Origin of the sequence: Lacinutrix himadriensis (assembly GCF_001418105.1) — a bacterium.
GTDB classification, from domain to species: domain Bacteria; phylum Bacteroidota; class Bacteroidia; order Flavobacteriales; family Flavobacteriaceae; genus Oceanihabitans; species Oceanihabitans himadriense.
The window spans coordinates 230,686-280,879 of record NZ_LIQI01000031.1; the positions used below are offsets into that span (position 1 = coordinate 230,686).

The 50,194-nt window shown below is 33.0% G+C and carries 39 protein-coding genes, 3 tRNA genes, 1 rRNA gene and 2 pseudogenes (1 of these 45 cut by a window edge); 33 read left to right on the plus strand and 12 right to left on the minus strand.

What is annotated here, in order from left to right; translation table 11 throughout:
* The 10 genes and pseudogenes from AMD28_RS17010 to AMD28_RS17050 all read left to right on the plus strand — a co-directional run.
* Nucleotides 1-1,628: the 3' portion of a peptidylprolyl isomerase gene (locus AMD28_RS17010; protein ID WP_055445342.1), read on the plus strand. The gene continues 304 nt to the left of window position 1, outside the view; 1,628 of the gene's 1,932 nt are visible here — the last part of the coding sequence; its start codon lies off the left edge, out of view; it ends in the stop codon at nucleotides 1,626-1,628.
* Nucleotides 1,629-2,492, plus strand: a complete 864-nt coding sequence (locus AMD28_RS18555; protein ID WP_055445343.1) for a hypothetical protein — start codon at nucleotides 1,629-1,631, stop codon at nucleotides 2,490-2,492.
* A complete protein-coding gene (locus AMD28_RS17020; RefSeq protein ID WP_055445344.1) occupies nucleotides 2,455-3,912 on the plus strand; it encodes a peptidylprolyl isomerase in 1,458 nt (485 codons plus the stop codon). The genes AMD28_RS18555 and AMD28_RS17020 overlap by 38 nt, the downstream gene beginning before the upstream one ends.
* 1 nt (nucleotide 3,913) lies before the next feature.
* Nucleotides 3,914-4,867 (plus strand): AAA family ATPase, encoded by a 954-nt coding sequence (locus AMD28_RS17025; protein ID WP_055445345.1) that lies wholly within the window; start codon nucleotides 3,914-3,916, stop codon nucleotides 4,865-4,867.
* 430 nt (nucleotides 4,868-5,297) lie between these two features.
* Nucleotides 5,298-8,072, plus strand: a complete 2,775-nt coding sequence (locus AMD28_RS17030) for a bifunctional aconitate hydratase 2/2-methylisocitrate dehydratase (protein ID WP_055445387.1) — start codon at nucleotides 5,298-5,300, stop codon at nucleotides 8,070-8,072.
* Between the two features lie 600 nt (nucleotides 8,073-8,672).
* The gene (locus AMD28_RS17035) at nucleotides 8,673-10,943 is read left to right on the plus strand and encodes an aconitate hydratase (protein ID WP_055445346.1); all 2,271 of its coding nucleotides are present in this window, start codon (nucleotides 8,673-8,675) and stop codon (nucleotides 10,941-10,943) included.
* Nucleotides 10,944-11,070: 127 nt separating this feature from the next.
* Nucleotides 11,071-11,742 (plus strand): Crp/Fnr family transcriptional regulator, encoded by a 672-nt coding sequence (locus AMD28_RS17040; protein WP_055445347.1) that lies wholly within the window; start codon nucleotides 11,071-11,073, stop codon nucleotides 11,740-11,742.
* Nucleotides 11,743-11,975: 233 nt separating this feature from the next.
* Nucleotides 11,976-12,047 (plus strand): annotated as a pseudogene (locus tag AMD28_RS19185) (hypothetical protein); the annotation flags it as partial.
* A 33-nt stretch (nucleotides 12,048-12,080) separates the two neighbouring features.
* On the plus strand, nucleotides 12,081-12,689 hold the full coding sequence (locus AMD28_RS17045) for a hypothetical protein (RefSeq protein WP_055445348.1): 609 nt from the start codon (nucleotides 12,081-12,083) through the stop codon (nucleotides 12,687-12,689).
* An 82-nt stretch (nucleotides 12,690-12,771) separates the two neighbouring features.
* Nucleotides 12,772-13,326: a TlpA family protein disulfide reductase gene (locus tag AMD28_RS17050; RefSeq protein ID WP_055445349.1), complete on the plus strand. Its 555-nt coding sequence runs from the start codon at nucleotides 12,772-12,774 to the stop codon at nucleotides 13,324-13,326.
* A 37-nt stretch (nucleotides 13,327-13,363) separates the two neighbouring features.
* Here AMD28_RS17050 and AMD28_RS17055 read toward each other — a convergent pair.
* The 3 genes from AMD28_RS17055 to AMD28_RS17065 all read right to left on the minus strand — a co-directional run bounded on the left by AMD28_RS17055 (nucleotide 13,364) and on the right by AMD28_RS17065 (nucleotide 13,749).
* Nucleotides 13,364-13,447, minus strand: a tRNA-Leu gene (locus AMD28_RS17055).
* 57 nt (nucleotides 13,448-13,504) lie between these two features.
* Nucleotides 13,505-13,577 (minus strand) — tRNA-Lys (locus AMD28_RS17060).
* 99 nt (nucleotides 13,578-13,676) lie between these two features.
* Nucleotides 13,677-13,749, minus strand: a tRNA-Lys gene (locus AMD28_RS17065).
* Nucleotides 13,750-13,906: 157 nt separating this feature from the next.
* Between AMD28_RS17065 and AMD28_RS17070 the strand changes: the two genes are divergently transcribed.
* Nucleotides 13,907-14,425, plus strand: coding sequence for a shikimate kinase (locus AMD28_RS17070; protein WP_055445350.1), 519 nt, complete (start codon nucleotides 13,907-13,909; stop codon nucleotides 14,423-14,425).
* Here the strand turns inward: AMD28_RS17070 and AMD28_RS17075 are convergent.
* Together AMD28_RS17075 and AMD28_RS17080 are read right to left on the minus strand one after the other, a co-directional pair.
* A complete protein-coding gene (locus AMD28_RS17075) occupies nucleotides 14,417-14,920 on the minus strand; it encodes a phosphoribosyltransferase family protein (RefSeq protein ID WP_055445351.1) in 504 nt (167 codons plus the stop codon). The genes AMD28_RS17070 and AMD28_RS17075 overlap by 9 nt on opposite strands.
* 53 nt (nucleotides 14,921-14,973) lie before the next feature.
* The gene (locus AMD28_RS17080; protein ID WP_055445352.1) at nucleotides 14,974-15,348 is read right to left on the minus strand and encodes an RNA-binding S4 domain-containing protein; all 375 of its coding nucleotides are present in this window, start codon (nucleotides 15,346-15,348) and stop codon (nucleotides 14,974-14,976) included.
* Nucleotides 15,349-15,511: 163 nt separating this feature from the next.
* Between AMD28_RS17080 and AMD28_RS17085 the strand changes: the two genes are divergently transcribed.
* The gene (locus AMD28_RS17085) at nucleotides 15,512-16,588 is read left to right on the plus strand and encodes an FKBP-type peptidyl-prolyl cis-trans isomerase (protein ID WP_055445353.1); all 1,077 of its coding nucleotides are present in this window, start codon (nucleotides 15,512-15,514) and stop codon (nucleotides 16,586-16,588) included.
* Between the two features lie 75 nt (nucleotides 16,589-16,663).
* On the opposite strand, the gene AMD28_RS17090 is transcribed toward AMD28_RS17085, so the two are convergent.
* Nucleotides 16,664-17,251, minus strand: a complete 588-nt coding sequence (locus tag AMD28_RS17090; RefSeq protein WP_055445354.1) for an outer membrane beta-barrel protein — start codon at nucleotides 17,249-17,251, stop codon at nucleotides 16,664-16,666.
* A 177-nt stretch (nucleotides 17,252-17,428) separates the two neighbouring features.
* Between AMD28_RS17090 and tgt the strand changes: the two genes are divergently transcribed.
* From tgt to AMD28_RS17180, 20 genes and pseudogenes are all read left to right on the plus strand, one after another.
* On the plus strand, nucleotides 17,429-18,559 hold the full coding sequence (tgt, locus tag AMD28_RS17095; protein WP_055445355.1) for a tRNA guanosine(34) transglycosylase Tgt: 1,131 nt from the start codon (nucleotides 17,429-17,431) through the stop codon (nucleotides 18,557-18,559).
* An 18-nt stretch (nucleotides 18,560-18,577) separates the two neighbouring features.
* Nucleotides 18,578-19,654, plus strand: coding sequence for an LptF/LptG family permease (locus AMD28_RS17100; RefSeq protein WP_083478366.1), 1,077 nt, complete (start codon nucleotides 18,578-18,580; stop codon nucleotides 19,652-19,654).
* Complete coding sequence (locus AMD28_RS17105; protein WP_055445357.1) at nucleotides 19,641-20,543, plus strand: DMT family transporter; 903 nt, start codon at nucleotides 19,641-19,643, stop codon at nucleotides 20,541-20,543. Before AMD28_RS17100 ends, AMD28_RS17105 begins: the two co-directional genes overlap by 14 nt.
* 55 nt (nucleotides 20,544-20,598) lie before the next feature.
* The gene (locus AMD28_RS17110; RefSeq protein WP_055445358.1) at nucleotides 20,599-21,552 is read left to right on the plus strand and encodes an acetyl-CoA carboxylase carboxyltransferase subunit alpha; all 954 of its coding nucleotides are present in this window, start codon (nucleotides 20,599-20,601) and stop codon (nucleotides 21,550-21,552) included.
* A 168-nt stretch (nucleotides 21,553-21,720) separates the two neighbouring features.
* Nucleotides 21,721-23,256, plus strand: coding sequence for a replicative DNA helicase (dnaB, locus tag AMD28_RS17115; RefSeq protein ID WP_055445359.1), 1,536 nt, complete (start codon nucleotides 21,721-21,723; stop codon nucleotides 23,254-23,256).
* Nucleotides 23,257-23,300: 44 nt separating this feature from the next.
* On the plus strand, nucleotides 23,301-24,314 hold the full coding sequence (locus tag AMD28_RS17120) for an AI-2E family transporter (protein WP_055445360.1): 1,014 nt from the start codon (nucleotides 23,301-23,303) through the stop codon (nucleotides 24,312-24,314).
* Between the two features lie 57 nt (nucleotides 24,315-24,371).
* Entirely contained in the window at nucleotides 24,372-25,295 is a 924-nt protein-coding gene (locus AMD28_RS17125; RefSeq protein WP_055445361.1) for an aminotransferase class IV, read from the plus strand.
* Complete coding sequence (locus AMD28_RS17130; protein ID WP_055445362.1) at nucleotides 25,282-26,007, plus strand: sulfotransferase-like domain-containing protein; 726 nt, start codon at nucleotides 25,282-25,284, stop codon at nucleotides 26,005-26,007. Before AMD28_RS17125 ends, AMD28_RS17130 begins: the two co-directional genes overlap by 14 nt.
* A 123-nt stretch (nucleotides 26,008-26,130) precedes the next feature.
* Nucleotides 26,131-27,315: a hypothetical protein gene (locus tag AMD28_RS17135; protein WP_055445388.1), complete on the plus strand. Its 1,185-nt coding sequence runs from the start codon at nucleotides 26,131-26,133 to the stop codon at nucleotides 27,313-27,315.
* 1 nt (nucleotide 27,316) lies between these two features.
* Entirely contained in the window at nucleotides 27,317-29,017 is a 1,701-nt protein-coding gene (locus tag AMD28_RS17140; RefSeq protein ID WP_161804649.1) for a sensor histidine kinase, read from the plus strand.
* Nucleotides 29,010-29,678 carry a LytR/AlgR family response regulator transcription factor gene (locus AMD28_RS17145; protein ID WP_055445364.1) on the plus strand — a complete coding sequence of 223 codons (669 nt, stop codon included), beginning with the start codon at nucleotides 29,010-29,012 and terminating at the stop codon, nucleotides 29,676-29,678. The genes AMD28_RS17140 and AMD28_RS17145 overlap by 8 nt, the downstream gene beginning before the upstream one ends.
* Nucleotides 29,679-29,874: 196 nt before the next feature.
* A complete protein-coding gene (lnt, locus tag AMD28_RS17150; RefSeq protein ID WP_055445365.1) occupies nucleotides 29,875-31,392 on the plus strand; it encodes an apolipoprotein N-acyltransferase in 1,518 nt (505 codons plus the stop codon).
* Nucleotides 31,389-35,249 (plus strand): LamG-like jellyroll fold domain-containing protein, encoded by a 3,861-nt coding sequence (locus AMD28_RS17155; RefSeq protein WP_055445366.1) that lies wholly within the window; start codon nucleotides 31,389-31,391, stop codon nucleotides 35,247-35,249. The genes lnt and AMD28_RS17155 overlap by 4 nt, the downstream gene beginning before the upstream one ends.
* A gap of 193 nt (nucleotides 35,250-35,442) precedes the next feature.
* Nucleotides 35,443-35,595: a LytTR family DNA-binding domain-containing protein gene (locus AMD28_RS19190; RefSeq protein ID WP_083478373.1), complete on the plus strand. Its 153-nt coding sequence runs from the start codon at nucleotides 35,443-35,445 to the stop codon at nucleotides 35,593-35,595.
* A 102-nt stretch (nucleotides 35,596-35,697) separates the two neighbouring features.
* Nucleotides 35,698-38,850: a LamG-like jellyroll fold domain-containing protein gene (locus AMD28_RS17160; RefSeq protein ID WP_055445367.1), complete on the plus strand. Its 3,153-nt coding sequence runs from the start codon at nucleotides 35,698-35,700 to the stop codon at nucleotides 38,848-38,850.
* Nucleotides 38,851-39,001: 151 nt separating this feature from the next.
* Nucleotides 39,002-39,064 (plus strand): annotated as a pseudogene (locus AMD28_RS18975) (EF-hand domain-containing protein); the annotation flags it as partial.
* A 27-nt stretch (nucleotides 39,065-39,091) separates the two neighbouring features.
* Nucleotides 39,092-39,238 carry a hypothetical protein gene (locus AMD28_RS18980; protein WP_241492539.1) on the plus strand — a complete coding sequence of 49 codons (147 nt, stop codon included), beginning with the start codon at nucleotides 39,092-39,094 and terminating at the stop codon, nucleotides 39,236-39,238.
* A 128-nt stretch (nucleotides 39,239-39,366) separates the two neighbouring features.
* On the plus strand, nucleotides 39,367-40,026 hold the full coding sequence (locus AMD28_RS17170) for a hypothetical protein (RefSeq protein ID WP_055445368.1): 660 nt from the start codon (nucleotides 39,367-39,369) through the stop codon (nucleotides 40,024-40,026).
* On the plus strand, nucleotides 40,002-40,280 hold the full coding sequence (locus AMD28_RS17175; protein ID WP_055445369.1) for an EF-hand domain-containing protein: 279 nt from the start codon (nucleotides 40,002-40,004) through the stop codon (nucleotides 40,278-40,280). The genes AMD28_RS17170 and AMD28_RS17175 overlap by 25 nt, the downstream gene beginning before the upstream one ends.
* 3 nt (nucleotides 40,281-40,283) lie before the next feature.
* Nucleotides 40,284-40,706, plus strand: coding sequence for a secondary thiamine-phosphate synthase enzyme YjbQ (locus AMD28_RS17180; protein WP_055445370.1), 423 nt, complete (start codon nucleotides 40,284-40,286; stop codon nucleotides 40,704-40,706).
* Here AMD28_RS17180 and AMD28_RS17185 read toward each other — a convergent pair.
* The 6 genes from AMD28_RS17185 to thrS all read right to left on the minus strand — a co-directional run bounded on the left by AMD28_RS17185 (nucleotide 40,686) and on the right by thrS (nucleotide 48,248).
* Nucleotides 40,686-41,483 (minus strand): Cof-type HAD-IIB family hydrolase, encoded by a 798-nt coding sequence (locus AMD28_RS17185; protein WP_055445371.1) that lies wholly within the window; start codon nucleotides 41,481-41,483, stop codon nucleotides 40,686-40,688. The two genes, AMD28_RS17180 and AMD28_RS17185, sit on opposite strands and share 21 nt — an antisense overlap.
* Before the next feature lie 97 nt (nucleotides 41,484-41,580).
* Nucleotides 41,581-44,844 (minus strand): amidohydrolase family protein, encoded by a 3,264-nt coding sequence (locus AMD28_RS17190; protein WP_055445372.1) that lies wholly within the window; start codon nucleotides 44,842-44,844, stop codon nucleotides 41,581-41,583.
* 144 nt (nucleotides 44,845-44,988) lie between these two features.
* The gene (gene rplT / locus AMD28_RS17195) at nucleotides 44,989-45,333 is read right to left on the minus strand and encodes a 50S ribosomal protein L20 (RefSeq protein ID WP_055445373.1); all 345 of its coding nucleotides are present in this window, start codon (nucleotides 45,331-45,333) and stop codon (nucleotides 44,989-44,991) included.
* A gap of 98 nt (nucleotides 45,334-45,431) precedes the next feature.
* On the minus strand, nucleotides 45,432-45,629 hold the full coding sequence (gene rpmI, locus AMD28_RS17200; RefSeq protein WP_055445374.1) for a 50S ribosomal protein L35: 198 nt from the start codon (nucleotides 45,627-45,629) through the stop codon (nucleotides 45,432-45,434).
* A 99-nt stretch (nucleotides 45,630-45,728) separates the two neighbouring features.
* Nucleotides 45,729-46,244, minus strand: a complete 516-nt coding sequence (gene infC, locus AMD28_RS17205) for a translation initiation factor IF-3 (protein ID WP_255564244.1) — start codon at nucleotides 46,242-46,244, stop codon at nucleotides 45,729-45,731.
* 69 nt (nucleotides 46,245-46,313) lie between these two features.
* Nucleotides 46,314-48,248 (minus strand): threonine--tRNA ligase, encoded by a 1,935-nt coding sequence (thrS, locus tag AMD28_RS17210; protein WP_055445376.1) that lies wholly within the window; start codon nucleotides 48,246-48,248, stop codon nucleotides 46,314-46,316.
* Between the two features lie 806 nt (nucleotides 48,249-49,054).
* Between thrS and AMD28_RS17215 the strand changes: the two genes are divergently transcribed.
* Nucleotides 49,055-50,194, plus strand: a 16S ribosomal RNA gene (locus AMD28_RS17215); the annotation flags it as partial.

The following is a 50,194-nucleotide window of genomic DNA, read 5'->3' on the forward strand; positions in this document are numbered from 1 at the left end:
TAACAGATAATAAAGTCACAGATGCTTTAGTAGAAGAAGCTTATGAGCGTGTTTCCAACGAAGTAAATGCTAGCCATATATTAATTAAGATAGATGAAGATGCAAGTCCTGAAGATACTTTAGTAGTTTATAATCAATTGCTTAAATTAAGAGACCGAGTAATCGCTGAAGGCTATAAAGCCGTGCAAAAAGAAGTACATAATGGTAAAACGGTTTATGCTGAAGATTTAGGTTATTTTTCAGGATTTAAAATGGTTTATCCTTTTGAAAATGCTGCCTATAATGCAGAAATTGGAGAAGTTTCTTTACCATTTAGATCACAATTTGGTTACCATATAGTACATGTTTTAGATAAGCGTAAATCTAGAGGGCAAAGAGAAATTGCGCATATCATGGTTAACCTAGATAAGGAAGATGCAGAAAGTAGAATTCAAGATATTTATAAAAAATTACAACAAGGTGAAGACTTTGGCTCTTTAGCAAAACAATTTTCTGAAGATAAAAGTACTGCAGACAAAGGCGGGAAGTTAGCTTCTTTTTCTAGTGGAGAATTACGCTCTCAAGAATTTGAAGATCAAGCTTTCGCTATAGAAAATGAAGAAACATATACAATGCCATTTAAATCTAGTTTTGGTTGGCATATTGTAAAGCTTATTAGAAAAATAGAAACAGCCCCTTTTGAAGATATGAAATCTGCGTTAGAGGCAAAAGTAAAAAGAGATAGTAGGTCTAAGTTAATAAGTACCTCAAGAATAAATGAATTAAAACAACGTTATACCATATCTAACGTAGATAAAGATTTAGAATATTTTACCTCGATATTGAATACGGAGTTTTATAAAAGTAAATGGAAAACCCCATCAAACTTTCAACCAGAGAAAGCTTTTGTGAAAATAGAAAACAAGCAGTTTACCTATTCTGATTTTTCAAACTTTATAAATAAAAGCCAACGTAGAAATGCAAAACAATTACCATTTAATACTATTGTTGCAAATGCATATACTGCCTTTTTAGATGAAAACATACTTGCGTATCAAGAAGAAAACCTAGAATTTGAAAATGAAGATTTCGCAAATATTCTTGGTGAATATCGTGACGGTTTGTTGTTGTTTGATTTAATGGAAAAAGAAATCTGGAAAGCTGCAGCTAATGATTCTGTAGCAGTGCAAGCATATTATACAGCAAACAAAGAGAATTACTTTTTTAATGAGCGTGTGGATGCTGTTGTAGCTTCTTCAGCAAAAAAGAAAGATATAAGTAAAGTTTCTAAATTACTTAAAAAAGGGAAAACTATTGAAGAGATAAAAAGTGCTGTTAATACTAAAGATCAAGTTCATGTAATATTTACTTCTGGGTTAATGGATACAGAACATCAAGCATTACCAAAAGACTTTTCGTTTACTAAAGGTGTATCCAAGATATGCAATCATAATGGATCTTATGTTGTGGTAAAGGTTAATGAGGTGCTTCCAAAGGCATATAAAACATTCGAAGAGGCTAAAGGCAAAGTGTCTAGCGATTTTCAAGATGAAAAAGAAAAGAACTGGTTAAAAGAACTAAAAAATAAATATAAGGTTGTTATACATCCAGAAGTGCTAACTACTGTAAAATCTAAATTAAATAAATAATTGAAATTCAAATCCTACATATTAATTTTCTTCACCATACTTCTATTGTCTTCTTGTGATTTTTTCAAAGAAACCGATAATAGAATTCCTGTAGCCAGAGTGCAAGATGCTTATTTATATAAAGAAGATATAGAAGATTTAATTTCTTCGAATGCATCCAAACAAGACAGTATTGTTTTAATATCCAATTATATTAATGGTTGGGCAACACAGCAATTATTGGTGCAAGGAGCAAAGTTAAATTTAAATGAAACAAAACTCAATCAATACAATAAGCTAGTAGAGCAATATAAAAATGATTTATATTCCAAAGCATATTTAGAAGCGCTAGTAAATAGAGATTTAGATACGGTAGTTTCGCAAGAAGAAGCAGAAACGTATTATGTAGATAATAAAGAAGCTTTTAAATTAAATGAAGTGCTTATTAAGTTTCGCTATATTAATTTGGATGAAAAAATGCAAGAAGCAGATGCCATTGAAATAGCTAAGAAATTTAGAAGATTTGACACTAAAGATAAAAGAGACTTAGATTCTATATCTATTCAATTTAAATCCTACTCGTTAAATGATTCTATTTGGATAAGATGGAATCAAATAGTAGGTAAAATACCTGTAATTAATACAGATAATAAAGATGAACTGTTAAAAAAATCTAATTTTATACAACTCAAAGATTCATTAGGTTTATATTTGATGCAAATTAATGACGTACTATTGCAAAACAGTACAGCTCCTTTGGAGTATGTAAAGCCAACAATAGACCAAATTGTTATTAATAAAAGGAAATTAGAAAAAATAAGAGAACTAGAAAAGGATATAACAAAAGATGCAATTACAAACAAAAAATTTGAAATCTACAAATAAATTGAAACACCTATTTATATTAAGTATAGCAGTATTAATTACAAACGTATTAACTGCTCAAGAGATCATAGAAGATCAAGTAAAAGAAGAAGTTGTTAGTGATAGTGTCAAGACATTTCTATCTAATCAAGCCACAAAAATTGATGGCGTAGCTGCAGTTGTTGGGGATCATATTATATTAGAATCGGATATCGACAAAACTATTTTGCAAATGAAAGCTCAAGGTGTGTCTACAGATGATATACCAAGATGTCAATTATTTGGTTCACTTCTAGAAAACAAACTTTATGCACATCACGCAGTGCAGGATAGTATTGAAATTTCGGATGCAGAAATAAGAAGTAATGTAGATTATCAAATACAACAATTCTTATCTCAAACAGGAGGAAACATGCAAGAACTTCTTGACTTTTATAAAAAAGACGATGAAAAGAGCTTTAGAGAAGAAATGTTTGAAATTAACAAAAGCAATGAGCTAGCAAAACGTATGCAAAGTAGTATTGTGGATGAAGTTGAAGTTACACCAGAAGAAGTTAGAATCTTTTTTAATAAAATACCAAAAGACGAAAGACCAACATTTGGAACAGAACTTAAAGTATCTCAAATTGTAATAGAACCAAAAGTAGCGGCAGAAGAAACGCAAAAAGTAATAAACAGACTTAAAGAATTTAAATCAGACGTATTAGAAAGTGGAGCAAGTTTTCGTTCTAAAGTAGTATTGTATACCGATGATAAAGCATCTGTAGCAAAAGGTGGTTTATATACTTTAAATAGAGAAAAGCCATTAATGGTAAAAGAATTTAGAGATGTTGCTTTTGCATTACAAGAAGGGGAAATCTCAGATCCATTTGAAACAGACTTTGGTTACCATATTATTCAATTAGAAAAAATTAGAGGACAAGAATTTGATGTTCGTCATATTTTACTAATACCACAAGTTTCAGAATCTGCTATTACCGATGCTAAAGATGCTTTAGAAGATGTACGTCAAAAAATAGTAAGTGGAGAAATTACTTTTGAAGATGCGGCAAAGAAATATAGTGACGAAAAAGAAACGAGAAGTGAAGGTGGATTTTTAATTAACCCAGCAACGCAAGATTATAATTTTGAATTAACTAAAATTGATACGGAATTATACACGCAAATTCAAGAGTTAAAAGAAGGTGAAATAAGTTTAGTACAAACAGAACAAGACAGAACTGGAAAAGTGAAGTTTAAAATATTACGTGTTACAGATAGAGTAGATGAGCACGAAGCAGATTACTCTCGCGATTACTTAAAAATTAAAGAATTAGCTTTAACAGAAAAACGTTTTAATGCTATCGGGAAATGGCAAGATGAAAAAATCTTGGATACCTATATTAAAATTAATGGAGAGCATAGAGATTGCGATTTTACTAGTAACTGGTTAAAGAAATAATATGTCTGACGTAGCAGCTGTAGAACAATTTGTAAAGAAGTATAAAGACTTAAAGCAAGAAATTGCTAAAGTCATTATCGGACAAGATGAAGTAGTAAGTCAGATCCTGATATCTATATTTTCAGGAGGACATGCACTTCTAATTGGTGTGCCAGGTTTAGCAAAAACGCTAATGGTAAATACAATTGCTCAAACGTTAGGCTTAGATTTTAAAAGAATACAGTTTACTCCAGATTTAATGCCTAGTGATATTTTAGGTAGTGAGATTCTAGACGAAAACAGAAACTTTAAATTTATAAAAGGACCAATTTTTGCTAATATTATTTTAGCAGATGAAATCAATAGAACACCTCCAAAAACACAAGCAGCGCTTTTAGAAGCAATGCAAGAGAGAGCAGTTACTGTTTCGGGACACCATTATAAATTAAGTTTACCATACTTTGTTTTAGCAACACAAAATCCAATTGAGCAAGAAGGAACATACCCATTACCAGAAGCACAATTAGATAGATTTATGTTTGCTATACATTTAGATTATCCTTCTTTTCAAGAGGAAGTACAAGTGGTAAAAGCAACAACTTCAGATGTGCAAGCAAAAGTAAGTGCCTTGTTTAATGCGGAAGAAATTATTGGTTTTCAAAAACTTATTCGTCGTATTCCTGTTGCAGATAATGTAATAGAATATGCTGTGAAAATGGTTGCTAAAACAAGACCTGATAGTGATACTGCAGCCGATTTAGTAAAAAGCTATATCGATTGGGGAGCAGGACCAAGAGCTTCTCAAAACTTAATATTAGCAGCAAAAACACATGCCGTTATTAATGGTAAGTTCTCTCCGGATATGGAAGACGTTCAAGCGGTAGCTACCAGTATTCTTCGCCATCGAATTATCAAAAATTATAAAGCAGAAGCAGAAGGTATTTCCGAAGAACAAATCATTAAAAGCTTATTTTAATTTATTCTTCTTATAACGAAGCGCTTTTAGAAGGCAGATACTACCTGCTTTCTTCTAAATATTTGCCTTGTAATATTAATTTAGAACGGTTACAAATAGATTGTTTAGCAATATTTCGAACTTCATTTATTAATTTACTATTTTTCACTTCTTAAATTATCGTATTCGCAATGACGAGCCTCAAATGAGTCGTTTTGTTGGTGTATATTTAATCATTCCAGCATATCTTTAATTATTTTTTAAACTCTTCTAAATTTTGTAATTTCGCTTGATATTTTAAAAAATCAACCTTTTATCTTTTTTACAAATGCATATTTTTTCATTAATATAATTTAAGTATTAGCGAAACCAACGAAAACGTTTGATATATAACATTTTCTCAAAATAAAATTCCATTTAAGTAAGATTGAAAAGAATTATTCCAGTTAATATGAACACATATAAAGATTACCTTAAAGAGATTGAAGACAGAAAAGAATTAGGTCTTCATCCTAAGCCAATTGATGGTGCTGAATTACTTAGCGAAATTATTACTCAAATTAAAGATGTAGATAATGCGGATAGAGAAGAATCTCTAAACTTCTTTATCTATAATGTTTTACCTGGTACAACAAGTGCTGCAAGTGTTAAAGCTAAGTTTCTAAAAGAAATCATTTTAGGAGAATCTACGGTTGAAGAGATTACCCCAACTTTTGCTTTAGAGCAATTGTCGCACATGAAAGGTGGACCTTCAGTAAAGGTATTGTTAGATATAGCTTTAGGTAATGATGCTGATTTAGCAAAACAGGCTGCTGAAATTTTAAAAACACAAGTTTTCCTTTACGAAGCAGATACTTCTCGTTTAGAAGATGCTTTTAAGAATGGTAGTGAAATAGCAAAAGATATTATAGAAAGTTATGCTAAGGCAGAGTTTTTTACGAAGCTTCCAGAAATAGATGAAACAATAGATGTTGTTACTTATGTTGCTGGAGTTGGAGATATTTCTACAGATTTATTATCTCCAGGAGGAGATGCACACTCAAGATCCGATCGTGAGTTACATGGTCAATGTATGTTCGAGCATAATAAAGACATGCAAAATGAATTATTAGCTTTAAAAGAACAACATCCAGATAAGCGTGTAATGCTAATTGCAGAAAAAGGAACCATGGGAGTTGGTTCTTCTAGAATGTCTGGTGTAAACAACGTGGCTTTATGGACAGGTGTTCCTTTTAGTCAATATGTACCATTTATTAATTTTGCTCCTGTAATTGCAGGTACTAATGGTATTGCTCCAATTTTCTTAACAACAGTTGGTGTAACAGGAGGTATTGGTTTAGATCTTAAAAACTGGGTACAACAAAAAGATGCAGAAGGAAATACCGTTAGAGATGCAGATGGGGAACCAATATTAAAAGAAATGTATTCTGTAGCTACAGGTACCATTCTTACCATTAATACAAAAGAGAAAAAATTATACAACGGAGATAAAGAACTTAAAGATATTTCTGCAGCATTTACACCACAAAAAATGGAGTTTATGAAAGCAGGTGGTTCTTATGCTGTTGTTTTTGGTAAAAAATTACAAACATTTGCTGCAAAAACCTTAGGAATTGAAGCGCCTCAAGTATATGCTACTTCTAAAGAAGTGTCTATCGAAGGACAAGGTTTAACAGCGGTTGAAAAAATATTTAATAAAAATGCAGTAGGAACTTCAGGAGCAACTTTACATGCTGGTTCTTACGTTCGTGCAGAGGTTAATATTGTAGGTTCTCAAGATACTACAGGATTAATGACTTCTCAAGAATTAGAGATGATGGCTGCTACAGTTATTTCTCCAATTGTGGATGGTGCGTACCAATCGGGTTGTCATACCGCTTCGGTTTGGGATGATAAGTCTAAAGCTAACATTCCAAGATTAATGAGCTTTATGAACGATTTTGGTTTAATTACCGGTCGTGATCCAAAAGGAAAGTACTTTCCAATGACAGATGTTATTCATAAAGTACTTAACGATATTACTGTAGGTGATTGGGATATCATTATTGGTGGAGATTCACATACACGAATGTCTAAAGGTGTTGCTTTTGGAGCAGATTCAGGAACCGTTGCATTAGCACTTGCTACAGGGGAAGCTTCAATGCCAATTCCAGAGTCGGTTAAAGTAACTTTTAAAGGACAAATGAAATCGTATATGGATTTCCGTGATGTTGTTCACGCAACACAATCGCAAATGTTAAAGCAATTTGGTGGTGAAAATGTATTCCAAGGTCGTGTTATCGAAGTACACATTGGAACGCTTACTGCAGATGAAGCTTTTACATTTACAGATTGGACTGCAGAAATGAAAGCAAAAGCATCTATTTGTATTTCAGAAGATGATACCTTAATTGAATCTTTAGAGATTGCAAAAGGGCGTATCCAGATCATGATTGAAAAAGGAATGGACAATGCGAAACAAGTACTTCAAGGTTTAGTAAATAAAGCAGAAACTAGAATTATAGAGCTTAAAACGGGTATGAAACCATCTTTAAGACCAGATGCTAACGCTAAATATCATGCAGAAGTTATTATTGATTTAGATGAAATTTCGGAACCAATGATCGCAGATCCAGATGTAAATAACGATGATGTTTCTAAACGTTATACACATGATAATATTAGACCATTGTCTTACTACGGAGGAACTAAAAAAGTAGATTTAGGTTTCGTAGGATCTTGTATGGTTCACAAAGGGGATATGAAAATATTAGCCCAAATGTTGAAAAACGTAGAAGCGCAATATGGTAAAGTAGAATTTAAAGCACCTTTAATAGTTGCACCGCCTACTTATAATATTGTGGATGAGTTGAAAGCCGAAGGAGATTGGGAAGTTTTAGTAAGATACTCTGGTTTCGAGTTCGATGACAATGCACCTAAAGGAGAAGCACGTACCGGATACGAAAACATGTTATACTTAGAACGTCCAGGATGTAACTTATGTATGGGGAACCAAGAAAAAGCGGCACCAGGAGATACAGTAATGGCGACTTCAACACGTTTATTCCAAGGTAGAGTTGTAAAAGATTCTGGAGAGAAAAAAGGGGAATCCTTATTATCTTCTACACCAGTTGTAGTTTTATCTACCATTTTAGGAAGAACTCCTACTATGGCAGAATATGAAGCTGCAGTGGATGGTATTGTTTTAACAAAATTCAAGCCATCAACTAAACAATTAGTGAGATAATCAACAGATTACCTTACAATAAATCAAAATCCCGAGTCTTAGATTCGGGATTTTTTGTTTTAAACGCATTTCTATTAATACCCAAGTATCCGTTGTTGTGTCCATAATTTGGGCGTTACCACAAGGGTCGGGCTTTCCGCTATATCTTTTTTTAATATCATTGTAAAAAAGGAACAATAATAGGATAGCATCTTAAATAAACTTTTTAATACGTATTTAGGTACTTATAAAAAAAAAGGATGCCACTGCAATCCCTAACGCACTAATTCTAGAGTATGAGTAATGTCCCCTTGATGAGACTTTAGGGGTGTTATAGTACTAAGCAGACTTATTTAAGAATATAAGTAATGTTCCCTTGAAGATACCGAGCGTAGCGCATAGGGGTGTTTTTAGAAGTAAAGCATATAAAAAGCCTGAATCATAGATTCGGGCTTTTTTGTGTTTTAAAATTTCCAAGTATTATAGAATAGGTCCTTTTGAATTAGGAGCAAGTACAGCATAGAAAAAACTTATTTTGGTATCATTATTTATATGTTAATTCCGTTTTCAAAGTCATTCTACATTTTGTATATTAGTAGGATAAAATTAAAACAAAATACTATGGCATTCGATATTGATATGATCAAGAAGGTTTATGCTCAAATGGCAGAACGTGTGGATAAAGCACGTGAAGTTGTTGGTAAGCCGTTAACACTTTCAGAAAAAATACTATATAACCACCTTTGGGATGGAAGTCCGACAAAGGCATTCACTAGGGGGAAAGATTATGTAGACTTTGCTCCTGATCGTATTGCTTGTCAAGATGCAACTGCACAAATGGCATTATTGCAATTTATGCAAGCAGGGAAACCACAAGTTGCAGTGCCAACTACGGTACATTGTGATCACTTAATTCAAGCGAAAGACGGAGCGACATCAGATTTAAAACATGCAAACTCGGTAAGTAGTGAAGTGTTTGATTTTCTAGCCTCCGTTTCTAATAAATACGGGATTGGTTTCTGGAAACCAGGAGCAGGAATTATTCACCAAGTAGTACTTGAAAATTATGCATTTCCAGGAGGAATGATGATTGGTACCGATTCCCATACGGTAAATGCTGGTGGATTAGGTATGGTTGCAATTGGTGTTGGTGGAGCAGATGCTGTAGATGTGATGGCAGGAATGGCTTGGGAACTTAAATTTCCAAAATTAATAGGTGTTAAATTAACCGGAAAACTTTCGGGTTGGACGGCACCAAAAGATGTAATATTAAAAGTTGCTGGTATCGTTTCTGCAAAAGGAGGAACGGGAGCAATTGTAGAATATTTTGGTCCAGGAGCTACTTCTATGTCTTGTACAGGAAAAGGAACTATTTGTAATATGGGAGCAGAAATTGGAGCTACCACATCTACATTTGGTTATGATGACTCTATGGAACGCTATTTACGTGCTACCGATAGAGCAGATGTTGCAGATGAAGCAAATAAAATAAGAGAATATTTAACAGGAGATGCAGAAGTGTATGCGAATCCAGAACAATACTTTGATCAAGTTATTGAAATTAACTTATCGGAATTAGGGCCATTACTAAATGGACCTTTTACTCCAGATTTATCTACACCAGTTGGTAAAAAAATGGGAGAACAAGCAAAAGCTAACGATTGGCCTTTAAAAGTAGAATGGGGTTTAATCGGTTCTTGTACTAACTCTTCTTATGAAGATTTATCGAGAGCATCTTCTATTGCGCAACAAGCTTTAGATAAAGGTTTAAAAATGAAATCAGAACTTGGTATTAATCCAGGGTCTGAACAAGTACGTTATACCGCAGCTCGTGATGGTATTCTAGGAATCTTTGAAAAACTAGACGCCAAGATATTCACGAATGCTTGTGGACCATGTATCGGACAATGGGCAAGATATAGTGATCCTAAAAATGCACCAAAAAATAGTATCGTACACTCGTTTAATAGAAATTTTGCGAAACGTGCGGATGGTAACCCAAATACACACGCTTTTGTAGCTTCACCTGAAATAACGGCAGCTATTGCCATTGCAGGTAGATTGGACTTTAATCCGTTAACAGATTCGTTAATTAATGAAGAAGGGCAAGAAGTAAGGTTCGATGAGCCAACAGGATGGGAATTACCTCCAAAAGGATTTGCAGTGGAAGATGCTGGTTTTGTAGAACCAGTTGCTGATGGGAGTAAAGTAGAAGTTTCTGTTAGTCCAACTTCAGAGCGTTTACAATTACTTACGCCATTTGAACCATTAGGAAATACCATTAATGGCGCTAAGCTATTAATTAAAGCTTTTGGAAAATGTACCACAGATCATATTTCTATGGCTGGACCATGGTTACGTTTTAGAGGACATCTAGATAATATTTCTAACAACTGTTTAATTGGAGCTGTAAATGCTTACGGTAAGAAAACAAACTTTGTTAAAAATCAATTAACTGGTGATTTTGGAGGTGTACCAGATACCGCAAGAGCATATAAAGCGGCGGGTATAAAAACAATTGTTGTAGGAGATCATAATTACGGAGAAGGTTCTTCTCGTGAACATGCTGCAATGGAACCAAGACATTTAGGTGTTGCCGCTGTTATTGTGAAGTCGTTTGCACGTATTCATGAAACAAACCTTAAAAAACAAGGGATGTTAGGATTGACATTTGCTAATGAAAACGATTACGATCTAATTCAAGAAGACGATACGTTTAACTTTACAGATTTAAATGCATTTGCACCAGGAAAACAATTAACATTAGAAGTTGTTCATGCAGATGGTTCTAAAGATATCATCATGTTAGATCACACCTATAACCAACCACAAATTGATTGGTATAATGAAGGTTCTGCTTTAAATTTAATTAAGAAAGAAAATAAGGCGTAACGTAATTCTTCAATAGAATATAAATATATTAAAAACTCCTAAAGTAATTTAGGAGTTTTTTTGTGCTTATTTGTAAGTTTTTATGAGAAAACACGACCATTAATCAAATCCTTTAAATAAAATAACGATGAATTCACTTTGGTTTTTTGATGATGTAAATCTCTTTAAAGTACTATGTCCTCATAAATTTAAAACCTATAAGAAAGAGCATAATTTTGATGCTTATAAGAAGAAGGATTATATCTATTTTGAAGAAGATTCTGCTAATAAAGTATACCTAATAGAAAAAGGAAAAGTAAAGATTGGTTACTACAATGAAGAAGGAGATGAAATAGTAAAAGCAATCTTAACTCGAGGGGAACTGTTTGGGGAAAAAGCAATTTTGGGACAAATCACCAGAAAAGAATTTGCACAATCAGTAGATAATCTAACTTCTATCTGTCCTATTGGTGTAGATACCATGCATGATTTAATGCGAGACAATCAGACCTTCAGTTTTAAAATATATAAGTTTATCGGATTTAAATTTCAAAAGCTAGAACGAAGATTACAATTACTTTTATTTAAAGATACTAAATCCCGTTTAAAAGAATTTTTAAATGAGTTATGTGATGAATATGGTTATAACTGTCCTAAAACAGGAGATCATGTCATTAAACATCCATATACACAAAAGGATATTGCTTCCTTAATAGGAACTTCAAGACCGACACTAAATATCCTTTTAAATGAATTAAAAGAAGAGAAAGTGCTTGATTTCAATAGAAAGGAAATAAGAATTTATAAAAAAAGCGCTTAGTGTTAGCTGGCTAACATTTAGTTATTGCTATAAGATATAATTTTGACCTATAAATAATAAAATTATAAAGCAATGATTAGAAAAACAATTTTAGCAGTTATGGCATTAGGGATTTTTGCCACTTCATGCAGTAGTGATGACGATAACAACAACACTTCTTCAACAGCAGATTTACATTAAACCTAGCAGGTTTAGAAGCATTAGGATCCGATTTCGTTTACGAAGGATGGATTATTGTAGACGGTTCTCCCGTTTCTACAGGAACTTTTACAGACGTAACTTTTCCAAAAACATTTACAGTAGATGCTACGCAATTAACAGCAGCAACAACATTTGTATTGTCTATTGAACCAGCAGTAGATGCTGATCCTGCACCAGCAGCAACAAAAATTTTAGCTGGAGATTTTTCAGGAAGTTCTGCAAATGTAAATTCTAATTTAGTAGCAGATTTTTCTGCAGCAACAGGAACATACATTTTAGCGACTCCTACAGATACGGATGATACTAATGAAGCTAGTGGTGTTTGGTTTTTAGATAACACTTCAGGAACAGCAGTAACTGGTTTAGACTTACCAACACTTGCTGACGGATGGAAATATGAAGGTTGGGCGGTAATTGACGGTACACCAGTAAGTACAGGAACTTTTACAGATGCTGCAATGGCAGATGATAATGCAGCAACGTCACCATTTAAAGGAGATGCTGGAAATGGACCAGGATTTCCAGGAGAAGACTTTTTACAAAATGCACCAGCAGGAATGACATTTCCTACAGACTTAAAAGGAGCAACCATCGTTGTTTCTGTAGAACCTAGTCCAGATAATAGTGCAGCACCATTTACATTAAAACCATTAGCACACGTGGTTCCTACAGACGCAATGAACCATACAGCAATTGCAATGGGAGCGGGACCTGTAGTATCTCTTTCGGGATCGGTAACTAGATAAATAATAATAGAGGTTTAATCCTTGTTTTTTGTTAGATTTGAAGCGTTGTTTACTTATAAATAACGCTTCATTTTGTTTTATTATGAATACATCAAAACTTAAAAATATACTCTTTTTTGTAATCATTGCGCTATTGATAATACCGCAAACAAGAAAACCTATTCAAGTAATGCTACATAAAGGTTTGGCTTTGTTTAGTCCTTCTGTTAAAACGGAAGCGGATAGCAAGGTGATAAACTATGCTAGTTGGCAATTGCTAGATATAGAAGGAAATACGGTGGACTTTAAAGATTTTAAGGGAAAGGTGGTGCTAATCAACTTTTGGGCTACTTGGTGCCCTCCTTGTATTGCAGAAATGCCTAGCCTTCAAAAACTACAGAGTGATTATAAAGATAAGGTGGTGTTTCTATTTGTTTCCAACGAAAAAAAGGAAAAGATAGATGCGTTTTTATCTAAAAACAAGTATTTGTTTAACGTGTTTACTCCTTTAGAGAATCCTTCAGAATTTGAAGTATCAAGTATTCCGAGAACATTGCTAATAAACAAAGAAGGAAAAATTATAATAGATAAAGAAGGTGCTGCAAATTGGAATAGTAAAACCGTTAGAGAAACAATAGATAGCTTATTATCGTTTTAGTACGGGTACAGTAAAATAGAAGTAATCGTGTAAATAGTGCGCACGAGAAGATTCGAACTTCCACGGACTAATGTCCACCAACCCCTCAAGCTGGCGCGTCTACCAATTCCGCCACGTGCGCAAAATAAAAAACCAATATAAATAAAAAAAAGTTAAGCGAATGCTTAACTTTTTTTTGTGACCGGGCTGGGGCTCGAACCCAGGACCCTCTCCTTAAAAGGGAGATGCTCTACCAACTGAGCTACCAGGTCATTGTTTAATAACAATTTATGTAATACTAAAAAAATGATCATACTCTATTTCTAGAGATATATAAAAAAAACCACTAATTAAAAATTAATGGCTTTTAGTGACCGGGCTGGGGCTCGAACCCAGGACCCTCTCCTTAAAAGGGAGATGCTCTACCAACTGAGCTACCAGGTCATTATTTCAAATAACAACATATAATATTGTTGTTAGCGGGTGCAAATATAAAATGTTTAATTAATAAAACAATGGTTTTTCAAGAAAATTTTAAAGTTTTTTTGTTTTTTTGTATTCTCATAAGTGTATGTTTTTAATAATCAATTTATAACAGAAAATGATAATAGTTTTACTAGGGTATATGGCATCAGGAAAATCCTATTTTGGAAGAAAAATAGCAGATATTCTAGAATATGAATTTATAGATTTAGATGATTTTATTGAAAAAGAAGAAAATACATCTATTAGCAACCTGTTTTCCACCAAAGGAGAGATCTATTTTAGAAAAAAAGAACACGATTCTTTAAAAAAGCTCCTTGCCACCAAAAACAAAACAGTAATTAGTTTAGGAGGAGGGACACCTTGTTATGCTAATAATATGGATTTGCTTTTAAAGGATACAAATGTCAAAACACTTTACTTACAAGTAACAATACCTAACTTGGTAGAAAGAGTCTTAAACGAAACCGATAAAAGACCTTTAATTGCGCATCTTAAAACAAAAGAAGCATTAACAGAGTTTATTGGTAAACACCTTTTTGAAAGACTTGGGTATTATTCGCAAGCAGAATTTACTATTGATGCTAATAAAAAAGAAAATGAAATTGCAGAATCTATTTTAATGCAGTTATTTTAAAAAGGCTTCAAAATTGTTTTCTTCTAAGACAACGTCAATATGTTCATGTAATGAAGTAGAAAGCGAAATCCCCTTAAAATCTGCTTTAACAGGATATTTTTTATGATTTCTATTTACTAGTACAGCCGTTTTAAATTGTTTTAGTGGTACATCTAAAAAATGTTTAACACCATAAACTAAGGTGGTGCCACTATTTAATACATCATCTATTAAAATTACAGATTTATTGGTGTAATCTTTTGCAGGTATAGAAGTGCTAATTTTATTTAAAGGATTTTTTTTGTCAATAATAACCTTACATAGTATTGGCTTTATTGTAGATATTTTAGATAATGTGGTTTTTAGTTTTTTTGCTAAAATATAACCATTACTATCTATTCCTGCCAAAACAACTTCTTCTTCATTGACATTGCTTTCATAAATTTGATAAGCAATTCGCTTAATTTTATGATTAATTTCTTCGTGAGTTAGAATACTGTTCTTTTTGCTAACCATTATTTAGAGTTGTTTTTTTCAAAGATAAATGAGATTATTTAAATGTAATAATTTTAATCTTCATTTTCTTCATTATAGTCCTCAATATCTCTTCTGTCTTTTTTAGTAGGTCTTCCTGTTCCTCTTTTTCGGTAATACTCTTTAGAGTATTTTAAAAGTTCTTGCGCTTCAAATGCTTCCTTAGGCGTGATATCTGTTCGGTAAATATCAACCAGTTTTGCACCAACTCTATTTGGAGGTATATCATTAACTTTTAATTTATAGTTTATTTGGTTTTTTCTCACCTCAATAATATCTGTAGCATATACATCTCTACTTGGTTTGGCAGCATCACCATTAATTTTAATGTGCCCTTTTTTGCAAGCTGTAGTTGCTATACTTCTTGTTTTAAAATACCTAACACACCACAAAAATTTATCTATACGCATATAACTTATTATAAAAAACTACGTTAATGTTCTTGCGCAAAATTAGTTTAAAATTGTATCTTGCAGGCAAAAAAATAGTAATAATGAAATAACCAAAAAGATTTTTAACTATTTAAAATCTAATGGTATTCCATTTTTCAAAAGAAAAATTAAAAAAGCACAAATGAAATTAAGAAAAATTGCATTAATAGTATTTGCATTAATTATAGGAGTTGCAGGTTGTTCTCCAGATGATGATTCTACTGTAGTTGTTTCATATAGAGACAGAACAGAAGTTTATGCTGAAGATATATTAGAAATAGAAACGTTTTTAGAAACACATTATTTAAATTTAGAAGATAATGCTTTTGATTTTGGCGATCTATATAATCCATCTAATGATGATTTTGAAATTGTATTTAGTGCTATAGAAGCTGGTTCTACAGAAACTGCTTTAATAGACATGCCACAACTTAAGTTTAAAATGGTTGAAGATCCTTTAGAGGACGGCTTGTTTTACAAACTTTATTACTTAGAAATGAGACAAGGTTTAGGAGACGATGTGCATTTTATTGATAAAGCATTAGTAAACTATGAAGGTATTACAACAGAAGATTTTGTATTTGATAAAGCTGTAAATCCTACAAGTTTTGAGCTTACAGCAGTATTAAGTGGTGGTGTGGTTACTGGATTTATGGAAAGCTTAATTGAGTTTAAAACGGCTACTAGTTTTACTGAAAATAATGATGGAACAGTTGCTTACCATGAACATGGTATTGGGGCTGCTTTTTTACCTTCAGGAATTGGATATTTCGGACAAACATTAACAAACCTTAGTAGTTATACGCCGCTTATCTTTAAATTTAATGTATTTGATCGTGTTTTATTAGATCATGATAATGATGGTATTCCTTCTTATTTAGAAGATTTAGATAGCGATTCTAATGTGTATAATGAGGATACAGATGAAGATGCTGCTCCTAACTTTTTTGATGCAGATGATGATGGAGATGGTACAGGTACCATAGATGAAATTGAATTGATTTCCTATGAATTAGATGATGATGGTTTGCCATTTTTAACGAAAGCGGATGCACAAAACCATTTTGATACTAGCGATCAAATTGATGCAAATGAAGTGCTTATTGATATTCAATTTGACTTTAGTGATGATACATTCACGCTAAATACATTTGTTGCTACAGATTCTAATGGTAACGGTATTCCAGATTATTTAGACGATACGTATCCTGAAGAATAAATTCAGAAATTACCAAAATAAAAAAAGCCACTTTCTTAATAGAAAAGTGGCTTTTTTTATTTTAGTTTTTTAAAATTATAATAAAATAGAAAGACTTAGTATTAGTTGATCTGGTCTGGTGTCAATTCTATCAACACCTTCTAAAAGATTATTACTAATAAAAGTGGCTTCGTTTTCACTAAAACCTCTTTCGTATCTTAAATCAATTCCAATGGAATTAAAGCTTACTCCAAAACCAAAATTTAGGCCTACTGTAAAATCATTTTCCACTTCACTAATAGCAATACCATCAAATTCAGTATCTAAAATATATTGCAAAGAAGGACCAGCAAAAGCATTAAAGAACTTTAAAAACTTAAAGCCAACTAATAAAGGAGCATCTAGTTTTTGCATAATAAATGCGTCACTATTATAATCACTCTTTGTTTTGGTGTATACCAATTCTGGTTTAAAAAATATTTTTCCATCTATTTTTCCAAATACACCAACATGAAAACCAACATTTCTTTCTGGATTTTCATAAGTCGTTTCAGTAGATTCAAGATATTTCCCATTAGCATTGTAGTTTAACCCTGCTTTAACACCAAATCCAGATCCTTGTTGTGCGCTTGTATTAAAGATAAAAGCAAAAAGCAAAAGACTTGTAATTAAGACATTTTTCATAATAATTCGTTTTATGGATTTCTTATTAAAACGAAGATACAAAGTAATTATTTTCTTTTACAAATGTTTCTGTAGCTTTAATAGAGATTGAAATGTAGTAGAAATTGTAATTTTATTAAATGTTTAAGAAGGTATCTTGTTTAGTTAATTATATTTGCCACTTCTTAATATGTTAAAATGAAATTTGAATTAAAAGGAAAAGATGCACAAAGTAGTGCAAGAGCAGGAGTAATGACGACAGATCATGGAGTAATAGAAACCCCAATATTCATGCCTGTTGGTACTGTAGGGTCTGTAAAAGGTGTGCATCAACGTGAGTTAAAAAACGATATTAATCCAGATATTATTTTAGGGAATACCTATCATTTGTTTTTAAGACCAAAAACAACCATTTTAGAAAAAGCAGGAGGACTGCATAAGTTCATGAATTGGGATAGAAATATCTTAACAGATTCTGGTGGGTATCAAGTATATTCACTTTCAGCAAATAGAAAAATTAAAGAAGAAGGTGTTAAATTTAAATCGCATGTAGATGGTAGTATGCACATGTTTACTCCAGAAAATGTAATGGAAATTCAACGTAGTATTGGTGCAGACATCATCATGGCTTTTGATGAATGTACACCATATCCATGTGACTATAACTACGCAAAGCGTTCTATGCACATGACGCATCGTTGGTTGAATAGATGTATAAATCATTTAGAGAAAACACCTTTAAAATACGATTATAACCAAACATTTTTCCCAATTGTACAAGGTAGTACGTATAAAGATTTACGTCGCCAATCTGCAGAGTATATTGCAAATGCAGGAGCAGCAGGAAATGCCATTGGTGGACTTTCTGTAGGAGAACCAGCTGATGAAATGTATGCCATGACAGAAGTGGTTACAGAAATCCTTCCAGAAGACAAACCTCGTTATTTAATGGGCGTGGGGACTCCAATTAATATTTTAGAAAACATTGCCTTAGGTATCGATATGTTTGATTGTGTGATGCCAACACGTAACGCAAGAAACGGAATGCTATTTACAGCACATGGAACGATGAATATGAAAAACGCCAAATGGAAAGATGATTTTTCTCCAATTGACGAAATGGGAATTACCTTTGTAGATACTGAATATAGTAAAGCATATCTGAAACATTTATTTTCCGTAAATGAATTGTTAGGAAAACAAATCGCAACCATTCATAACCTAGGTTTTTATATGTGGTTGGTTCGTGAAGCTAGAAAACATATATTAGCGGGAGATTTTAGAACCTGGAAAGATATGATGGTAAAACAAATGGATAAACGTTTATAATAACAAGAAAACAGGAAATTGAAAATACTTGATTGGTACATATTAAAGCGCTATTTGTCTACATTTTTCATGATGTTGCTACTTTTTATTCCTATTGGAATAACAGTACACCTTGCCGAGAAAATTGGTAAAATCCTTGAAAATGATGTACCTATTGGTGAAGTCCTACTTTACTTTGTAGATTTTACCATTTACTTTGCGCATTTACTTTTTCCGCTATTTTTGTTTTTATCGGTTATATTTTTCACATCCAAACTTGCGAATAATACAGAAATTGTAGCCTTTTTAAGTTCCGGAGTTTCCTTTACCAGATTTTTAAGACCTTATTTAATAGGCGCTTCTATTGTTGCTGTATTTGCTTTAATATTAGGGTTGTACTTAGCGCCAGAAGCAAGTAAAGGCTTTAATGATTTCGATTTTAAATACTTTAAAAAAGGAAAGAGCGCAGCAAAGACACAAAACGTATTTCGGCAAATTAATGATAACGATTATATATACGTAAGTAGTTTTAATATTAAAGAAAAACTAGGACAAAACTTTACTTTAGAGCATTTTGAAAACGATAAAATGATCTCGAAAATAGAAGCACAAAGTATACGCTATATTGAAAAGGACTCTACATATAGAATGATTAGATATGTAAAAAGAACTATAGGAGAGCACGATGATGTTATAGTACAAGAAAGAAGAAAAGACACCCTGTTTTCTTTCGATCTAGAAGATTTAACTCCTGTCGAGTATATTGCAGAAACGCTTACTTATGGCGATTTAACAAAGTTTATAGCCAAAGAAGAACAAAGAGGATCTTCTAATATTGGACGCTATAAATTGGTGCAATACAGAAAATGGAGTTTGCCAGTTTCGGTATTTATTTTAACCATTATAGCAGTTGCAGTATCTTCTATAAAACGTCGTGGAGGAATGGGGGTAAACCTTGCTTTCGGTATTTGTATTGCAATGATATTTGTGTTTTTCGATAAAATATTTGGTGTCATGGCAGCACAATCCGACTTTTCGCCAATACTAGCAGTATGGTTTCCAAATATAATTTTTGGTGTTCTAGCTACATACTTATTATACAATGCTAAACGATAAGCTAAAAAATTACCTGCACTTACATGTGCTAGTATTTATTGCTGGGTTTACGGCAATTCTTGGGGAGCTAATTACCATTAGTTCTGTTCCATTAGTTTGGTTTAGAATGGCAATGGCAAGCATATTAGTAAGTATTTACGTCGCTGTTTCTAAAACAAAAATAAAACTTTCTTTAAACGATATAGCAAAGCTTTCTATTGCAGGTGTTATTATAGCCTTACATTGGATTACTTTTTTTGGAGCCATAGACGCTTCCAACGTTTCTATAACTCTAGCTATGTTTTCTACTGGAGCTTTTTTTGCTTCCTTAATAGAACCTTTAATTTACAAACGAAGTGTTATTTGGTACGAAATACTCTTCGGTGTCATTGTTATTATTGGAGTGATTATTATCACGCAAAGCGAAATGAAATACATTAACGGAATCATTTTAGGTATCACATCTGCTTTCCTATCCTCATTATTCGCCGTACTTAACGGAAAGTTTTTAGAAAAACACAGTGCAACTACCATTTCATTTTACGAATTTATAAGCGGAGTAGCTTTTATAACCATATTTCTTTTAGTTTTTTATGATGGGTTTTCTCTTTCCTTTTTTCAATTACCAACATCCGATTATATATACTTATTCATTCTTGCATCTATTTGTACTGCGTATGCTTTTATAGCTTCCGTATATGTAATGCGCTATATAAGTCCCTATACGGTGGTGCTTACCTATAATTTAGAACCTATTTACGGTATTATTTTAGCAATCTTACTTTTTCCGGAAAAAGAAAAAATGACCACAAATTTTTATTATGGAGCCTCTTTAATTCTTGGAGTAGTGCTACTTAACGGCATTTTGAAAAATAGGAAAGCTTTAAAAGCAAAGAAGATAAAAGAGTAAACAAAAAAAATACGTAATTTTGCACACTAACTATTAATTAAACTTAAATTCAAAAATGGAATATTTAGAATTTGAACTACCTATAAAAGAGCTAGAAGATCAATTGCAAAAATGCCAAATCATTGGTACTGAAAGTGATGTAGATGTTACAGAAACTTGCAAGCAAATTGAGAAAAAACTTTTAGCTACCAAAAAGGATATATACAAAAACTTAACACCATGGCAACGTGTACAAATGTCACGTCATCCTAATAGACCATATACTTTAGATTATATTAAAGCACTTTGTGGCGAATCTTTTTTAGAGCTTCATGGAGACAGAACCTTTAAAGATGATAAAGCAATGATTGGTGGTCTTGGTAAAATTGGAGACCAAAGTTTTATGTTTATCGGACAACAAAAAGGGTATAATACTAAAACAAGACAATACAGAAACTTCGGGATGGCAAATCCAGAAGGTTACAGAAAAGCGTTACGCTTAATGAAATCTGCCGAAAAATTTGGTATTCCTGTAGTTACGTTATTAGATACTCCTGGAGCTTATCCTGGTTTAGAAGCAGAAGAACGCGGACAAGGAGAAGCTATTGCTAGAAATATACTTGAAATGACAAGGCTAAAAGTGCCAATTATTACCATTGTTATTGGTGAAGGTGCTTCTGGTGGTGCATTAGGTATTGGTGTTGGAAATAAAGTATTAATGTTAGAAAACACTTGGTATTCTGTAATATCACCAGAATCTTGTTCTTCTATTTTATGGAGAAGCTGGGAGTATAAAGAACAGGCTGCAGATGCATTAAAACTTACTGCTACAGATATGAAAAAACTCGGTATTGTAGATGAGATCATCAAAGAGCCACTTGGTGGAGCGCATCAAGATAGAGAGAAAACATTTGCTTCTGTAAGTACGGCTATTCTTAAAAGTTTTGAGGAGTTTAAAAACTTATCACCAAAAGAATTAGTAAATCAACGTATGGAAAAATATGCAAACATAGGAGTTTATAAAGGCTAGTCCGTATAAAACCACTTGATAAAAAAATCTGAAGTTAGACGCTTCAGTTTTTTTTATGCTTATTAACAATATTTATTACTTATTAACAGTTAAAATGTTAACTACCTGTGAAGATTGAACTATCTTTATACGTACTAATATCTCAACAATTTATTTACATTCGCTTACATGAAGCAACCAAATCAAGTAAAAGGCTATCCAGTCGATAAAAGTACATTAATCAATCTTGAAAGAGGGAAAATCCCTCCACAAGCTCTTGATTTAGAAGAGGTTGTGCTTGGTGCAATGATGATCGATAAAAAGGGTGTAGATGAAGTTATTGATATTTTAAGTGCAGATGCTTTTTACAAAGAAGCACATCAACATATTTTTGAAGCTATCTTTCAACTCTTTGAAAACAGTGAGCCAGTCGACTTATTAACCGTTTCTAGTCAATTAAAGAAAAATCAAAAACTAGATTTATCTGGAGGTGATTTTTACCTTATTTCACTAACACAAAAAGTGTCTTCTTCTGCGCATATTGAGTTTCATGCACGTATTATTTTACAGAAATTTATTCAGCGTAGTTTAATAAAGATTTCTTCCGAAATCATTGAAGATGCTTATGATGAAACACAAGATGTTTTCGATTTATTAGACAAAGCAGAATCTAAACTATACGAAGTAACACAAGGAAATATTAAGAAATCGAGTGAAACTGCTCAAGACTTAGTAATTCAAGCGAAAAAGAAAATTGAAGAAATATCCAATCAAGAAGGTTTAAGTGGTATTGCTACAGGATTCAATAAATTAGATAAACTTACTTCTGGTTGGCAGCCTTCCGATTTAATTATTGTAGCTGCTCGTCCAGGTATGGGTAAAACAGCATTAACCTTATCTATGGCTAGAAATATTGCCGTAGATCAAAATGTACCAGTAGCATTCTTTTCTTTAGAGATGGCTTCCGTACAGCTAATTACACGTCTAATTTCTAGTGAAACCGGATTGTCTTCCGAAAAGCTAAGAACAGGGAAACTAGAAAAACACGAATGGGAACAATTAAACGTAAAGGTAAAAGGTTTAGAAAAAGCACCTTTGTTTATTGATGATACACCTTCACTTTCTATTTTCGATTTACGTGCAAAGGCAAGACGTTTAGCATCACAACACGGTATTAAAATGATCATGATTGATTATTTACAGTTAATGACTGGTGGACCAAGTCATGGTGGAAATCGTGAACAAGAAATCTCGATGATTTCTAGAAACTTAAAAGCATTAGCTAAAGAATTAATGGTGCCTGTAATTGCACTATCGCAATTATCGCGTGCTGTAGAAACGCGTGGAGGAAGTAAAAGACCTTTACTATCCGATTTACGTGAATCTGGAGCGATTGAGCAAGATGCCGATATTGTAAGTTTTATTTATAGACCAGAATATTATAAAATTGACGAATGGGATGATGAAGAGCGTTCACCAACTGAAGGTCAAGCCGAATTTATTATTGCGAAACATAGAAATGGTGGACTAGAAAATATTCGTTTAAAGTTTATTGGACACTTAGGTAAGTTTGATAATCTTGACGATTTTGATTCGCCTTTTGAGTTTCATTCTAAAATGAATGCAGCAGCAAACGATGATACTTTAATCTCTGAAAATTTACCATCACCTAGTGATGCATTTGGTGCTCCAGATGATTTTGATGATAATGATGTACCATTTTAACCTAATTTTTTAATAGCTAGAGTAATAGAAAAATAAGAACCTACATGTTAAGCGAACGCAGAACCACCAACATACTACTATTAATTATAGTGATACCAATTTTGTTTTATTTATTAAAAGTATTGTCTTTTATATTTATTCCGTTGGTGTTTGCTATGTTTATTGCATTGTTGTTTTTACCATTAATGCGTTGGTTGGGCAAACGTAGAGTTCCAAAAATAGTAAGTATAATTATTGTCATTTTATTAATAGGGATTGGATTAAAAGCAGGAGTAGAGCTTATCAAATTGTCTAGCAAACAAATTATGGCTAGTGATACTGCTTTTTTTGATAACGCAGAAGTTAAAATAAATGATGCAGCGCAATACCTAGAAAACACTTTTGGGGTAGAGATGCAAAAAGATAAAAACATCTTATCGCAATTTATTCAAAAAGAAAACATTGGTACAACTGTTGGTTTTTTACGTCAGTTTTTAACCATGTTACTCATGACGGCATTCTTTGTAGTACTCTTATTAGCAGAGTCTATTAACATGCAGGATGTTTTAAATAAGATGGTTTTAAAGAAAAAACGGACTTCTCTATTAGCATACGGTAAAATACAGAAAGAACTAAACACCTTTATAAAAGTAAAGTTTTTAGTTAGCTTTTTAACAGGTCTTGGTACCGGTTTAGCTTGTTATTTCTTTGATGTTAGTTTTCCAATCTTTTGGGGGCTTTTTGCCTTTGCAATTAATTTTGTGCAAATGGTTGGCTCTTTTATTGCTGTCATTGCACTTTCCATTTTTGCATTTATAGAACTAGATCCAACAAGTACTTTGTTTTTCTTTGTACTTGCTATTACTGGAGTTCAAGTATTATTTGGAGCTATTTTAGAACCTGTATTTATGGGAAAATCATTCTCCATAAATATTATTACAGTCTTAGTGATGTTAATGTTTTGGGGATTTCTTTGGGGAATTCCAGGACTTATTATGGCTATTCCTATTACTGTATTTCTTAAAATTATCTTCGAACAGTTTCCTAGTACCAAAAAGATTTCCGATTTAATTTCTTAGACGAATTACCACGTTTTTCATTATCTTTAATTCTCAAAATTAAAAGATAATAAGTTCATGGTTCATGGTACGCATAATGCTGTAGAAGACAGCAGAAATAAAGACATTCAAATTTATATTAACGGAGAATTCTTCCCAAGAGAAGACGCTAAAATTTCGGTTTTAGATAGTGGTTATCTTGTAGGTGATGGAATCTGGGAAGCACTTCGATTACACAAAGGGGTTCTCGTTTTTCTAAAAGATCATTTAGATAGATTATGGCAATCCGCAGCAAGTGTTGGTATGCAATTTCCTTTTACTAAAGAAGGATTGATTGAAGAAGTCTGGAAAACCTTAAACAAGAATAATATGCAAGACCATGTGCACGTGCGTATTATGATTACTAGAGGAATTAAAAAAACACCGTCACAAGATCCTAGACTAACTATTTCTGGACCAAATGTGGTTATTTTACCAGAATACAAAAAAGCGTCACCAGAAAGTAAAGAAAAAGGAATCACTTTATTTACAAGTACCATTCGTCGTGGTTCTCCAGATTATTTAGATCCTAGATTAAATTGCCATAGTAAACTGCACGAAGTACAAGCACTTATTCAAGCCATTGAAGCTGGAGCAGACGAAGCTTTAATGCTCGATGTCAACGGTTTTGTTGCCACTTGTAACGCTACTAATTTTTTCATTATAAAAGATAACGAAGTGTATACTTCTACCGGACAATATTGCATGAATGGTATTACCAGAGCAAAAGTTATTGAAGCGTGCAAAATAAATAATATTCCATGTCATCAAAAAGACTTCTCTTTGTTTGATGTATATGGTGCAGATGAAGCTTTTGTAACCGGAACATTTGGAGGCTTAACACCTGTAACAAAAATTGATGGTAGAATAATAGGTGAGAAATCTTATGGCGATTTTACTAGAAAGCTAAGCGGTTTATATAATGAGCTTATAGATAAAGAAGTTGCAGATGGAAAAGACTAAACGCATCTGTTTATGGTCTGGGCCAAGAAATATTTCTACCACTTTAATGTATAGTTTTGCACAAAGACAAGATACTAAAGTGGTGGATGAACCTTTGTATGCCCACTATTTAAGTAATACCAATGCAAAAGAGTATCATCCAGGAACCCAAGATATTCTAGATACTTTAGATCAGGATGGTAAAAAGGTGATAGCCGAAATGATGACCAATACTTCCAGTCCTGTTTTCTTTTTTAAAAATATGACACATCATTTATTAAACTTGGATAGAGGTTTTATGAAAGAGGTATACAATGTGATACTAACGCGAGATCCTGTAGAAATGCTTCCTTCGTTTGATAAGGTAATCCATAATCCAACTATAGAAGATGTTGGTTATGCCAAACATACCGAGTTGTTAGATTATATGGAAACAAATAATATAAAACCAATTGTTTTAGATTCGAAACGTGTTTTATTAAATCCGAAGAAAGTACTAACCCAATTATGCGATTTTATAGGTATTCCTTTTGATGAAAACATGTTGCATTGGCAAGCTGGATCTAGACCAGAAGATGGTGTTTGGGCAAAATATTGGTATGCAAATATTCATAAATCTACGGGATATTTAGCCTACAAACCAAAGACCGAAACTTTCCCAGAGCATTTAAAACCGTTATTAAACCAATGCAAACCACATTATAATAAATTACTTAAATACGCTATTGGTTAAAATTATATTAATGCAGGTTTAAACGTAATAATTTTAAGTATCTTTCTTCCAATGAAAAAAATAATCACAGTATTTCTAATCCTTTTATTTACACAAGCTTATGCTTCTTACATCCTCATTCCTATGGATGCAGATACGCAAAAGAATCATTTAAAGGCTTACGGAATTACCTATTGGACCTTAGAAAAACAGCTAAAAGTAAAATGGCTACTTAATTATCGTGGTGGGGCTTTTCTTTTACCAGATAGTCAGGAAATTCAACGCGAATGCCAAATACGAGGCGTTTCTTTCGAAATCTTATCTAACGCTAAAGCGGAAGGTATTCTAGAAGAAATTAGTAGTCCGAGTAAAAATATGGAAGCCATCGTATTAGAAAAAGCACCAAAAATTGCAGTCTATACACCAAGAGGGAAATTACCTTGGGACGATGCAGTTACTATGGTTTTAAGTTATGCCGAAATTCCTTATGAAACCATTTATGATGAAGAAGTTTTAAACGACGCACTTTTATTGTACGATTGGTTGCATTTACATCATGAAGATTTTACAGGGCAATATGGTAAATTTTATAGAGCATATAAAACCGCTTCCTGGTATATTGAAGAAAAAAAGCAAGCAGAAGCACTTGCCACAAAACTTGGTTACGATAAAGTTTCGCAAGAAAAATTAGCAGTTTCCTTAAAAATACGAGATTATGTCATTGGAGGCGGATTCATGTTTGCCATGTGTAGCGCAACCGATAGTTTTGATATTGCGCTTTCGGCAGAAGGATTAGATATTTGCGAACCTATGTTTGATGGCGATGGTAGTGATGCTAATTATCAAAACAAAATTGACTACAGCAAAACCTTTGCGTTTAAAGATTATACCTTAGAGCAAAGTCCGAATGTGTACGAGTTTTCTAGTATAGATATGACACAAAAACGAAGAATTTCTAAAACTGTAGATTATTTTACACTCATGGATTACTCTGCAAAATGGGATCCAATTCCAAGTATGTTGTGCCAAAACCATACCGCTTTGGTGAAAGGTTTTATGGGGCAAACCACTTCTTTTACGCGCGAAGAAATTAAAAGTAATGTCTTGGTAATGGGAGAAAATAAAACCAATGGCGAAGCAAAATATATTCACGGTATAAAAGGAAAAGGATTTTTCACGTTTTATGGTGGTCATGATCCAGAAGATTATACACATCGCGTAGGAGACCCAAAAACAGAATTAGATTTACATCCAACTTCACCAGGCTACCGACTTATTTTAAACAATGTGTTATTTCCTGCTGCTAAAAAGAAGAAGCAGAAAACCTAGTATGAGATATTTATTTCTTTGTATTTTATTGTTTATGTTTCAATTGTCCTTTTCTCAAAAGGATGAAATTGTAGATTTTGGTCAAAATTTAATTAACCAAAATAAATTGGATCAAGCAATAACCTATTATGCGAAACGCTTAGTAGAACCTAGTAATGAGGAACAGAAAATTCATTTGCTTTTAGGATTTGCAGAAGTTTATAAGTTAAAACTAGATTATGATACAGCTAGTGATTATTACATTAAGGCTTTTGAGAGCATAAAAAGCATTAAGGATAAGCAGTTAGCGTTTTTATACCATGTGAAAATGGCAGAGTTTTTTAGGAAGAGAACAATGCTAGTCGAATCTGCAGCTCAGATGGATAAAGCCGCAGTTATATTAAAGGGGAATAAAGTGGAAGATCTTTATTTAGCTAAATATTACAATCGGAAAGCAGCACTTTTTACAGAGTTTTATCATATACAAGATTCCACACTTTTTTATGCCAATAAATCACTGGATTTAGCAAGAAAAATATACGATAAAGATAATGTGTTTTATTCTTTACTTGAAATTGCAGGAGTTTATGAACGTAAAAAAGAATATAAAACAGCAGTACGTTATTTAGAAGAAATCATTGAATTTGCAGCAAGCAATAATATGGAGCAACAGGAAGCTGATGCTTACATAAGTTATATTATGGCTTTAGCTAGAAGTAATCAACTAGAAAAAGCATTGAATACGGCTTTATATGCAGCTAATTTTTCTAAAAATAGCAACTTGTTATACCATGAAATAATCTTTAATGAGAATATTCAAAATTTGTATTTTAGATTACATAATACAGAAAAAGCATACGAATATTTAAAATACAGATTAGAACTTACTACGCAGTATAATGAAATAAAGAAAGAGGAATTATTATTAAATTTAGAAGCCCAATACAAGCTTACCGAAAAGGAAAATGAAATAAAAATAAATACGCTTGAAATTCAAAATAAAAACAAAGCTTTAGCTTCCAATAACATAAAACTCATTATAAGTATATCGCTACTTACTGCCGTTATTTTTTTAACCGCATTAATTTCTTATTTCTTAAAAAAAGAAAAAAACAGCAATAAGCGTTTACAATCTTTGTCTAGCGAAAATCAATTTTTACTTAGTGAAGCTAACCATCGTATTAATAATAATTTACAATTAGTGGTGATACTAATATCCGATCAGTTAAAGAAAAATACAAGTACAGACAACTTTCAACTAAAAAGCATCTTAACTAAAGTGGAAGCTATTTCTACATTGCATAAGCATTTGTATAAAAATGAGGATAAAAGAAAAGTAGATGCACAAGGTTATTTATACGATGTAAAAGATAGCTTTTTTGATTTGTTTAAAGAAAATAATATTCAAACAAATTTTACTATTGCTTCTATAAAGATACCTTCAGATTATGCCATGTATTTTGGACTATTACTTACAGAACTAACTATAAATTCTATAAAGCATGCCTTTAATAATACTAGTAATAAAGAGATTCATTTTGATTTGAAATACAAGAATAATACGCTAATTTTTAATTATTCCGATAACGGAACAACTTCATTAAACAAAACAATCAAACCAAAATTAGTAGATAAAATTTGCAGACAATTAGAAATGAATTATAAAATAAATACGGTAAACGGATTCACCTTTTTATTAGAAAAAGAAATTACTAATGACTAACCTACAGAATACAAAAGTGCTTATTGTTGAAGATGATGTAATTATTGCAGAATATATTGCAGAACTGCTTCAAGATGAAAATTTTAATAACATTAAAATCGCAAAAAATAAAGAAATTGCTTTAATAGAAATGGCTGATTTTTTTCCCGATATTATATTAATGGATATTAATTTGAATGGAAAAAATGAAGGAATAGAACTTGCCAAGGTTAAAAACAAAAATGCAACGGTGATTTTTATTACTGGTCAACACGATTTTAGATTAATGAATGAAGCATTAAAAACAAATCCAGATGCATATTTAACCAAACCAGTTAAAAAAATAGATTTGTTTGCATCTATAAATTTGGCTTTACAAAAAAAACAAGTGCATGTATTTCAGTTTAAAAATGGTTATGATATAGTTAATTTAGACCATAATGATATTAAATATATGGTGGCAGATGGAAATTATATCAACATTCACACCATCACAAAGAAGTATACCCTTAGGCAATCGTTAAATACGATAGCAGCACAATTACCAATAGATATATTTAAACAAACACATCGATCTTATCTTGTTAATATAACGAAAGTACAGCGTATTAATGCAAACTCAGTATTTATAAACGGTGTAGAAATCCCTCTATCTAGAACCTACGCAAAACAATTTAAGTAGTCATTTACATACAAAATACTGCATTTCAACCCTATTTATTTGTATTTCATAGATAAAAGGATAGTTTTGGGTTCTTAATAAACCTAATCTATGAAACTGAATTTTCACTTTTTTTTACTGGCTTTTTTAAGCTTAAATTTTGATAACGCTTAATACATAATTTAATTTTTATCTGTGTTAAATTATTCCAGTCTTAATGAAACAAAAATATTTTATTCTTTCTATACTTGCTGCATTAATCTCAGCTTATGCATATACAACGCTAAATATATTTTTAGTTTGTATGTCTTGGGTGCCATTTATCTACAATATAGTATCTCTAAAAAGTAAAAAACAAGTATGCTTAAATGGTTTTCTGTTTGGTTTTATTTACGGATTATGTCTATTTAATTGGACTCAAGTTGCTTTAAAAGATTATTCTACTTTAAATTCTTATAGATATTTAGTTACAATTTTACTATCTGTATTTTATGGTATTATTTATACGGTTTTTGCAATAGTTTTAAGCAAATTAAATAATGGGAAACACAAAAAAAACTATTTAATTTTTATCAATAATATTGCTGTTGCAGCTGTTTTTGTACTTATTGAATCTGTTTTGTCCCATATATATCAAGGGATTCCTTTTTTAAATTTAAGAATTGGTTTTGTACTCGGAAAAAGCTTGTATTTATCGCAATTAGCATCTATAGGGGGCGTATCAATACTTACATTCATAATCATTCTCACCAATGTATTTATAGCTAATCTTATAAAGTCTAAGCAGAAAATTAATGTAATAGGAGCCATTTTTGTACCTATTTTTAGTATAGCAGTAGGATTTATTATGTTTTCTACTTATGAAACGCAACGTGCCAATGGAGTAAAAGTGAGCGTTGTTTCTGGAAACATTGATCCAAAAGTAAGTTGGACTGAATCGACTGGTAATACGTTGGCTTCAAATTATTTTTCAGTTTGTAAGGAAGCTACTAAAAATAATCCGGATTTTGTAGTTTGGCCAGAATCTGTTTTTCCATGGGTTTATAATGAGAATGATGATTTAATCAAGGAATTATTAAAAATTAATAACAAGCCAAATTTCAATACCATTCATGCTTTTGGTTTAAATTCAAAAATTAGTAATTCAAAAGACGACATAGCAAACTCTGTTTTACTTATCAATAATAAAAACCAAAAAATTGGTACTTACTATAAAAATATTTTATTAGAATGTTTTGAAAAACCACTTTTTAATACGTTTCAAATCCCATTTGCTTACAGTGAAAAATACACATATGCACAAGTAGGTAAACCAAAGCCATTAGATACAGATTTAGGCAAAGTAGGAATGTTAATTTGCAATGAGTCTATAGAAGAAAACTTTGTTAATAAACAAGTAAAAAATGGCGCTAATTTCTTTTTTGTAGTTGCAAACGATGGTTGGTTTAAGGACACTTACATTAGTTTACACCATTTTTATATAGCACGTATTCTTGCTGCAGAAACTAGAAAAGATTTTGCAATAAGTAGTAACTGTGGTTTAAGTGGGTTTATTAACTCTTCAGGAGAAATATTGGCAATGGAAAAATCAGATAGTCCGCTATCAATATCACAAAAAATATATAAAAATAAAGAAGAAACTATATATACAAAAATGCCTTTTTTATTTAGTTCACTCTTAATTCTAATTATTGCAACAAGTCTAATTTTAACTTTTAAATTAAAAAAATCATGAAACAAAAACTATTATTATTGTTATTTCTCGCAAACAGTCTTGTGTTGTTTGCGAATCCTGAATATCAACAGAATGGCTATAGATGGCGAAATGACAATGGAAATCAAACAACTGCAACCTGGAAAGCTGCCACTAATACACCATCTATTGTAAATTTTGTTGATGAGCAATTAAGACTAAGAATTGAAGTTAAAGAAACTTATGATGGTTATGGTTCATTCTCAACAAATCCTTTATTTTACCGTAAAAATGGAGGTAGTTGGGTTGCTGTTTCTAATAATACTAGTACCGACTTTTATTTTGTAAACAGTACTTATGTTGAAGATGGTTTTAGTACAACCCAACAAATTTCTTCAGGTGGTTACAGCCTTGGAAAATTTAAGTCTAATAGTAGCAGTTCATCTATATATTTAACTTATCTAAATAGAACAGAAATTGAATATTCCTTAGCACCTTCAACATTATATGACAAAACGGCTACGTATGAATTTCAAATTTCTAATTTAGATGATTACGCTATTTATCCGACTTTAAATGCAAATCCCAGTTTTTGTGAAACTGTAAAACCTACAGTTTCTAATATAACCTATATTCTTAATCAAGTAGCCTCACCATTAACCGCTACAGGTACTAACTTACTTTGGTATACAACAGCGAGTGGTGGTACAGGTACTGCAACTGCACCTACACCAACTACATCATCTGCTGGTGCTACAAGTTATTGGGTTACACAAACATTAAATGGTTGTGAAAGTTTGCGACAACCCTTAATTGTATATGTAGGTGCGCCAGCTACCCATTTAAATTTTGATGGAGCTAATGACCACGTTGTTTTATCAAACAATGTAAATAACACATTAAGTGGTGGTACAGCAATAACAATTGAATATTGGTTTAAAGGGACTAATGTACAAAGCGCAGTTCGTTTTCAAACACATGGTGCTTATAATGATTTTATAACAGCTGGATGGGGAAGTGGGAACCCTCAATTTTTAGTTTCTACAGATGGATATAATACTGGAGTAGAGTTAGGAGATGAATCGGTTATTGAAGACAATTCATGGCATCATGTTGCATGTGTATGGGAAAAGAATGAAATTTTTGCTACCTACCTAGATGGTGTTTTACAAAATTCTCGTGTCGCAGCTAATGTAAATCTTCCTTTGTTGCCTGAAAACAGTGGGTATCTTGGTATTTTTGGAGGAACAATAGAACCATTAAATGGAAGTTTAGACGATGTTCGTATTTGGAATGTGGCTAGAACAGTAGAACAAATAAATGGTTCAAAAAATTGTGAATTACAAGGTAACGAAACAGGTTTAGTAGCTTACTATAAGTTTAATCAAGCTTTAGATGCAGAAAATAATACTTCAGAAACAACACTTACAGATGCAACTTCTAATGGAAATAATGGAACTTTAACTAATTTTGCATTATCAGGAGCAACATCTAACTGGTTAGCAGGTTCTCCTGTAACTACACCATCTGCGCCAACAGTAACAACACCTGTGGTTTATACACAAGGAGCTACAGCTTCGCCATTAACGGCAACAACTGGAGCTAATGGTACAGGATTATTATGGTACACAACAGCAACTGGAGGAACAGATTCTACAACAGCACCAACGCCAAGTACAGCAACAGTTGGTTCTACATCATATTGGGTTGCAGGTACTAACGCAAATGGTTGTGAAAGTGAAAGAACAGAAATTGTGGTTACAGTAGATGCTCCACTTCCAGCTACCCATTTAAATTTTGATGGTGTGGATGATTTTATTGATTGTGGTAATATATTGCCAGAGTCATACACAAAAGAGGCATGGATTTCTATAAATGCAATTAATAGCACAAGTAATATAATTTCAGGCTCAGATAATTTTGGACAAAATGCTTTTTGGGTACCAAATGGAGTGTTGTCTGCTGGTCATAATGGTATCTGGAATGCTGTAGACGATTCAAATGTATTATCAGTAAATACTTGGTATCATGTAGCGGTTAGTTATGATTACGCAACGCAAACTTTAAAATTGTATAAAGACGGAATTTTGATAGATTCAAATAATAATGTTCCAGCACCAATTAATGGTAATGAAATCCATATTGGATCTTTTAATGATGCAAGTAACTTATTTAATGGATCTATTGACGATGTTCGTATTTGGGATGTAGCAAGAACAGCAGAACAAATCAATGGTTCAAAAGACTGTGAATTACAAGGTACAGAATTTGGTCTAGCTGCTTATTATAAATTTAATCAAGGAGTAGATGCAGGAACAAATACAAGTGTTACAACTTTAACAGATGCTACAGCCAATGCAAATGATGGTACATTAACAAATTTTGATTTATTAGGAACAATCTCTAATTGGTTAGCAGGTTCTCCAGTAACAACAGGTTCAATAATTCCTTCTGAAGCAACAGTATCTACACCAGTAGTTTATAATCAAGGAGATACAGCAACACCATTAACAGCTACAACAGGTGCAAATGGTACAGGTTTATTATGGTACACAACTGAAACTGGTGGTTCAGGAACATCAACTGCTTCAACACCAGACACAGCAACAATTGGAACAACTTCATATTGGGTTTCAAGTACAAATGCAAATGGTTGTGAAAGTGAGAGAACAGAAATTGTGGTGGAAGTGAATGTAATAATTCCTGCAACCCATTTAAATTTTGATGGTGTAGATGATAAAGTTGTGTTACCAAACGAATCGAATTTTGATTTCACAGCAACATTTTCAATAGAATGTTGGATAAAAGTGAATTCTTTTACACAAGAATGGCAAACAGTAATTTCTAAAGGAAATGAAGGACCAAGAATCCATAGATACGGATTTTCAAACTTTATTGCATTTGGAACAGGACCAGGAGATGATTTAGCGTCAACCATCGCAGTCAATGATGGGAATTGGCATCATATTGCTGCAACTTGTGATAATGGTGTTAAAAGTTTATATGTAGATGGTATTTTACAAGGAACACAAACGGTTAGTACTCCAATATTAACAAATAATGATCCAGTATTAATAGGAAGCCAATCCGACTTCTATAGTCCAGTTAGAGCATTTCATGGGGATATTGAAGAGGTACGCTTTTGGGATGTTGCAAGAACAGAATTGGAAGTTAATAATTCTAAAAATTGCGAATTATTAGGTAATGAAACCGGTTTAGTAGCCTATTATAAATTTAATCAAGGTAACGATGCAGCTTCAAATACAAGTACTACAACTTTAACAGATGCTACAGCCAATGCAAATGATGGAACATTGACAAATTTTGATTTAACAGGAGCAACATCAAACTGGTTAGCAGGTTCTCCAGTAACAACAGGATCCATAATTCCTTCGGAAGCTTCAGTTACTACACCAGTAACATATTACCAAGGCGACGCAGCAAGTCCGTTAACAGCAACAACAGGTGCTAATGGAACCGGGTTAATGTGGTACACTGCAGAAACAGGTGGTTCAGGAACAGCAACTGCTCCAACACCAGACACAGCAACAATTGGAACAACTTCATATTGGGTAAGTAGTTCTAATACTAATGGTTGTGAGAGTGAACGTTCTGAAATTGTTGTACATGTAGAAGAAACATTAGGTGTTTCTAATAATGCAATATTAAATACGATACGTGTATTTCCTAATCCAACAAACGGAATGCTTACTATTTCAAATGCTTTAGGTACTACAATGGATGTAATTGTTTATGATATGAACGGAAGAGTATTGTATAATGAAAATTATAACCAAGAAACAAACACATTAGATGTATCTCATTTTAGTAACGGGATCTATTTATTGAAAATGAAAACAGAATTCGGAGAAATTTCGAAAAGAGTTATTAAAAATTAAGTCCAATAGGAAACGTATAAAAAGGGTCGCAGAAATGCGACCCTTTTTTGTGCTTAAAAAAGGCCATTAATAAAACCTAAATTTAGATGTTTGGCAGGGTATTTATCTGTGTAAGCATATGGTGGCAGATGGTAATTATGCAAACATGCACACCATCACAAAGAAGTATACCCCTAGGCAATAGTTAAATACGATAGCAACACAATTACCAATAGATATATTTAAACAAACACATCGTTCTTATCTTGTTAATATAACGAAAGTACAGCGTATTAATGCAAACTCAGTATTTATAAACGGTGTAGAAATCCCGCTATCTAGAACCTACGCAAAACTATTTAAGTAGTCATTTACATACAAAATATTGCATTTCAACCCTTGTTATTTGTATTTCATAGAATAAAAGTTAATTTTAGCGTCCTTAATTCAACTGACAAATTTATAATTTATGAAACACATTTATTTTTCTTTTATACTGATAATCTTCAGTGGTTTTTTATCCTTTTCACAAACAGGAACACACCTTAATTTTGGTGGAGCTAATGATTATGTAGATTGTGGTAGCGACCCGAGCTTAGAGATTACTGGAAATACAATTACCTTAGAGGCTTATGTAAAATTCAATGCTTTTGGAGCAGCACATTGGTTAGGTAATATTATTAATAAAGCATCACCAAATGCTAGTGGTTATATGTTAAGAGCTGGTGGTAATGGTGCTGTTAATTTTGTTGTGGCAAATTTTGGGTGGCATGAATTAACTACGGCAGATAATACAATTACTCTAGATACTTGGTTTCATATTGCAGGGGTGTATAATGGTACTACCTCAAAAATTTATATCGATGGTGTTGAGGTTGCCTCCACTAATATTGCAATGGGTAATATTGGTAACTCCACTTTTAATGCAAACTTAGGGAGAGATCCTCAAGATACTGTTAGAAGATTAGATGCATCATTAGACGATGTGCGTATTTGGAATATTGCAAGAACAGCAGAACAAATTAATGCTGGTAAAAATTGTGAATTACTAGGTAACGAAACTGGTTTAGTAGCGTATTATAAATTTAATCAAGGGATTGCTGCAGCAGATAATACATCCGAAACAACAGTTATTGATGCAACAGGAACCAATAATGGAACTTTAACTAATTTTGATTTAACAGGAACGACTTCTAATTGGTTAGCAGGTTCTCCAATGGAAATACTTCCTTCTGCACCAACAGTTGCAACACCAGTTACCTATACGCAAGGAGATACTGCTTCACAATTAACAGCAATAACAGGATCTAATGGAACGGGATTAATGTGGTACACATCACAATCTGGAGGAACTGGAGATGCAAATGCACCAATACCAGATACATCAACAGTTGGTACAACATCCTATTGGGTAGCTAGTACAAATGACAATGGTTGCGAAAGTGAAAGAACAGAAATGGTGGTGGAAGTGAATGCAATTCCTCAAGCAACACATTTAAATTTTGGAGGTGCTATAGATTATGTAAATTGTGGTAATGGTACAAGTTTACAAATCTCAGGGTATGCTATAACTCTAGAGGCTTATATTAAATTTAATAGTTTTGCAGGTGCTGCATGGGGAGGAAATATAATTAATAAAAGTGGTACTGGTGATAATGGTTATATGTTAAGAGCTGGTGGTAACGGAGTTGTTAATTTTAATTTAGGAAACGGTGCTTGGCATGAAGTAAACTCTCCACAAAACACAATAAGTTTAAATACTTGGTATCATATAGCTGGAGTGTACGATGGTACTACTCAAAAAATATTTGTAGATGGTATTGAAGTCGCTTCAAATAACCTTTCCATTAATTTTGTTGAAAGTAGTTTTGATTTAAATTTAGGTCGTGACCCTCAATTTACAGATAGAGGTATAGACGCGTCAATAGATGAAGTTAAAATATGGAATATTGCAAGAACAGAAGATCAAATAAATGCTTCAAAAAACTGTGAATTTCAAGGTAATGAAACGGGTTTAGCCGGATATTATAAATTTAATCAAGGAAATGATGCCGCTGATAATACATCGGAAACAAGTTTATTAGATGCAACTTCAAATGGAAATAATGGAACTTTAACTAATTTTGATTTAACAGGAACGACTTCTAATTGGTTAGCAGGTTCTCCAATGGAAATACTTCCTTCTGCACCAACAGTTGCAACATCAGTTACCTATACGCAAGGAGATACGGCAAGTCCATTAACAGCAACAACAGGAACAAATGGTACAGGATTAATGTGGTATACTACAGAAACCGGAGGAATGGGTGACGTTAATGCACCAACGCCAGATATTGCAACAGTTGGTGAAACATCGTATTGGGTGGCTAGTACAAATGATAATGGTTGCGAAAGTGAACGCATAGAAATTTTGGTGGAAGTGGCAATACCAGCAGACCATTATCATTTTGGGCAGCACAATTTCATTGGTATAAATAGTAGTATGAATCATAGTGATGGTCTTGTTATACCAAACACATTTACCACGGAACTTTGGGTTAAAACTCCGGACTTTTCTTCCATTTTAGGTGGTTCAGATGATGAGGATTTAAGTACTTTTTATCATTTCTATATTGACTCAGACAACAAACTAGCATTTAGAATTAGTAATTATTATGATTATCAGGAAATTTTTGTATCTAATCAAACAATAGATGTTAATGTATGGCATCATATAGCTTTAAGCAGAAATTCGTCTAACATATATAGTTTTTATATAGACGGTATTTTGGATAGCACTTTTACTCCTACGATTTCTATTGACGAATTTCATGTATCAGAACTTGGTGTTTCTAGTGATACGGCTATTGATGAATTTAGAATTTGGAACGTAACAAGAACAGAAGAGCAATTAAATGCGAATAAAAATTGTGAATTACAGGGAACAGAAACAGGATTGTTATTGTATTATAAATTTAACCAAGGTTTAAATGCGGTTAACAATACTTCCATTACTACTATCTTTGATGCTACTCCAAACCAAAATAATGGATTTATATATAATAATTCGTATTTAACAGGTCCAACCCAAAACTTTTTAGCTGGTTCACCAATAACTACTGGTTCCGTGATACCATCTGAAGCAACAGTAACAACGCCAGTAACTTATTATCAAGGAGATACTGCAAGTGCATTAACTGCAACAACAGGTGCTTATGGAACGGGATTAATGTGGTATGCTACAGAAACTGGAGGAACTGGCGATGTTAATGCGCCAACACCAAATACGGCAACAGTTGGTACAACATCGTATTGGGTGACTAGTACAAATGATAATGGTTGTGAGAGTGAGCGTTCGGAAATTGTTGTACATGTAGAAGAAACATTAGGGATTAATCAAAATGAAGGGCTAGATAATATACATGTTTATCCAAATCCTACGAATAGTTTATTACATGTTTCTAATATAAATGGGATCGATATACAGGTATCTATTTATGATATTAATGGAAGATTATTGTTAGATAAAAATTGTGGTCAAGAACTTAATACAATAAATATTTCAACATTTTCTAATGGAATATATCTACTGAGAATGAAAACGGACTTGAATGAAATAACAAAAAGAATAATTAAAGAGTAAGCTAATTTTAATCAATTTGGAGAAAAGTCGCAGAAATGCGGCTTTTTTTTGTTCCAAACACAGTATTTAATGCAAATATAATTTCTTACATTTAATCAAAATGAAATGATATGGCAACAAAAGAAATCATACTAAACAAAATTCAGATATAATAACCAATAATTTTGAAACTCCCGAAGCTGCTTTTGCTTTTTTCGATAAAAATAGTGATGGTAAACTTTCTAAAAATGAAATAGCTACCTTGCTTAAAGATGCAGAAATAAACGTTTTTATTCGTGGCATTGTAACCTCTAAACTTATTGAAGGTTATGACAAAGATGACGATGCATTAATCGATTGGGAAGAATTTAAATTCGCAATAGATGAGATTGCAGACGATTCTAAATAAAAAAATCTATATTATTTTTAATGCTTTTATTTCCATAAATTTACAACACCTACTTATTTATTTCTATGGATACAGAAAAGCAGGATAGCTTTAGTACCCAAAAGTAGCAACAAAAAATGCCCGGAATTATGAATTTATTATTTGGTTTTCTTGTTAGTTTACTTGGATTGGTTTTTTTATTATGTAATACCTTTCTATTTATAACAAATAGTACGATTAGAAAGAAAGTATATAAAATATTTTTAGCCTACTTAATAGCATTGTCTATTATTGAAATTACCTGTCATATCATAGGGTTTCTGTATCCTAATTTGAATTTATTTATATCTCATTTTTATTTTGTTTTCCAATTTGCTTTTTTAAGTGGTCTGTTTTATAAGCTTTTTACAAAAAAAAGAATGAAACAATTAATAGTTTTAGTATTTGGTATTCAGATATGTATTTTAGCAAGCATGTATTATTCCGATCCGCAATTATTTTGGAGGTTTAATGTCTATGAAATTGTTTCCACATCTTTAATTTTAGTAGCCTATGCTTTGTTTTTTATTGTTAAAAATTTAGAGGTACAACATCATTATTTTAATTTTTCCATAGGTTTGATTTTATATTTATGCTGTAGTATTACTATATTTTTATTCGGAAATTTAGATTTAGTATTATATGAAAATCCGTATATTGATATTTGGATTTTTAATTCCTTATTTTATATTATTTTTCAAACTATGATTTTAAGGGAATATTTATTTTTAAAAAAAACAATATCATGGCAACTAAAGAAATCATACTAAACAAAATTCAAATACTAATAACCAATAATTTTGAAACTCCAGAAGCTGCTTTTCATTTCTTTGATAAAGATAGTGACGGTAAACTTTCCAAAAGCGAAATCGTAAAACTACTTAAAGAAGCCGAAATTAACGGATTCATTCGTGGTTTAGTATCTTCCAAACTTATTGAAGGATATGATAAAGATGGTGATGGCTTAATTAATTGGGAAGAATTTAAATTTGCGATAGATGAAATAACAGACGATTCTAAATAATTCATGAAGTTTTTTCAAAAAGAAATCAAACTGAAACCCTATGCAAGAGGATTTCATATCATTACAGAGCAAATAGAATCCGCACTACCCGAAATGAGTGACATCCAAATCGGACAATTACAGGTTTTTATCAAACATACTTCTGCAAGTATAACCATAAATGAAAATGCAGATCCAACGGTAAGATTAGATTTTGAAAGCCATATCAATAAAATGGTTCCAGAAAATCAGCCTTATTATAAACATACGTATGAAGGAGCAGATGATATGCCAGCACATATTAAAGCATCTCTCATGGGAACTTCGGTTCAAATTCCAATTACTAACGGAAAATTGAATTTGGGCATTTGGCAAGGTATTTATCTTTGTGAACATAGAAACCATGCCTCGGGAAGAGATTTAGTATTAACTGCCTTCGGAAACTAATTGTTCTAAAATACGCTCCACACCAAAATCGTCATTATTGGTAGTTTGATAATTCGCAACCGCTTTAATATTTTCATGTGCATTTTCCATAGCATAACTATAACTTGCTCCTTGTAACATTTCAAAATCATTATTGTAATCGCCAAACGCCATCGTTTCTGCAGGACTTATATCGTGCTTTTTTTGAAGAAAACGTAAAGCATGTCCTTTGTTAGATTGTGCTTCCGATATATCTACCCAATGATTTCCAGAAACTACAACATTGTATTCTGGAGATAAATGTTTTACAAAAGGATAAATGTTTGCTTCCGAATCGGTAGCATGATAAAGCGCAATTTTAATCACTGGATCTTTAATTTCTTCTATAGAATCAATAATGGTATAGTTCGAATAATATTCCGAAAACACTTGAATCATATCTGCAGAAGCTCTTTTTATATACGCTTGGTGTTTCGTGCAAAACATAGGAAAAGTATTTTCTATGCTATTTACAATTGTAAAAAGTTTAGTAAGATTTTCATTATCCATGGCATTAGATAGAAGTAAAGTATCTTGTTCTAAAACTAATCCACCATTTTCGGCAACAATAATAATGTCTTCCACAATAGCTGCTAGTTTTGTGGTAATACTATAATAAGGTCTTCCGCTAGCAGCAACAAATAAAATGTTTTGTTGTTTTAGCTGTTTAAATATTTCGAAAAATTTATCACTTACTTCATGATTTGAATTCAGTAAGGTGCCATCCATATCGGTAATCACCATTTTTACATTTTTCATCCAACTTTTATTTTTTTTTGAATATAAGAATATTAAAAAATAGGACTCAATAATTATTGTTAAGTTAATAATAAATAATAGAATTACTTTTTCTTAATTAATGTGTACCTATATGGCAGCCGCAAGCACCTCGAGTAAAACTTTCACTGTCTTCATTCCAAGGAAAACCTGCGTTGTATTTGTTGTTTTCCCAATAAAACGGCGTTCGCTTTTTCGAATAGTTTCCAATTTCATCCATTGTTTCGGTATCGTATAAACGACCATTAATCATCGTGTAAATAATGCTCTCCGAATTTCGAATATCTTCTAACGGATTTTCGTCCATTACAATTAAATCGGCAAGCTTTCCTTTTTTTAAAGAACCAATATCAGCATGCATTCCTAAGTAATCGGCACCATTTATAGTTGCAGCTTTTAGTGCTTCATGGTTGGTCATACCACCTTGTTGTAGCATCCATAATTCCCAATGTGCCCCAAGACCTTGTAATTGTCCATGCGCTCCAAGATTTACTTTTACACCAGCATCGGACAAAGCCTTACAGGTTTCAGAAACTAGAATATGACCGTTTTTGTACTCTTCTTCCGGTGCCATAGTACGATGTCTGGATCTAGAATCAATAATACTTCTCGGCATAAATTTTAGTAATTTTTCGTTTTCCCAAACATTGGTATGCTGATAGAAATATACTTCCCCATTTAATCCGCCATAATTTACAATCAGTGTGGGCGTATAACCAACATTACTATTTCCCCAAAGCTCTAAAACATCTTTATAAACTGGAGCAACAGGAATATTATGTTCCACGCCAGTATGACCGTCCATAACCATAGTTATGTTATGATAAAATGTTGATCCGCCTTCAGGAACTACAAATATTCCCTCTTCACGAGCGGCTTGAAGTACTTGCTGACGTTGTTCTCTTCTTGGCTGATTATAACTTTTAACCGACAGTGCGCCAAAGGCTTTTGTACGTCGGATAGAAGAACGAGCATCTTCTAAATTATTAATAGTTGCCTTAAAATCACCATCTGCACCATATAGTATAAATCCAGTAGAGTAGAGGCGTGGTCCTACTAAAGTTCCATTTTTTTGTAACTCGGAAAGCGCAAAAACAGTTTCCGAATTTGCAGAAGGATCATGAGAAGTAGTAACACCAAAAGCTAAATTTGCGTAAAACTGCCAATGTTTTTGTGTGGTTAGTCCTGCACGAAATGCGCCAATATGTGCATGTGCATCTACCATTCCTGGCATAATCGTTTTCCCAGTAACGTCATAAATTTTAGCTTCGGAAGGAATCGTGATTTCTGAAGCATTTCCAATAGCTTCAATTTTATTGTTTTTTATAATAATGGTTCCGTTTTCAATAACTTGATCGCCTTCCATGGTAATAAGTCGTGCACCTTTAAATGCGATGATTCCTTCCGGTTTATCGGTTTTTATAGTCAACTGTATTGGAATTCCCGTTTCTGTTAATTTGGTTTCTTCGGAAGCTTCCGCAGTATAGTAGATGTTTCCTAAAGTCCAATGTACTTTTTTACTATCTTTTGACCAATGTAAATTGATCCCCGCATCTTTTGAAAGTTGCGTGATAGGTACAAATTTTGAAGTATCTGTTAAGTCTATAGCTTGACCAGATTGTGGCATTGGCGCCATATATACTTTATGTAAATGAATAAAAGCGATCCATTTTCCATCCGGACTTGGAACCAATCGATTACCACGTTCCGATTTAATTAAAATACGTTCCTCTTGTCCGTTTAAATCAACACTTTTTAATTCTTTAGTTAGATTACCACCAAACATGGCACCTTTTTGATATATAATGCGCTTATCTTCCGCATTAAAAACAGGAAAATTTCCTTCTTTGGTAATAAACTGAATATTATTTCCATTTACATCCATAACATACAAACCTGTATTTTTTGCAAAAGTCCTTCCTTGGGCAATATTTCCAGATTGTTTTTTAAACACAATTTGTTTTCCGTTTTTAGAATAAGCAGGTGTTCTATAGATGCCTTTTTCTTTGGTTAATTTTTTAGAATTTCCTCCGTTTGCAGAAATAGCGTGAATACTTCCAAGGTTTTCATCATTCCAGGTAACATATGTAATACTTTTTCCGTCTGGAGAAAAGGCTGGTTCAAACTCAAAATCGGTTCCAGAAGTAAGCCGTTTCGGAGTACCATTTGGTGTTTTCATAGTCCATAAATAACCTAGCGCATTAAAAACAACAGTCTTTTCATCTGGCGATGTTACGAGATGACGAATTACTTTAGCGTCAAAAGTGTCTGGTGAAACTGGAGTATCCACTTCTATTGCTTTGGCTATTTTAATGGTTGCGTCTGCTTGAAAAGGAATATTTGTTACTTTCAAAGTGTTGGTGTTTATGCGATTTATTTTTCCGCCAGACCAAAACACAATATCTTCATTATTTGGCATCCAACTAAAATTGGTATACACACCAAAAATAGCCCACGCTTCTTGTTGGTCTTTATTCAATGCATCATAAATTGGCCATTCTTCACCAGTTTCTAAATCATGAATATATAATACTGTTTTGGTTCGAACACGTTTTACAAAAGCAAGCTTCTTACCATCTCTTGAAATTTGTGGCCTTGCTGCACCTCCAGGTCCTCCCGTAATTCTTTCGGTTTTTCCAGTTTCCATATCGTATGTATTTATAGCATATATTTGTTTGTTTGGGTCTTTGTTATACTGAAAAAATCCGCCAGGATAAACGTCTTCACTGTAATATAAATGTTTACCATCGGAAGATAGACTTGGCTCATTTACATCCTGTTGCTCATTTTTCTTTTTAGTTAACTGCAGTCCGCTTCCACCAGATTTATGATACATCCACATTTCTCCAGCACCCAAAGATCGTCTAGAAGAAAAATGTTTTCTGGCGATTAGATAATTTCCATCAGGAGTCCAAACAGCATTATTTAAAAGTCGGAAACTTTCTTTAGTAACTTGCTTTGCATTACTGCCATCGATATCCATGGTCCAGATATTATCGCCTCCGCCAGCATCACTTGTAAATGAAATGTGTTTTCCATCCGGACTAAAACGTGGTTGGATTTCAAAGGCTAAACCTTCTCTTAAAATGGTCGCTTTGCCTCCTTGAATAGGCATAATGTATATGTCACCCAATAAATCGAATGTGATTTTTGAACCATCCGGACTCACATCCAAATTCATCCAAGTGCCTTCATCTGTGGAGAGTTGGAGTTCTTTAAAATCCCAATTGCCTTCCGGATTCGAAACATCCCAAGTCGCTTTTTCCTTTTCTTTATCTTCTTGACTAAAAACGGTAATTGTAAAGATGAGGAATAGGATGGGAATAAGAGATATACGATTCATGAGATAGCTGTTTTATACCGAAAGATACTTATTATATTTCAAAACGTTTGTTTTCAAAGTTTTGAAAAAAAGCAAAAAAAAATCCGAATCAGTTAAGATTCGGATTTTTTATAAGCGAAATATGTTATTATTTAGGCAAATGCCCTATTTTACTTTATCTACAATTGCTTTGAAAGCTTCTGGGCTATTCATTGCTAAATCAGCTAAAACCTTACGGTTTAATTCGATATTATTAGCTTTTACTTTTCCCATGAATTGTGAATAAGATAAACCGTGTTCTCTAGCTCCTGCGTTAATACGCGTGATCCATAAGGCACGAAATGTTCTCTTTTTTACTCTACGGTCTCTGTACGAATATTGCATCGCTTTGTCAACCGCATTTTTTGCTACTGTCCAAACGTTTTTACGACGTCCAAAGTAACCTTTTGCTTGCTTAAGAACCTTTTTTCTTCTGGCTCTCTTCGCTACTGAATTTACTGATCTTGGCATAATTTAATTGTTTTTTGTAGTAGGCGATCAATTTAATGATGCTTTATTTGTTGCCTAACTCCAGGGTTATTAATTTGTTTTAACCTATTAAAACGATATTACTTAATACGTAACATGATTTTAACGTTTCTCTCATCTGCTTTATGTACTAAACCATCATGAGTTAATTTAAGCTTACGCTTTTTAGACTTCTTTGTTAAGATGTGACTCTTAAAAGCGTGCTTTCTTTTTATTTTACCAGTACCTGTAAGCTTAAATCGCTTTTTAGCACTAGATTTTGTTTTCATTTTAGGCATTTTTTCCTAGGTTTTTTAATTTCGCTTATTATCTTAAAAATACGGAACTATTCCGTATTTTTTTATTACGTGTAATCCGTAACACTTCTGTGTGTAGGATTATTTGTTTTTTCTTGGTGCGATGAACATAGTCATACGCTTACCTTCTAATCTAGGCATTTGTTCTACTTTACCTAATTCTTCCAAATCTTGAGCTAACTTTAATAATAAAATTTGCCCTTGTTCTTTGAATATGATAGAACGCCCTTTAAAGAATACAAAAGCTTTTAATTTAGCTCCTTCCTTTAAAAACTTTTCAGCATGTTTCTTCTTAAATTCATAATCATGATCATCCGTTTGGGGACCAAATCTTATTTCTTTAATAATAACTTTTGTTGCCTTAGATTTTAAAGCTTTGTCTCGTTTCTTTTGTTCATAAAGAAACTTCTTATAGTCCATAACTTTACACACAGGTGGTATTGCTTTAGGCGAGATTTCAACAAGATCTAAACCTTGTTCGTCTGCTATTGCTAAAGCTTGCTTTGTTTTATATACACCTACTTCAATATTATCTCCTACTAACCGAATTTCTTCAGCTCTAATTTTAGAGTTAATTCTGTGTTGGTCCTCTTTTATTACTCTAGGCGAGGATGATCTTCTTCTACGTATTGCTATGACTTTTGTATTTAAGTTAAACTTATTATTTTAAAATTGTTTTAATGTCTTATTTACTTCTGTTGCAACAATTTCTGAGAATGCTTCTACACTAATCATGCCTAAATCTTCTCCTCCATGTTGTCTTACAGAGATTTTTCCTTCTTGCTCTTCATTTTCACCGACAATAATCATATATGGGATTTTCTTCATCTCAGCTTCCCTGATCTTTTTCCCCATCGTTTCATTTCTATTGTCTATCAATGCGCGAATTTCGTTATTTTCTAGCAAACTTAAAACATTTTTCGCGTATTTTTCATATTTCTCACTAATTGATAACACAATTACTTGATCTGGCATCAGCCATAGTGGGAAATTACCCGCAGTATGCTCTAACAAAATAGCAATAAAACGTTCCATACTTCCAAAAGGAGCACGATGTATCATTACCGGCCTGTGTAGCTCGTTATCACTGCCTTTGTAGCTTAATTCAAAACGTTCTGGTAAATTGTAATCTACTTGAATCGTTCCTAATTGCCACTGTCTACCAAGCGCATCTTTTACCATAAAGTCTAATTTCGGACCGTAAAAAGCTGCTTCGCCAGTTTCTATAACATAATTTAAACCTTTGTCAATTGCGGCATTTAATATTGCTGCTTCCGCTTTTTCCCAGTTTTCATCACTTCCAATATATTTCTCCGGAGTTTCAGGATCTCTTAAAGATACTTGTGCCGTAAAATTTTCAAATCCTAAAGAACCAAAAACATAAAGTACTAAATCAATAACATCTTTAAACTCTTTATCTAATTGGTCTGGTGTACAAAAGATATGTGCATCATCTTGCGTAAAACCTCGTACTCGAGTTAAACCATGTAATTCACCACTTTGTTCGTATCTGTATACAGTACCAAATTCTGCAAAACGTTTTGGTAAATCTTTATAAGACCATTGTGCGCTATTGTATATCTCACAGTGATGCGGACAATTCATTGGTTTTAATAAAAATTCTTCACCTTCTTTAGGTGTCGTTATGGGTTGAAAACTATCTGCACCATATTTTTCATAGTGACCAGAAGTCACATATAGTTCTTTCTGACCAATATGTGGTGTGATTACCATTTCATAACCAGCCTTCTTTTGTGCCTTTTTCAAGAAATCTTCTAAACGTTCTCTTAAAGCAGCGCCTTTAGGTAACCATAAAGGTAAACCTTGACCTACTTTTTGCGAAAAAGTGAAAAGCTCTAATTCTTTCCCCAGTTTTCTGTGGTCTCTCTTTTTTGCCTCTTCTAATAACTCTAAATATGCAGTAAGTTCTTTTTGCTTTGGGAACGAAGTACCATACACACGTGTAAGTTGTTTGTTCTTTTCATCACCTCTCCAATATGCACCCGCAACAGAAAGTATTTTAACGGCTTTAATAATTCCAGTGTTTGGTATGTGTCCACCGCGACATAAATCCGTAAACGTATCATGATCACAAAAAGTAATAGTACCATCTTCTAGGTTTTCTATTAATTCTGTTTTGTACTCATTACCTTTATATAAGGATAGAGCATCAGCTTTAGAAACGTCCCTCATTTTAAAGGCATGTTTACCACGAGCAATCTCTATCATTTTGTTTTCAATAGACTTGAAGTCTTTTTCCGAAACAACATGTTCACCAAAATCTACATCATAATAAAACCCATTATCAATCGCAGGACCTATAGTAAGTTTTATTCCAGGGTAAAGACTCTCTAAAGCTTGCGCTAATACGTGCGCACTAGAATGCCAGAATGCAGTTTTACCTTCATCGTTGTTCCATGTATAAAGAATCAAAGACCCATCGGTGGTTAACGGGGTCGAAGTTTCAAGGGTTGTACCGTTAAAACTAGCCGAAATAACATTTCTAGCCAAACCTTCGCTAATACTTTTAGCTACATCCATAGGAGTAGTGTTCTCTTCAAACGCTTTTATGCTCCCATCAGGCAAAGTAATCTGTATCATTATGTAATATTATATGTAAGTGACAAATATAATAGTATAAAAATTCACTCACAATATATATATAGGTATAAATTTAGAATTTTGAAAAACCAAGCTATTAGAATGTCCTCTATATAATAGGAGTAACAGATCCTTTTTTTGTGTTATAATAAAGTATGTAAGATTTTGAATATAATTTTCAAGGCGTTCCGTTGGTTAACAAAAGGGTTAACCAACGTCAGGCTATCCGCTATATCTTTTTGTATCCTTATTATAATAGAGTAGAAGCGTCCTATATATAAGGAGGGTTATTAATTAAAGTATAGGTTTCATTACTACCAAAAAGGATGTCGCTACTATCCTTAACGCGAATCCCAAGAAACAAGCAGTATATTTCAAAAAAACTTTGCGTTATAAATAGCTGAAAATAAGCCCTTAGAAAGGCTCAAAAAAAATAATCAAAAAAAAGATTAAAAAAGGCATTGTCAGAAAGAAAAAGGTATCTATATTTGCACCCCGCTACGGAAACAACAATATGTTAAGTAGCTGGAAAAGTTCTAAAATTTTATGTTTTTAAAGGTTAAAAAAAAGATTTTATTTTTTTTAATAAAAACATTGTGAGATTAGAAAAAGGGTTTTATATTTGCACCCGCTAAGAGATTAAAGCCTTAGTAAAACAAGAAAATTAAGTTCATACACATATTGAATTGACAGCGTAAGATTAAAATTGGAAACGATTTAAATCAAACAAAGAGAATAAACTATTTTGAGTACTTGAAAAATTCCATTAGTTGTTAAGCAAATAAGTCGCAAGACTATAAAATTTAACGATGAAGAGTTTGATCCTGGCTCAGGATGAACGCTAGCGGCAGGCTTAACACATGCAAGTCGAGGGGTAACATTGTGCTTGCACAGATGACGACCGGCGCACGGGTGCGTAACGCGTATAGAATCTACCTTATACTAGGGAATAGCCTTTGGAAACGAAGATTAATGCCCTATAGTATGTTGTTTTGGCATCAAGACAACATTAAAGGTTACGGTATAAGATGACTATGCGTTCTATTAGCTAGATGGTGTGGTAACGGCACACCATGGCAACGATAGATAGGGGCCCTGAGAGGGGGATCCCCCACACTGGTACTGAGACACGGACCAGACTCCTACGGGAGGCAGCAGTGAGGAATATTGGACAATGGAGGCAACTCTGATCCAGCCATGCCGCGTGCAGGATGACTGCCCTATGGGTTGTAAACTGCTTTTATACAGGAAGAAACCTTTTCACGTGTGAGAAGCTGACGGTACTGTAAGAATAAGGATCGGCTAACTCCGTGCCAGCAGCCGCGGTAATACGGAGGATCCAAGCGTTATCCGGAATCATTGGGTTTAAAGGGTCCGTAGGTGGATAATTAAGTCAGGGGTGAAAGTTTGCGGCTCAACCGTAAAATTGCCTTTGATACTGGTTATCTTGAATTATTGTGAAGTGGTTAGAATATGTAGTGTAGCGGTGAAATGCATAGATATTACATAGAATACCAATTGCGAAGGCAGATCACTAACAATATATTGACACTGATGGACGAAAGCGTGGGGAGCGAACAGGATTAGATACCCTGGTAGTCCACGCCGTAAACGATGGTCACTAGCTGTTCGAACTTCGGTTTGAGTGGCTAAGCGAAAGTGATAAGTGACCCACCTGGGGAGTACGTTCGCAAGAATGAAACTCAAAGGAATTGACGGGGGCCCGCACAAGCGGTGGAGCATGTGGTTTAATTCGATGATACGCGAGGAACCTTACCAGGGCTTAAATGTAGATTGACAGGTTTAGAGATAGACTTTTCTTCGGACAATCTACAAGGTGCTGCATGGTTGTCGTCAGCTCGTGCCGTGAGGTGTCAGGTTAAGTCCTATAACGAGCGCAACCCCTGTTGTTAGTTGCCAGCGAGTCATGTCGGGAACTCTAACAA

Excerpts from the sequence above, each read along its gene's own strand:
- AMD28_RS17020 (WP_055445344.1), top strand. The coding sequence starts at position 2,455 with ATGCAATTACAAACAAAAAATTTGAAATCTACAAATAAATTGAAACAC.
- AMD28_RS17025 (WP_055445345.1), top strand. The coding sequence starts at position 3,914 with ATGTCTGACGTAGCAGCTGTAGAACAATTTGTAAAGAAGTATAAAGAC.
- AMD28_RS17030 (WP_055445387.1), top strand. The coding sequence starts at position 5,298 with ATGAACACATATAAAGATTACCTTAAAGAGATTGAAGACAGAAAAGAA.
- AMD28_RS17035 (WP_055445346.1), top strand. The coding sequence starts at position 8,673 with ATGGCATTCGATATTGATATGATCAAGAAGGTTTATGCTCAAATGGCA.
- AMD28_RS17040 (WP_055445347.1), top strand. The coding sequence starts at position 11,071 with ATGAATTCACTTTGGTTTTTTGATGATGTAAATCTCTTTAAAGTACTA.
- AMD28_RS17050 (WP_055445349.1), top strand. The coding sequence starts at position 12,772 with ATGAATACATCAAAACTTAAAAATATACTCTTTTTTGTAATCATTGCG.
- AMD28_RS17070 (WP_055445350.1), top strand. The coding sequence starts at position 13,907 with ATGATAATAGTTTTACTAGGGTATATGGCATCAGGAAAATCCTATTTT.
- AMD28_RS17075 (WP_055445351.1), bottom strand. The coding sequence starts at position 14,920 with ATGGTTAGCAAAAAGAACAGTATTCTAACTCACGAAGAAATTAATCAT.
- AMD28_RS17080 (WP_055445352.1), bottom strand. The coding sequence starts at position 15,348 with ATGCGTATAGATAAATTTTTGTGGTGTGTTAGGTATTTTAAAACAAGA.
- AMD28_RS17085 (WP_055445353.1), top strand. The coding sequence starts at position 15,512 with ATGAAATTAAGAAAAATTGCATTAATAGTATTTGCATTAATTATAGGA.
- AMD28_RS17090 (WP_055445354.1), bottom strand. The coding sequence starts at position 17,251 with ATGAAAAATGTCTTAATTACAAGTCTTTTGCTTTTTGCTTTTATCTTT.
- tgt (WP_055445355.1), top strand. The coding sequence starts at position 17,429 with ATGAAATTTGAATTAAAAGGAAAAGATGCACAAAGTAGTGCAAGAGCA.
- AMD28_RS17105 (WP_055445357.1), top strand. The coding sequence starts at position 19,641 with ATGCTAAACGATAAGCTAAAAAATTACCTGCACTTACATGTGCTAGTA.
- AMD28_RS17110 (WP_055445358.1), top strand. The coding sequence starts at position 20,599 with ATGGAATATTTAGAATTTGAACTACCTATAAAAGAGCTAGAAGATCAA.
- dnaB (WP_055445359.1), top strand. The coding sequence starts at position 21,721 with ATGAAGCAACCAAATCAAGTAAAAGGCTATCCAGTCGATAAAAGTACA.
- AMD28_RS17120 (WP_055445360.1), top strand. The coding sequence starts at position 23,301 with ATGTTAAGCGAACGCAGAACCACCAACATACTACTATTAATTATAGTG.
- AMD28_RS17125 (WP_055445361.1), top strand. The coding sequence starts at position 24,372 with ATGGTTCATGGTACGCATAATGCTGTAGAAGACAGCAGAAATAAAGAC.
- AMD28_RS17130 (WP_055445362.1), top strand. The coding sequence starts at position 25,282 with ATGGAAAAGACTAAACGCATCTGTTTATGGTCTGGGCCAAGAAATATT.
- AMD28_RS17135 (WP_055445388.1), top strand. The coding sequence starts at position 26,131 with ATGGATGCAGATACGCAAAAGAATCATTTAAAGGCTTACGGAATTACC.
- AMD28_RS17140 (WP_161804649.1), top strand. The coding sequence starts at position 27,317 with ATGAGATATTTATTTCTTTGTATTTTATTGTTTATGTTTCAATTGTCC.
- AMD28_RS17145 (WP_055445364.1), top strand. The coding sequence starts at position 29,010 with ATGACTAACCTACAGAATACAAAAGTGCTTATTGTTGAAGATGATGTA.
- lnt (WP_055445365.1), top strand. The coding sequence starts at position 29,875 with ATGAAACAAAAATATTTTATTCTTTCTATACTTGCTGCATTAATCTCA.
- AMD28_RS17155 (WP_055445366.1), top strand. The coding sequence starts at position 31,389 with ATGAAACAAAAACTATTATTATTGTTATTTCTCGCAAACAGTCTTGTG.
- AMD28_RS17160 (WP_055445367.1), top strand. The coding sequence starts at position 35,698 with ATGAAACACATTTATTTTTCTTTTATACTGATAATCTTCAGTGGTTTT.
- AMD28_RS17170 (WP_055445368.1), top strand. The coding sequence starts at position 39,367 with ATGAATTTATTATTTGGTTTTCTTGTTAGTTTACTTGGATTGGTTTTT.
- AMD28_RS17175 (WP_055445369.1), top strand. The coding sequence starts at position 40,002 with ATGGCAACTAAAGAAATCATACTAAACAAAATTCAAATACTAATAACC.
- AMD28_RS17180 (WP_055445370.1), top strand. The coding sequence starts at position 40,284 with ATGAAGTTTTTTCAAAAAGAAATCAAACTGAAACCCTATGCAAGAGGA.
- AMD28_RS17185 (WP_055445371.1), bottom strand. The coding sequence starts at position 41,483 with ATGAAAAATGTAAAAATGGTGATTACCGATATGGATGGCACCTTACTG.
- AMD28_RS17190 (WP_055445372.1), bottom strand. The coding sequence starts at position 44,844 with ATGAATCGTATATCTCTTATTCCCATCCTATTCCTCATCTTTACAATT.
- rplT (WP_055445373.1), bottom strand. The coding sequence starts at position 45,333 with ATGCCAAGATCAGTAAATTCAGTAGCGAAGAGAGCCAGAAGAAAAAAG.
- rpmI (WP_055445374.1), bottom strand. The coding sequence starts at position 45,629 with ATGCCTAAAATGAAAACAAAATCTAGTGCTAAAAAGCGATTTAAGCTT.
- thrS (WP_055445376.1), bottom strand. The coding sequence starts at position 48,248 with ATGATACAGATTACTTTGCCTGATGGGAGCATAAAAGCGTTTGAAGAG.